The following is a 48,359-nucleotide window of genomic DNA, read 5'->3' on the forward strand; positions in this document are numbered from 1 at the left end:
TGTGCTTTTATGCTATATATGAGCTGAAGGATGAAATCCCGAAATATGGATTTCATCCTTCGAAAAACACTTAAATTATATTATCATTTTGGAGTTTACACAAAATCGGGGAAATACCCGTGATACTTGCAATTCCATTTTGTATGTGCTAAACTGTTTATATCTATTTTCTTTTTTCATAGATAAAATCCTCCTATGTGTTTTTATTATTGACTGACAGGTCAATCTTATTATAACACATAGAAGGATTTTTGTTCATCGGTTAACCTTTTTTGAACCACGCGACTATCGCGTGGTTTTCTTTATACAACAAACGCGAAGATAAAACAATCGTTTATCTCCGCGTTTGCACCTCACATAATAAAATCTTTTTACTCCTCGTCAAGAGTTTTTATCAGCGCGTCAAGCGCCTCGTTTTCGTCCTTGCCGTTTACAACAAGCTCGATTGTATCTCCCTTTACCGCACCCATACAAAGCACCATCAGTATGCTTTTTGCCTCAAATTCTTCACCGTCTTTTATAACTGTTATATCACTTTCAAACTGTCCTGCCGTTTTGCAAAAATCAGTTGCCGGGCGAGCGTGAAGTCCCTCTTCGTTTTTTATTGTATAGCTTGCTTTAACCAATTTGTTCACTCCCAAAATTTTTTCTTATTTTTATTATTAGGAGTTTTTTTGTTTTAATAACAAATTTAAAAAATCAATTTTTTCCAAAAAAATAACGTGCCTTTTGAAAAAGACACGTTATTTTTAAAATTTTATTAAATTACTTACGCTCTGATGTCGCTTCTGTCCACATAATGTGTGTGCAAAAGCTCGTGCGATTTATGACCGCAAGGCTCGCCGAAGAATTCCTCGTAAAGCTTTATGATTACGGGGTTCTCGTGAGATTTTCTCATTTTAGCGTTTCTGTCCTCCGAGTAGAGCGCCTCGGCTCTTTTAGCCTTAACATCAACGTCGGCCTTAACGCGTGCGTCAACGATAGGCTGACCGCCGCCATGGATACATCCGCCCGGGCAAGCCATAATCTCAATGAAGTCGTATTTTTCGCCGTTTTTGATTTTTTCAAGAATAGTTTTAGCGTTTTTCGTTCCGTGAACGATTGCAACTTTAACGTCCTTGCCTGCGATTTTAAGAGTAGCCTCTTTTACGCCGTCAAGACCGCGGACTGCTTTAACGTCGAGATCGTCAAGCGGTTTTTTCTCGAGAATTTCATAAACTGTACGGATTGCCGCCTCCATAACACCGCCGGTTGTACCGAAGATAACGCCTGCGCCCGTTGCCTCGCCGAACGGAGTGTCAAACTGCTCGTCGGGAAGGTTAACAAAGTCGATACCTGCCTGTTTAATCATTCTTGCAAGCTCTCTTGTTGTGAGCGAAACGTCTATATCGCGTCCGCCGCTTGTTGTATGCTCACTTCTGCTTGCCTCAAATTTCTTTGAAGTACACGGCATAACAGCAACCGAGAAGATTTTATCTTTGTTTATGCCCTCTTTTTCCGCATAATACGATTTTATAACCGCGCCGAACATTTCCATAGGCGATTTACAGGTGGAAAGGTTGGGCAAAAATTCGGGATAGTTGTGTTCGCAGTATTTAACCCAGCCCGGTGAGCAAGATGTGATTATCGGAAGATTTTCGCCTTTTGTAAATCTTTCGATAAACTCTGTGCCCTCCTCCATAATTGTGAGGTCCGCACCGGTATCGGTGTCAAACACTTTGTCAAAGCCGAGGCGTTTGAGCGCTGCAACCATTTTTCCCGTTACGGGTGTGCCGATAGGCAAGCCGAATTCTTCACCGAGCGCCGCTCTTACCGCCGGAGCAACCTGAACAACAACGTGTTTTTCGCTGTCGTCGATAGCTTCGTTAACCTGAGGAATATCGTTTTTCTCATAGAGTGCGCCAACGGGACATGCTACGATACACTGTCCGCAGTAGATACAAGCCGCGTCGTTAATCGGTTTTTCAAAATACGGAGCAATATGTGTGTTAAATCCGCGCTCTACGCAGTCGATAACCGAAATGCCCTGATTTTTACAAGCCGCAACACAGCGTCTGCAAAGGATACATTTGTTGTTATCTCTTACAAGTGATGGCGATGAAGTATCAAGTTCATACTCAATGTTTTTGCCCTCGTATCTTATATCTTCAATGCCAAGCTCCTCACAGAGTTTCTGAAGTTCGCAGTTTCTGTTTCTTATACAGGTAAGACATTTTCTTTCGTGGTTTGACAAGATAAGCTCCAAAGTAGCTTTTCTTGCATTTCTCACCTTTGCGGAATTTGTATAAATTTCAAGTCCCTCGCTTACAGGATATACACACGCCGCCTGAAGCGCTCTTGCGCCTTTTATTTCAACAAGACACATTCTGCACGCACCGATTTGGTTTAAATCCTTTAAGTAGCAAAGAGTAGGAATGTGAATGTTGTTTTCTCTTGCAGCCTCCAGAATTGTTTTGCCTTCCTGAACTTCAACAGGCTTGCCGTTGATTTTAATATTTACCATTTATAACACTCTCCCTTCCTTATTTCACTACCGCGCCGAATTTGCAGGTATCAGCACAAACGCCGCATTTAATACATTTAGTTGTGTCGATAACAAACGGACTCTTGATTTCGCCCGAAATTGCGCCGACGGGACATTTTCTCGAGCAAAGACTGCAGCCCTTACACTTTTCGGGGTCAATCGAATATGTAACTAGGTCTTTACATACGCCCGCGGGACATTTTTTGTCGACAACGTGAGCAATATATTCGTCCTCAAAATATCTTAACGTGCTGAGTATCGGGTTGGGCGCCGTCTGACCAAGACCGCAGAGAGCCGACTCTTTTACGTTGTAGCAAAGCTCTTTGAGGTTTTTAATATCGTCGAGAGTACCGTTGCCTTTTGTGATTTTGTCGAGAATTTCGTACATTCTCTTTGTACCGATACGGCAGGGTGCGCATTTACCGCACGACTCGTCAACCGTGAACGCGAGGAAGAATTTTGCAATATCAACCATACAGGTGTCCTCGTCCATAACGATAAGTCCGCCCGAACCCATCATAGAGCCGATGCTGATGAGAGAATCGTAGTCAATCGGAATATCGAGATACTGCGCCGGGATACAACCGCCCGAAGGACCTCCCGTCTGTGCCGCTTTGAATTTTTTGCCGTTGGGGATACCTCCGCCGATTTCGTAAACGATTTCGCGAAGTGTTGTACCCATCGGAATTTCAACAAGACCTGTATTGTGAATTTTTCCGCCGACAGCGAAAACTTTTGTACCTTTGCTTTTTTCGGTGCCGATTTTTGCAAATTCCTCCGCGCCCTCATTGATGATAACGGGAATGTTTGCATATGTTTCAACGTTGTTCAAAACGGTCGGTTTGCCGAAAAGACCTTTAACCGCGGGGAAAGGCGGACGCGGACGCGGTTCGCCTCTGTGACCTTCGATAGAAGTCATAAGCGCTGTTTCCTCACCGCATACAAACGCACCTGCGCCGAGACGGATATGCAAATCAAAGTCAAAGCCCGAATCAAAGATGTTTTTGCCGAGCATACCGTATTCTTTCGCCTGCTCGATAGCAATCTGAAGTCGTGCAACGGCGATAGGATACTCCGCTCTGATGTAAATATAACCCTCGGTAGCGCCGATTGCATAGCCTGCGATAGCCATAGCCTCGATTACCGAGTGGGGGTCGCCCTCAAGGATAGATCTGTCCATAAACGCACCGGGGTCGCCCTCGTCCGCGTTACAGGCAACATATTTCTGATCGTCAACCGATTTAGCGGCAAAGCTCCATTTCAAGCCGGTGGGGAATCCGCCGCCGCCTCTGCCTCTCAAGCCGGATTTCAAAATTTCATCTATAACCTCCTGCGGTTTCATAGAGGTTAAAACTTTACCGAGCGCACTGTAACCGTTTACGCCGATATATTCCTCGATATTTTCAGGGTTGATAACACCGCAGTTGCGAAGCGCAACCCTTTTTTGTTTTTTATAAAAGTCAACGTCGTTGAGCGATTTGATATTGTCCTCGTGAACTGTTTCCTGATAAAGAAGTCTTTTAACAATTCTTCCTTTCAAGAGATGCTCCGAAACGATTTCTTCAATATCTTCGGGTTTAACCATACTGTAGAAACAGCCTTCGGGATAAACAATCATAACGGGACCGAGCGCACAAAGACCGAAACAGCCGGTTTTGATAACGTTGATTTCGTCGGTAAGATTGTATTTTTCAAGATTTTTATTAAGTGCGTCAATAATTTTTTCACTTCCCGATGATGTACAGCCTGTACCGCCGCACACAAGGACGTGAGCTCTTGCCAATTTCATTAGTTTACTCCTCCTTATTTTTCATATGCGCCAACGGTAAATTCGTTTATAACCTTGCCGTTAACAACAGTTTCGTTAATAATTCTTACTGCTTTTTCGCTGTCAACTTTAGCGTATGTAATTTTTTCGCCGTTGTCCATATAAACCTCAACGATAGGCTCAAGTTTGCAAAGACCGATACAGCCTGTCTGTGTAACGTAAGCGTTTTTAATCTGTCTTTTTTCTATTTCTTCCATAAGGGTTTTCATAACCGGACGTGCGCCTGCGGCGATACCGCAGGTAGCCATACCTACAACTATTCTTATTTTGTCGTCGCCTTCGTTTCTTAAGGTAACGTCGCCTTTCATTTTGTTTCTGATTGCAGCAAGCTCTTCAAGTGTTTTCATATTCAACTTCCTTTCTGCCTAAAAATTTATTTTTTGATTTCGCAAAGTCCGTCCGCAATGTATTCTTCAATCCAGTGCAAAACGTCCTGCTCGCCTATAAAAACTCCGTTTAAAACTTCTTTTATTTTTTTTGTGGAAAATTCAAAGCTTTTGCCGTTATACGTATGCGTGTAAACAAAATCAATATCGGGATTGCACGATACGAGCGTCACCATTGTAAACGCCGTATCCCCGAGAGGCATACGGTCGATGCTGTCGTACACAAAGGTTGCGGTAACCTTTGTTCCCTCGCCGAGCTTCGACTGTATTTCAAGACCGCCGCCGGTAAGCTCCGCCGCCGATTTAAAAAGCGACAGACCAAGCCCCACTTTTCTTGTTTTCCTCATTGTAACAAACGGGTCGGTCACGTTTTTTACAAACTCCTCGCTCATACCCTTTCCGTTATCGGTAATTTCAACCGCAAGAAGATTTTTTTTCGTGTCCTCAACAACCGAAATTCCTATTTCGGTTGCCTCCGCCTTGATTGAATTTTGAACAATATCGAGAATATGCAAAGAAATTTCAACCATTATAATCAGGCTCCCGATCAGTCAACGTATTTAGCCAAAATGCCCTCAACATCGTCGGGAACAAGTCTGCCGTAAACATCGTCGTTAACAGTCATAACGGGTGCAAGACCGCACGCACCGATACAGCGTGTAGCATCAAGCGAATATTTTCCGTCCTCACTGCATTCGCCTACACCGATGCCGAGTTTTTCCATAATTTTTTCTAAAATGTCGCCCGAACCTTTTACATAGCACGCCGTACCAAGACAGACTGCGATTTTGTATCTGCCCTTCGGGTTTGTGGTGAACTGTGTGTAGAAAGTTACAACACCGTAGATTTCAGCCATAGAAATGCCAAGGCCGTCCGAGATAATCTGCTGAACTTCAACGGGCAGATATCCGTAAATTTCCTGAGCTTCGTGAAGTGTGGGAATAAGCGCACCCTCTGTACCCTTATACTTTTCGATAACTTTCAAAAGCTCGCTCTCCTGCTCTTTTGTGCCTTTAAAAGCGGGAGTCTTTTTTTCACTCATTTGATTTTACCTCCTTGAAATATGTACTCTGATATATGCAATTCTTACATTGTTAAATATTTAACAATGTAAAAGTAATAAAGCATTACGCTTTAGTATAACATAATTTGACATTTCTTGCAAGCATTATTTCATTGTTTTTATTCACAAAAAAGCTGTATAAATAATGGTACAATCCCACAAACAAAGCGCTTTTGCACATTATTTTGCCGAAAATAAAAAAATTTTCAAAAAACTATGGAAATTTTTTTTAATGTGTGTTATTATATTATGATATATAATGTTTATTTGCAAAAACGGGGTGAACAAATGATTTCTAAAGTCAACAGCTGTGCCATTTCGGGCATTGACGGCTATATTGTCACCGTCGAGGTCGATATGTCAAACGGCATACCGTCTATGGATATCGTGGGACTTCCCGACACGGCGGTAAAGGAGTCGAAGGAAAGAGTAAAAGCGGCGGTTAAAAACTGCGAATTCTCTTATCCGCAGAAAAAAATCATAGTTAACCTTGCACCTGCCCATACAAAAAAAGAGGGCGCTTATTTCGACCTCCCCATTACGGCGGCAATTCTGATTTCGTCGGGTCAGCTTACAGCGGACGATATTGACGATTATGCACTTATCGGCGAGCTTTCACTGGACGGAAGCCTGCGCAGTGTAAACGGCGTTTTGCCTATGGCGCTGGCGGCGAAAGAACACGGCGTAAACAACATCATCGTTCCGTCGGACAACGCTTTTGAGGCGGCTGTTGTGGACGGATTAAACGTTTACGGCGCAAAAAACCTCACCGAGGTTGCAAGGCATTTGTCGGGCGGGGAAAAACTTGAAAAAGTGACGGTTAATCTTGACGAATTCTTTAACGAACAGATAGATTATATCGACGATTTTGCGGACGTTAAAGGTCAGGCGGCGGCAAAACGCGCACTTGAAGTTGCGGCGGCAGGCGGTCATAACTTAATTATGATAGGCGCGCCGGGTTCGGGAAAAACAATGCTTGCAAAAAGGCTTGTTTCCATTCTTCCGAGCATCACCTTTTCCGAGGCGCTGGAGGTTACAAAAATTTATTCCATTGCCGGAAAACTTCCGCCCAACACACCGATTATGAAATCGCGTCCGTTCCGCAGTCCGCATCATACAATATCACCGCAGGCAATCACCGGCGGAGGGGCTGTTCCCAAACCGGGCGAAATAAGCCTTGCGCACAGGGGAGTTTTGTTCCTTGACGAATTTCCGGAATTTCGCAAAGAAACGATTGATTCTCTGCGCCAGCCCTTGGAGGACGGATATTTCACCGTCGGACGCGTTGCAGGCAGTTTCACGTTTCCCAGCGAAACAATGCTTATCGCAAGTATGAACCCGTGCAAATGCGGTTACTACGGCGATACTTCACGAAAATGCACCTGCCTTCCGGGGCAGATACAAAAATATTTAAGCAAAATTTCAGGTCCTATGCTCGACCGTTTTGACATTCACGTTGAAGTTCCGACTGTCAAATATTCCGAGCTTGAAAGCAGCGAAAAAGCAGAAAGCAGTGCGGTTATACGCGAGCGCGTAAACAGAGCGCGCAGCATTCAGCTTGAACGCTACAAAAACGAAAAGATTTTTTCAAACGCATCTCTTTCGGCGGCATCTCTCGATGTTTACTGTCCGCTGGACGAAAACTGCAAAACGCTTTTGCGGAACGTTTTTGAAAAACTCGGCTTATCGGCAAGGGCACATTCGCGTATAATAAAGGTTGCGCGCACCATCGCCGACCTTGACGCAAGCGAAAACATAAAACCCAATCACATCGCCGAGGCGATACGTTACAGAAGTCTGGACAAAAAATTTTGGTTTAACAATTAACGGAGGAAGAATATGAAAGGTATTGAAATCAAGAAAATTTTTAGAGAAACAGAAAAATACGCAGACAAGGAAATCTGCGTTGCAGGCTGGATAAGGAGCGTGCGCGCGTCCAACGTTTTCGGCTTTATTGAGCTTAACGACGGCACGTTTTTCAAAAACATACAGGTGGTTTTTGAGAAAGAAAATCTCGCTAATTTTGACGAAATCGCACATCTTAACATCGGAAGCAGTATATACGTTACAGGTAAACTCGTGCTTACTCCCGAGGCAAAACAGCCGTTTGAAATAAAAGCTGAAAAAGTTGTTGTCGAAGGACTTTCCACACCCGATTTTCCGCTTCAGAAAAAGCGCCATTCGCTTGAATATTTAAGAACAATCGCGCATTTAAGACCGAGAACAAACACTTTCTCGGCAGTGTTCAGAATACGCTCGCTTGCGGCATATGCAATCCACAAATTCTTCCAGGAAAGAGGATTTGTATATGTTCATACACCTATCATCACGTCGTCCGACGCAGAGGGCGCGGGCGAAATGTTCCGTCTTACAACACTCGATTTGGAGAATGTTCCGAAAGACGAAAACGGAAACGTTGACTATTCCAAAGACTTTTTCGGAAAGTCCACAAACCTCACCGTAAGCGGTCAGCTTGAATGTGAAACATACGCGCTCGCATTCCGCAACGTTTACACTTTCGGTCCGACGTTCAGAGCGGAAAACTCAAACACTCCCCGTCACGCGGCGGAATTTTGGATGATTGAGCCCGAAATCGCGTTTGCCGACCTTAAAGACGATATGGAACTTGCGGAGGATATGATTAAATATATCATCAATTTCTGCCTTGAAAATGCACCCGAAGAATTTGCGTTTTTCTCGAATTTCATAGACAAAGGCTTGCTTGACAGGCTTAACAACATTGTAACAAGCGACTTTGCGCACGTTACCTACACCGAGGCGGTTGACCTTCTTTTAAAGAGCGGTAAAAAGTTCGACTATCCCGTAAAATGGGGTATCGACCTTCAGACCGAGCATGAAAGATACATCACCGAGGAAGTGTTCAAAAAGCCCGTGTTCGTAACAGATTATCCGAAGGACATAAAAGCTTTCTATATGAAACAGAACGACGACGGAAAGACCGTTGCGGCTATGGATTTACTCGTTCCCGGCGTCGGCGAGATCATCGGCGGAAGCCAGAGGGAAGAAGATTATGACAAGCTTGTAAACCGTATGAAAGAGCTCGGTATGAACCCCGACGATTACAGCTGGTATCTTGATTTGCGCAAATACGGCGGTACAAAACACGCAGGCTTCGGCTTGGGATTTGAACGTATCATTATGTATATGACAGGTATTTCAAATATCCGCGACGTATCGTCTTTTCCGAGAACGGTTAAAAACGCAGACTTTTAATTTAGGAAGTGATTTAGATGCAGACACCGTCGTTAAAATCGTTTTTAAAACCGATTTTATACCTTGTTCTGTTTTTTGTGATACTCACCTGCGCGTCAAAGTTCGGTGCAGTTTACGCGGTTATTGCATTCTTGGCAATTCTCGCGGCGATATACATTGCAAAGCGCGCAAGCATTTTGTCGCTTATGGCAACGTTTAAATTCAAAAAAGACAAGCAAAAAGCATTTGACCTTTTTGAAAAAGCATACAAAACAGGCAAAATGAAACCGCAGACCGCGCTTTACTATTCGTATCTTCTTTTGCGCGACGGCAGACTTGAAGAAAGCGACAAAAAATTCGACGAAATTTTGTCGCAAAACAAAAAAGCACTCACCGAAACCGACATAAACAATGTGCATCTTAACAAAACGCTTGTAAAGTGGAAATCGGGCGACTTAAAGGGCGCACTTGCCGACGCTCAATCGCTTTACGACAACGGTTACAAAACCACGGCTCTGTACGGCGTTTTGGGATATTGGTACGACCTTGACGGGCAGTATGAAAAGGCACTTGAAGTAAACAAAGAGGCATACGACTACAACTCGGACGACCTTATAATTGCCGACAATCTGGCACAGAATTATTTTCTTCTCGGCGACATAGAAAAATCGCACGATATGTATGTGGATATTTTGAACAAAGACCCGCAGTTTATCGAGCCGTATTACAACTTTGCACTGGTTTTGGACGCGCTCGGCGAATATGACGACGCACTCTGCGAACTTAACAATGCGCTGGAAATGAAAGAGAAATTTCTGTCCACCGTTACACACGATATGGTGAGGGCAAAAATCGAGGAAATTAAAAATAAGAAGAGTAATTAAAGAAGGAATAAAATGAAAATTTTATATTTCGACTTATTTTCGGGCGTAAGCGCAGAAGCATTGTTTTCTGCGCTATGCGACATTTATGACGCAAAAAACATTGAATACGAAAAAGAAAAAACCGACGTTTTGGGCATTCCCTGCTCAAAATGCACGCTTAAAGACGGCAATATTTTTTCCGAAAGCGATAAAAATTTTGCAAATTCTTTGTCGGAGAAATTTTTTGACGGTAAAAGCGATAAAAACGATATTTTCTGCGCGGTGAAAAACATAATCGGACAGATAAATCCCGACTACATTATGTCGTCGCCGATTTACGACGGCTCGGGATTTAAAGACGGCGAACCCGTGCCGTCGGTTGAAATTGCAGAACTTTTCAAAAACTTAAAAATTCCGTTCCGCACACTTGACAAAAACGCTCATCTCGCAGCAAAAGACGGCGTTTGCCTTGTGTATCGGCTTGCAAACGAATTCGGACTTATGAGCGACACCGAAATCGACAAAATCGGCTACGGCACCGACGGAAAAAGGGTTGTGCGCGTTATAACGGGATTTGACAAACAAAAGGGACTGAGCGATATTTTCGAGATTTCGGAGGACTTTTTCACGTCTGAAAAGACCGTTTACTGCTCAAACACCGCAAAATAAAAAGTTTAACTTAAGAAAGGCTTTTAATGAGAAACGTAACCGTAAACAAAAACGACGCAAATCAGCGTCTGGACAAATTTTTGACCAAATTTTTCAAAAATATGCCCCAAAGCGCGATTTACAAATATATACGCAAAAAAAGAGTGAAAGTCAACGGCAAAAAGTGCGATATTGCCTACCGGCTGTGCGAGGGTGACGTTCTTTCGCTCTACATAAACGACGAATTTTTTGATGACGGCGAAAGCAATTCGTTTTTGAATATTACTCCGCGTCTTAACATATTATATGAGGACGAAAACATTCTTCTTGCCGACAAGGAATTCGGTATGGTGGTGCACGAGGACAAATCGGAGCAGAAAAACACGCTGATTAACCACATAAAAGCGTATCTTTACCAAAAAGGCGAATACAATCCCAAAGAGGAAAATTCGTTCTCCCCTGCCCTTTGCAACCGCATCGACCGCAACACCGGCGGTATTGTGATTGCCGCAAAAAATGCCGAGGCGCTCAAGGTTATAAACGAAAAAATCAAAAACCGCGAGATAAAAAAATTTTATCTTTGCCTTGTTTCGGGGCATTTAGACAAAAAAAGCGGACTTTTGACGGGGTATCTTTTCAAAGACTCCAGGAAAAACACCGTTTATGTTTACGACAGTGAAAAAAAAGGCGCAAAACCGATAAAAACCAAGTACACGGTTTTGGAGGAGCGCAAAAACACGTCACTTGTTGAGGTTGAACTTATAACCGGCAGAACACACCAGATAAGGGCGCATTTTGCACATATCGGGCACGCGCTCATCGGCGACGGAAAGTACGGTTCAAACGAAATAAACAAAAAATTCCGCCTCAATCATCAGGCGCTTTATTCTTATAAAATCAAATTTGAATTTTCGGACGAAAATATTTTGTCCTATTTAAACGGGCGCGAATTTTCGGTGAAAAACGTTCCGTTTTTAAAGGAGGATTTTTGAAAATATGCTTTATTCAAATTCGCTCTCAAGGCTTATTGATATGTTTAAAAAAATGCCGGGAATAGGTCATAAATCGGCAGTCCGTCTTGCGTTCAACATTGTTTCAATGTCAAACGGCGAGGCAGACGAAATTATCGAAACAATCAAAAATGCGAAAGAAAAAATAAAATACTGCTCGATTTGCCAGAATTTAACCGAAACCGACCCGTGTGACATCTGCTCCAATGAAAAGCGCGACCGAAGCACAATCTGCGTTATGGAAACGCCGAAAGACGTTATTGCGCTTGAAAAAACACGCGAATATTTCGGTCTTTACCACGTTCTGCACGGTGCAATTTCGCCTATGGACGACGTGACGCCCGATATGCTCAAAATCAAAGAGCTTATTCTGCGTTTAAAGGACGAGCGTATAAAAGAAGTAATTCTCGCCACAAACCCCAGCATTGAAGGCGAAGCAACGGCAATGTATCTTGCGCGCCTTATAAAACCGCTCGGAATTAAGGTTACGCGCATCGCGTCGGGAATACCCGTCGGCGGCGACCTTGAATATGCCGATGATGTGACCATCACAAAGGCGATTGAACTGCGCCACGAGATGTAACAGTTGACATTTTTAAAAAAATTTTGTATAATAGATGTTTGAGTTAACATTTTAGTTTTTAATACAACGAAAATTTATATATAGTTAAAGGAGAGGTTTTTTATGAGCAAAACTTCACAGACGGTTCTTACTCCCAACGGTTACAAAAAAATCGAAGAGGAGTTTGAGTATTTAAAAGTTGAAAAACGAAAAGAGATTGCAGAGCGCATAAAAATTGCGCGCGGATTCGGCGACTTATCCGAAAATGCGGAATACACCGCAGCAAAAGAGGAGCAGGCAAAAATGGAAACAAGAATTGCCGAGCTTAAAAAAATCCTTGAAAACGCGGTTGTTATCGACGAAACAAACATTCCCTCCGACACGGTGAGCATCGGTTCAAAGGTTACCGTTTACGACGAGGAATTTGAAGAAGAAGTTGTTTACAGCATTGTCGGCTCTATGGAGGCAAATCCGATAGAAAACAAAATTTCCGACAAATCACCCGTCGGCATTGCTCTTTTGGGCGCCAAAGCCGACGAAACCGTTGACGTTGAAACGCCCGACGGAATTGTGAAACTCAAAGTTTTGAAGATTGAAAAAGACTAATTTTTACGGAAGGATACATTGATATGAGCAATCAGAACAACCAGCCCGAAATGGAATTAAACGAAATTATACAGGTGCGCCACGACAAACTTAAAGAGCTTAAAGACGAAGGCAGAGATCCTTTTGTCATCACAAAATTCGACCGCACCCATTCGTCGAGCGATATTTCGGAGGGTTACACCACCGAGGAACGCACTGTAGAGGTGCGCGGCGAACAGAAACACGTAACCGCAAAGATTTCTCCGCTTAACGGCGAAAGAGTTTGCGTTGCAGGCAGAATTATGTCAAAAAGAGGTATGGGCAAGGTTGGATTTGTTCATATTTCGGACAAGGAAGGACAAATTCAGCTTTTTGTTAAAAAAGACATACTCGGCGAGGACGAATATGCGCATTTCAAAAAGCTTGATATAGGCGATATTATCGGCGCGGCGGGCGAAGTTTTCACCACACAAACGGGCGAAATTTCGGTGCGCGTTGACAAAATCACTCTTTTGTCAAAATCACTTCTCCCCCTCCCCGAAAAATTCCATGGAATGACAAACACCGATATGCGCTACCGTCAGCGTTATGTCGACCTTATTATGAACAGTGACGTTAAAGATACGTTTATAAAACGTTCAAAAATCATTTCGTCAATCCGCAGATACCTCGACGGTCAAGGCTTTTTGGAGGTTGAAACCCCTATGCTCGTGTCCAACGCGGGCGGTGCGGCGGCGCGTCCGTTTGAAACGCATTTTAACGCGCTTGACGAAGATTTCAAACTCCGTATCTCGCTTGAACTTTATTTGAAACGCCTTATCGTCGGCGGTCTTGAAAGAGTTTACGAAATCGGCAGAGTTTTCAGAAACGAGGGACTTGACACCCGTCACAACCCCGAATTTACGCTTATGGAACTTTATCAGGCATATACGGATTATCACGGTATGATGGATTTGACAGAGAATTTGTACCGCCACGTTGCAAATGAAGTTCTCGGCACAACAAAAATTGTGTATAACGGCATTGAAATGGACCTCGGCAAGCCGTTTGAAAGAATTACGATGGTTGACGCGGTTAAAAAGTACGCGGACGTTGATTTTAACGAAATCAAGACGCTTGACGACGCAAGAAAGGTTGCGGACGAGCATCATCTCGAATATGAAGAACATCATAAAAAAGGCGATATTTTGAACCTTTTCTTTGAAGAATATGTTGAAGAGCACCTTGTTCAGCCGACATTTGTTATGGACCACCCGGTTGAGATTTCACCTCTTACGAAGAAAAAACCGGAAAATCCCGAATACGTTGAAAGATTTGAGTTCTTTATGAATGGCTGGGAAATGGCGAATGCGTATTCAGAGCTCAACGACCCGATTGACCAGCGCGAAAGATTTAAGGCGCAGGAGGAACTTCTCGCGCAAGGCGACGAAGAGGCAAACACTACCGATGAGGACTTTATGCGCGCACTTGAAATCGGTATGGCACCCACGGGCGGTATCGGTTTCGGTATCGACAGAATGTGTATGCTCCTTACAGATTCCGCCGCAATCCGCGACGTTCTCCTGTTCCCGACAATGAAGTCCTTACCGAACGACAAGTAAGAAAACCCCAGTATTTATGCGGGTTTCGGGACTTTCCAAACCGAATAAATTTACCTCTTTACACCAAATTTACACCAATCGGTGCTAAAAACGGTGCAGAGACTAAAAAATCGCATAATTTACGGAATGAATGGGCAGTCCCATAGTGGGATTGCCCATTTCTAATAAAGGATACATTCGTATCTGAGTGCAAAAGGAATGTTTATTATGGAATTAAGTGAAAAATTACAAGAGTTGAGGAAAGAAAAAGGACTCACGCAGGAAGAACTTGCGGAAGCGTTATTTGTGTCTCGCACTGCAATTTCTAAGTGGGAATCCGGCAGAGGAGTTCCCAATATCGAGTCATTAAAAGCAATTTCAAAGTTTTTTTCAGTGTCAATAGATGAGTTATTGTCCGGTGAAGAAATACTTAAAATTGCTGACGAGGATAATAAGCAAAAGGAAAAACATACAAGAGACTTAGTGTTTGGTTTACTCGATTGCAGTTTGATTATGTTTCTGTTTCTGCCTTTCTTTGGACAAAAGGGTGATGAGATTATAAAAGAGGTATCTTTACTTTCGCTGACAGGTACCCCGCAGTATATCAAAATACCGTATTTAATTATTGTATTTGGAATTGTACTTACAGGTGTTTTGCTTCTCGCTCTACAAAATTATGAAGCAGTGTTTTGGTTGAAACACAAACATCAAATATCCATTGTGTTAAGCACAGTTGCTACAATAGAATTTATGATAACACTTCAACCTTATGCAGCCTTTTTCACTTTTGTTTTCTTGGCGATAAAGTCTCTGATGCTGATAAAATGGCGATGATACGAAGCGTGTCGTCAATGTGACGGTGAAATTCTTTTCATTTTTATTCATTCCGCCTATATTGTAAACAGGCGAAAGCCAAATAATTATGGCAAAGGATTGATAAAAATGAAAAAAGAAAAAAGTCAAAAAGTATTGCTTTCAGGAATAGCAATGGTAGTGTTATTTATTTTGTGGACAGTGGCAATAAGCCTTATTGATGTTCAGCCCATCGGGCCACAAAACTCTTCTGTTGGATTTGCAACCTTGAACGGCTTTATCCACAGCCTGACAGGTGTGCATATGGCAATATATACCGTTACGGACTGGTTAGGACTGATACCGCTTTGCTTTATTTTGGGATTTGCGTTGCTTGGACTTATACAGCTTATTAAAAGAAAAAGCTTATTCAAGGTCGATTACAGTATTTTGGTGTTGGGAGCATTCTATATTGTTGTAATGGCGGCATATTTGTTTTTTGAATTTTATGTTGTCAATTACCGCCCGGTATTGATTAACGGTTTTCTTGAAGCTTCGTATCCATCATCGACAACCTTGCTTGTTATGTGTGTTATGCCGACAGCTGTTATGCAGCTAAACAGTAGAATTAGAAATACAAAAATGAAAAGAGCATTTGCCTTTGCTTTAATTGCATTTACTGCTTTTATGGTAATTGGCAGGTTGATATCCGGTGTTCATTGGATTACTGATATTATTGGCGGGGCAATTTTAAGTGCGGGTTTAGTGATGATTTATTATAGTGTAACCACTCTTATTGCCCGACAGGAAAGATAAAATTCTAACTGAGGAATCACTTATTGACCTTGAGAGATATTTTCTCCCAAGGTCTTTCTTATTATTCGCAAACTACACCAATCCCGATTTTCTCAATATAATTGGGATAATCACAAAGGAAGGGGTGGTTGTACTATGACGGGCAGTTTAGCAAGCGTTCATCCGGAGCTTATTCCTGAATGGTCAGAGAAGAATTTACCGCTGACGCCGGATAAGATAACCTTCGGTTCAAATAAAAGAGTGTGGTGGAAAGGTGCTTGCGGACACGAGTGGGAAACGAGCGTCAAAGCTCGCTCAAAGGGCGAGAAATGCCCGATATGCTCAGGAGCGAGAGTAATAGAGGGTATCAATGATTTAGCCACATTGAAGCCCCTGCTGGCTCAGGAGTGGTCTGAAAAGAACGAATTAAAGCCTACTGAGGTTTCTGTCGCTTCTCATAAGAAGATTATTTGGAAATGCAAACACGGACACGAATGGGAAGCAAGCGTTAAAAGCAGAACGGTAAACGGCACAGGCTGTCCATACTGCTCACATAATAAAGTCCTTGCAGGATTCAATGACCTTGCTTCACAGTATCCTGATATTGCTGCTGAATGGTCTGACAGAAATCTTCCGTTGCAGCCTACAATGGTAACAGCCTTTGCAAACAGTAAGGCTTGGTGGAAATGCAGAGATTGCGGAAACGAGTGGTACACTCTTATTTCAACCCGTTCCGGTGGGAGCAGATGTCCGTATTGTAGTGGATATACATTGCTCAAAGGATTTAATGACTTGGCGACTACGCACCCTGACCTTGCCGCCGAGTGGTCAGAAAGAAATTATCCTCTATTACCTGATGAGGTAAACGCAAAATCAAGACGCAATGTTTGGTGGAAGTGTAAGACCTGCGGCAATGAGTGGAAGTCCGTAATAAATGCCCGTGTAAAAGGAACGGTATGCCCGGTCTGTGCGGACAGAGCGGTTCTTGCAGGGTACAATGATTTAGCCACAACGGACAGGAAACTGCTTGCTGAATGGGATTATGAAAAAAACTCTCTGCTCCCGACACAAGTATCAAGAAAGTCGATGAAAAGTGTGTGGTGGAAATGTTCACTCGGACACTCTTGGAAAGCAAAAATCAGCGACAGAACAATTCTTGAAGGAAAATGCGACGTATGCGAAAGCGAATATCGCTCCGTATTCCCCGGCTTGGCTGTTGCCTATTACGCAAAGCAAAAAGGACTAAAGGTGCAGCTCGGTTCGGATAAACTATTAGGAATACCACTTGAAACCTACATTCCGTCAGAAAAGCTGGCGATAGAATTTACGAACGGCTCAGAACATATGGAGGTTCTCAAAAGCCACCTTTGCAAGCAGCGAAATATAAAACTCGTAAAACTCCCTTTTAAGACAACCGAAACGGAAACGGAGTATGCCGACAGAGTAAAAGCAGTTTTCAAAAGCGTACATATCTTTATTTATTCTGATGTCGAAGTAGATGTTTCGGTAATCAAAAGAAGATTCGATGAATGGAGGAAACGACTATGAGAGAAGAAAAGTTCCATATCTATCTAAATGATGACGAATATAGCAGATTGATACAATCACTTATTCGTTTGAAGAACAGCCTGACAGCACAAGGCAGATGCACCGATGCAGTAGATGATATTCTTTATAAGGTGCTTTCAGCTAAGAGAAGAAAGTTCAAAATCAAATATATCTGAACACGAAAAGAGACCGCCTACACGATGTAAGCGGTCTTTGCCAATTTAGAGTAAGTTCGACAAATTGGAATTTGTCAATACCTATTACCATAAAGATATTTATTTGAAATTCTCTTTTGTGTTTCCAAATATTTTGTAACGTTTTCATCATAATCAGGATAATTATAACCAAGTGAATCTGCCACTTTTTTAGATATTTTTTTGAACAAACATAGACACAAATCAAACGATTTCCACATTTCTTCATACGAACTCATTGAATATGTATTTAGTAAGTTATCCCACAATTCTTTTGAAATATGCTTATCTAAAAATTTATAGTTTTTACCCAAACTGAAATTAAATCCTTTTTCAGTACCGACATACCAACTAATCATCCTAAGAAGCTCATGACGTAATACTTCATTCATATGGTCTATTGCAAATAGTATTTCACCACGAAGTAAGCCCTTGGATACATATGTTGCAACATTCCAAAATTCGTTACAACAGTCATCAAACTTTCTTTCTGTTGGACACTTAATGTAATAATCTTCATCTGTGGGAACTATTTCTGTTTTAATCATATTATCTTTATCTAACATGATTTTTACAAGTTTATCGCGAGTAAGATACTCCTCAAGCATTGAAACAGGTAACAAAGTTAAATCAATCTTTACACCATCATCAAAAAGCATTATATAAGAAAATCCTTTTTCTTCTGGAGGAAATAATTCCATATCTTCAGGTTTTTGCATCATAATTCTGTTACCAAAAACACTAAGCCAGTCATCGCTTTTCAAAAATTCTCCCATATCTATAACAAAAAAAGTAATATCATAATCTTGAAGATTGTCTTTTGGTATATTAACATTAGTGCGAGACCCCTCAAGAGTTACAATTCTAATTCTCTCATCTTGAAAAGCAAAATTCAAAACTAAATCGTATATTTCTTTTTCAGTCCTCATTTCATTCACCTCAATAAAATTATATCACAAAAAAAAGATTGATTCTAACTGTTCTTATAATTTGATAACCGCATCAAGGCAGAGCGTAAGTGCATATTCGTATGCATTACCGCCCCAGTTTCTTTCGTCGTATTTGTCAACATCTGCAAGACTGTCTGCGGTATAAAGTATCATACCCCAGGTTGCCCCTCTGAAATCAGCACAGGCCGCCAGAGCAGAACATTCCATTTCTACAACTGCACAGCCTTCACTTTTGCGATAAGCCACCTTTTCTTTGGTTTCACGGAAAAATCCATCCGTTGACCAGGTTATAACCTCCTGATATTTCATACTATGCTCAAGAATGGTTTCTTCAATTGCTTTTCTTGCCTTCTCGCTGATTTCCACAAATCGAGAAGGGGGCGCATAGTGATAAGATGTTCCCTCATCACGCAGAGCCTTGTTTGGTACGAGGAATGTACTTTCGGGGAACTTTTCCAGAGCACCGCAACTACCTGCCGAGATTACCTCTCTTACACCATAACCAATCAGCCAATCAAGTATCTGTGTGGCTGCTGCCGCACCAACGGGTGCTTGACAAAGCACAATGTCCTCACCCTTGTATTTGGTGATGTAAATGGGATAATGCTTCGTTGCACTCTCAAAAGTGGATACCTGTTTGGTATCACTTTTACTGGCATATTCATCTATGTAAGCACCAAGAAATGCGAACACACATTTCTTGGGTAAGTTCAAACCAAGATTTTCATGAGTGGGATTAAGAACTGCTGTCTGCTCTGTATCAAACTCCAAAATCGGTATTTCGTTTTTAATAATAGCCATACTATCTCTCCGTCAAATTCAAATTTGTCTTTCTCTTAATTTCCTATTATACATCAGAATTATGAAAATTTCTACCCGCCGTCTTTTTCGCTGGTAACAGTGAGAAAGGCGGCTTTTTTGTTTCTAAAAAAATATTTTCAAGAAATTTTTGAAAAAGGGGTGATTTTGGGTGTGCATTTTGACCCCCTTTGTCCAAATGAGTGAAGGGGTTAATTCCGAACCACGAAAAGGTCAGCCCTTTCGCTTGTACTTTGACAACTGAATAAATCATTCACTAAGACTTTATTTCTGATGATTTTAGCCACCTTATCGGGTACGCCGAGACTTCTGCATTGCAGAACAGCGAGAACTCCCGGTATAAGTAATAGGTTGCCCCTGTTACGGCGACGACAGTCAGAAGGATAATGATACTTCTCTACGGAGCTGGCGGAGTACCCGGCAGAGGTGAAATTCCTATGATACAGATTAGCAGTCTGTTCCTTAGTGACTTCCCGTGAGCTTTTTGCTCGGCAAGGGGTGTTTAGAACAAATATTGCCCGACCGGTTAGGAAATGAGCCGGTCAAGTACATAGCCATACTGCGATGGCTATGAATTTTACGAAAGGAGGACGCACAAAGTGTCGAACTGCAAAACGATTGCCATATGCAATCAAAAAGGCGGAGTTGGAAAGACGACCACTACGGTAAACCTCGGTGTCGGTCTTGCAATGCAGGGAAAGAAAGTGTTGCTCATAGACGCAGACCCACAGGGCGACTTAACCACTTGTCTCGGCTGGCAGGATACAGACAACTTGGGTATCACGCTTGCAACGAAACTCACAGATGTCATAAACGAAACGATGAATGACCCTACGGTCGGTATTCTGCACCACGACGAAGGTGTTGACCTTGTTCCGGCAAACCTTGAGCTTTCAGCAATGGAGTTTAACCTTGTCAACGCAATGAGCAGAGAGACGGCATTGAGAAACTATCTCAGCGAAGTGAAGGACAAATACGACTATATCCTTATAGATTGTATGCCTTCCCTCGGAATGGTAACAATCAATGCTCTATCTGCGGCAGACAGCGTTATTATTCCTGTTCAGGCTCAGTATTTACCGGCAAAAGGAATGACGCAGCTTGTTCAGACCATTTCAAGAGTTAAGAAGCGTATCAATCCGAACTTAAAGATTGACGGTATGCTTCTCACTTTGGTGGATAGCCGTACCAACCTCGCCAAAAGCACGGTAGAAGCTCTGAGAGAGAACTTCGGTAGTCAAATTATGATGTATCGAACATATATCCCGATTGCCGTAAAAGCCGCAGAGACTTCTTCCAAAGGCAAGAGCATTTTTGCCTACGAACCGGGCAGCACGGTGTCAAAAGCGTACACCGAATTTACAAAGGAGGTGTTAGCCGATGGCAGGAAGAAAGAGCGACTTCACTCTCACGAAGCTCGATGACTTATTTTCAACGCAGGAACAGAGAGATGAAGAAAAGCTTTCCAAAATCCGAGATATTCCCTTGACTGAGATTGACGATTTCCCCGACCACCCTTTTAAGGTGCGTGATGACGAGGATATGGCACAGCTCATTGAGAGTATTAAGGAACGAGGGGTTATTACTCCGGCGACGGTAAGGCAGAAAGAGGACGGCAGATACGAACTCATTTCAGGACACAGACGAAAGCGAGCCTGTGAGCTTGCCGGGTTTGATACGCTCCGATGTGAAGTTGTTGAGCTGAACCGAGACGAAGCCACAATTTTAATGGTTGAGAGTAACTATCAAAGGTCGCAGATACTTCCCTCTGAAAAAGCCTATGCCTACAAAATGCGTTTGGAAGCGATGAAAAGGCAAGCGGGCAGACCGAGCAAAGATAATTTAGTCCCAGTGGGACAAAATTTTTCAAGGGAAGAACTTGCAACTCAAAGTGGCGAAAGCCAAACGCAAATTCAGCGTTATATTCGCCTTACAAACCTTGTTCCCGAACTTTTGGATTATGTTGACGAGGGGCGAATTAAAATGCGACCGGCGGTTGAATTGTCTTTTCTCGATGAGGACAGTCAGCGTGATGTGGTTGATGAAATCGACCTGAACGACGCAACCCCGTCCCACGACCAAACAATCCGTATGCGAAAGTTCTTTGAGGAGGGCAAGCTCACAACCGAAGCAATCCAAGCGATTATGTCGGAGGAAAAACCAAACCAAAGGGAGAAAATTGTTTTGAGGGGCGACAGGGTTCGACAGCTTATCCCGAAGAACATTCCCATAAGCCAAACGGAGGATTTTGTGTGCAAGGCATTGGAGCATTACAACAAGTTTCTGCGAAGCAGAGCCGACCGTGACAGCCGATAGCCTTCCCCCTTTCTCACACTCTAACCCCTATATATACCGGCAATTAACCTGCTGAAAAATATACTCTATCTCCCTTGAGTATATCTATCTCAATAACATATAGCTGTCTATATAAGGGTTCGCACATTTGGAGCAAAAGCAAAATGTCTGCTACGATAAAAAGTTCACCAATCGCACCTTTGATGTTTTGACCGGTTTTGATTACGATTAAGGCAGAAAGGAGCGATGGATATGAAAAAAAGGCTGATACCTTGTGTTCTTGCCTGCCTGATGATTTTCCTCGTAGGTTGTACCAGTAACACAGCCAAAGAAGCTGCACAGGAGATAACGAAAACAGAGACTTCTTTTCCGGCTGGTAATAACGAAACAAATTCTCAGGAAGATACGGCAGAAGAACCGGAAAGCACGGCAGTTCAGGAAGAAACACCGATTACGGCAGAAGAAAGCCAATCAACCGCTGAAAGTCAGACGGTTGCAACTGTTCAGACAAAACCGGCGGAAGATAAAACGGCTGAAACTCCTGTAACTGAAAAGCCAAAGGCAGAGCCACCAAAGCAGACAACCACGCAGGCTGAACCCGAAAAACAAACGGAACAGCCAAAAGAACAGACAACTGCCGAACAAAAGCCGGTTGAAAAACCGACTGAAAAGCCGGCAGAACCGAAACCGACAGAGCCGCCCAAGCAGACATTTGATGTCAGCCCTTATGTAAGTTACGCAAAAGAGTATGCGGTGAGCATAGGGCTTTCTCTTGACAGCACGGCGACAGAATGTTGGGACAATCCCATATCCGCAAATCCTAACCGAAGCGGTATTAACTCTGATATTGAAAGCAGGCTTAACCGATACAAGAACAGCGAGGGTTTTACCGCTGTGTGGATATGGACAGAAAAGCTATCCGATACGGAGTACAACATCTATATCGGTTACTGCTGAAACAAAATGAATTTTAAGCGGACGCACTGAGTAAAATCGGTGCGTTTTTGCATTTCAAGGAGGAAAACGCAATGGTTAAAACAAAATTCAAGAAAGCCGTCTCGCTTATGTTGGCGGCGGTTATGAGCCTTACTGCTTTTATGGGCATTGGGGCAACGACAGCCTTTGCAGCCGTAGGCGAAAAAGCCGATGTGTACCTCGTCGATTATCCCCGAAGCGGAGATACCAATAACAACGGCGAATGGGGACACGGCAATCTCAACTATATGAACGGTTGGAAAGGCTTGTCCACGAAATATACAGGACTTCGTGCAATGGGTTCGTATTCGGGCAATATCGCCTACTGTATTGAGCCGGGTACAGGACAGCGGACAGGAGATACTCTCACCGAAAAGGACGAGAACTTCTTTAATAACATCAGCCCGAACGGAACGATTTCCGGCGATGATATTCGCCTGCTTATCGGTCGCATCTTGCAGTACGGCTACCGTGGAGGTATTTCGACAAGCTGGAAGTCGCAGAATGAAAGCGACGCAAACTGTATCGCACACGCTTATGCCACTCAGATTTTGATTTGGGAAACTATTGTCGGCGAAAGAGACGCAGGCTTCAATCACGTTTCTACCGGAGGGTGCAATGCCGTGCTTGAATGTGTAAGCTCTGCACACCCACTCCGCAGTAAAATCTTGTCGTACTACAACAGTATGGTAAAAAGTGTTCAGAATCACACCAAAGTACCGAGCTTCTGCACAAGGTCAAGCGGTTCTGCCAAGGTGAACGAGCTTGAATGGAACGGAAGCAAGTATGTTGCAACTCTCACCGATACAAACGGTGTGCTTGGCAATTACAATTTCTCGGCAAATATTGACGGCGTTTCGTTCTCTGTCAGCGGAAACAAATTGACTGTTTCAATGGAAAAAGCTCCGAGCAAGGAATTTACTATCACAGCCGCAAAAAAGAACGGTGTCCGCAGAGGTGTAGTTGTATGGACTGACGGTATCCATCAGAACGGCAACGGTATTCAGGACGTGGTTACTTATGCTCAGGAGGTCAGCGACCCTGTCAGCGGCTTTGTCAAAATGAAGGTAAGCTACGGCTCTTGTCAGATTGTAAAGACAAGTGAGGACGGAAAGGTTGACGGCATTCAGTTTACTGTCAGCGGTAATGGTGTCAATCAGACTGTAACAACCGCAAACGGCGGTAAATTCCAACTGGATAACCTTATGCCCGGTGTTTACACGGTCACAGAGCAGTCTATCGACAAATATGTTCCACAGGAGGTTCACAGAGTAACCGTTGTTGCCGGTCAGGTGGCAAAGGTCAACTTCAATAATGTTCTCAAAAGAGGTAATCTTCAGGTTATCAAATCTTCGGAGGATAATCTGGTCGAGGGTGTAACTTTCCACCTTTACGGAACTTCGCTTGCGGGTATTGCCGTAGATGAATATGCAGTGACAGATAAGAACGGTGTTGCTTCTTTTGATGATGTGCTTATCAGCGGCACTACCCCATACACCGTTGAGGAAGTGGATACCGCAATCCGTTATGTTGTGCCTGCAAATCAGACCGCACCGATTAACTGGAAAGAAGTAACCACAAGAAACTTCACGAACATTCTCAAAAAGTTCAGCGTAACCGTAACAAAGAGCGACCGAGAGGAAGGCACACCGCAGGGCGACGCTACCCTTGCCGGAGCAGTTTACGGCATTTATAAGGGCGAAACCCTTGTGGACAAATATGTTACGGATAAGAACGGGCAGTTTACCACAAAGGAATATATCTGTGATGATGACTGGACAATCCGTGAAATCACTCCGTCCGAGGGCTATCTGCTTGATACCACAATTCATAAGGTTGGTGCAGAACCGCAGCTTTATACGGTGGAACACAATCAGACCGCAAATGATGTTACCGAACAGGTTATGAAAGGCAATATCGCTATCATCAAGCATACCGATAATGGCGAAACTCAGATTGAAACACCCGAAAACGGTGCAACCTTTGAAATCTATCTGAAATCTTCCGGCAGTTTTGACGCAGCAGAAGAAGATGAAAGAGATGTCATTGTCTGTGATGAAAACGGTTTCGGGCAGACAAAGGATATGCCTTACGGCGTATATACTGTTCATCAGACCGCAGGCTGGGAAGGTCGTGAGCTGATGAAGGACTTTGATGTGTTCATTGCTCAGGACGGACAGACCTACCGCTATCTTATCAACAACGCAAACTTTGAAAGCTATATCAAGGTTGTCAAGGTGGACGCAGAAAGCGGTAAAAACATTCCGTATGCCGGTGCAGGCTTCAAAATTTTTGACCCTGACGGCAATCAGGTAACAATGACCTTTACTTATCCTACCCCGACAACGATTGATACTTTCTACACCGACGCTAACGGACAGCTTGTTACACCGGAAAAACTGGAATACGGCAAGGGATATTCTCTTGTGGAGGTTCAGGCTCCTTACGGATATGTGCTTGACAGCACACCGGTGTACTTTGATGTGGCAGAGGAACATTCTTCCGATGAGGGTGGTATTACCGTGATTAAGGTAGATAAGCCTAATATGGCACAGAAAGGTACTGTCAGCATTGAAAAGACCGGAGAGGTATTCTCAGGGGTAAATATCTCCGGAGAGGAAAACGCCGATGTGATTTATCAGCCTGTCTATGAAGTGAAAGGTCTTGCAGGTGCGGTTTATGAGATTACCGCAGCAGAAGATATTATCACTCCCGACGGTACAGTACGTTTCACAAAGGGCGAGGTCGTAGATACTGTTACCACAGATGAAAACGGACTTGCCAAGAGCAAGGAGCTTTACCTCGGCAGATATACGGTGGTCGAAATAACCGCACCGGAGGGTATGGTTATCAACAAGGAAGCTCACGAGGTCGAGTTGACCTACGCAGGTCAGGAAGTTGCCGTGACGGAAACCGCAACCAGTTTCGTAAATGAGAGACAAAAGGTTACGGTAAGTCTTGAAAAGGCTATCGAAAAGAACGACATCTTCAATATCGGCAACGGCGATGAAGTGAAGAATATCAGCTTCGGACTTTTCGCCGCAGAGGAGCTTGTTTCCGCAAGCGGTACTTCTATTCCGGCAGACGGACTGATTGAGATTATCTCACTTTCCGAGAACGGCAAGGCTGTTATCAAGACCGACCTTCCTTTCGGAAGCTACTATGTAAAGGAACTTGCAACCGATGAGCATTATATCCTTTCCGACAGCAAGTATCCGTTTGCTTTCAGCTATGCGGGACAGGATACCGAAACAGTTGAGCTTGCAGTCAATGACGGCAAGCCGATTGAAAACAAGCTCATTTACGGTTCTGTTTCCGGTAAGAAGATTACCGAGAACGGCGAAGAACTCGGCGGTGCGGTTATCGGTCTGTTTAAGGTTGATGAAACCGAATTTACAAAAGAAAATGCTTTGATGACTGCTACCTCTGAAAATGACGGTAGCTTTTCTTTTGAAAAAGTACCGTATGGCAACTGGCTTGTAAGAGAAATCGAACAGCCTGCCGGTTTCGTGCTTGACGTTACTTCCTATGAGGTTATCGTGTCCGAGGACGGTCAGATTATCGAGGTTGAAATTGTCAACGAGTATGTTCACGGCAACATCAGACTCACAAAGGTTGATGAAGATTACCCGGACAACAAGCTGACAGGAGCGACCTTTGAGGTTTACAAAGATGTAAACGGAGACGGCAAATTGGACGACGGCGACGAGCTTATCGGAACGCTCTCCGAAACCTCTACCGGTATTTACGAGATGAAGGAGCTTCTCTACGGAAAATACCTTGTAAGAGAAACCAAAGCACCGGAAGGCTTTGAACTTGATAAGGGTGTGTACTCTGTTTTCATTGAAAAAGATGAAACCACCTGCGAGGTAGAAAACAAAGCCGGTGTCGGCTTCATTAACACGGCTATGAAAGGAAACCTGAAAATCGTTAAGACTTCCTCTGACGGTAAGGTTGAAGGCTTCACTTTCAGAGTTACAGGAGTAAACGGTTACGACCGAAGCTTCACGACCGATAAGAACGGCGAAATCATTATCGAGGGACTTCGTATCGGCGATTACACCATTTCCGAGGTTCAGGATAGTGTTTCTGCTTCCTATGTGCTTCCTGCGGATAAGATTGCAACCGTAAAGGTCGGTTCTACTACCGTTGTGGAAATGCACAATGAGCTGAGAGATACACCAAAGACCGGAGACAACAGCAATGTCGGCTTGTGGACTGCACTTGCGGGACTTTCTGCCCTCGGCATTGTAGGCACAGCCATTATTGCGTACAGAAAAAAGAAGAAGGAGGACAATGAGTAATGGACGCTAAAACAATCGTAGCAGTTGTATTGGTCGCCTTTATTATCGGCGGCTTTATCTTCTTGCAGATTAAGAACAGAAAGAAATAAGGAACGCTTGTGTGGGCGGAGTGAATACTTCGCCCACAGTTCTTTTACGGAGGTGCATTATGAACAAGCAAAAGACGGTTGACAGCAAGGTGCTTGCAATACTCAGAGAATGCCCCGAAACGAGGTATGACGATATGCAGCTTATCCTTTGCTATTACAACCGATACAGCTATATGAGAGTCGGAGATTTACCGCTTGAGGATATAGTCAACAACTATAAAGGGTACGGCTTGCCGTGCTTTGAGACTATCCGCAGAGCAAGACAGAGAGTGCAATCCCTATTTCCTGAACTGTCCAGACAGTGCAGTGGCTGCGACTGCGGAAACATCAGAATTGTGATTGAAGTAAGCTGAGGTGTGGATATGAACGAGGAAAAAAGAAAAATAGGTGAATACACTGTTCTCTGCTCGGTCAATGTGGGCGAAAAGGAAGTTATCTTGGCTTCCAAAGAGCAAAGTACAAACGGCGATAAATTTATGTGCGGCTTTGCAGAGAGAAACGACCTGTTTGAACTGTGTTCGGAATGTATGGTAAGCGATGACTATATCGAAATCGTACACCTTTTCGGAAGCCGTGTGGCAAATGAAGCGGAGCTTTTCAAGGAACAGGTCGAAAAACAGGATATTCCAATCTCACTCATAACGGAAGCCGACTGTATCCCCGACCACTATTCCAAAGACATCAACGGCACAATCATTGCCATTGACCCCAAGGTATTAAAGCCCGAATTTCAGCGAGCCGACAGACAGCTCTACTATGTTACAGGTGGTTTCGGTGCGTCGGCAAACAGCCGTGGAAGTGCCGTGTTCTGCACAAATCTTCACACCGGCAAATCAACCCGATATGAAAGAATGGATGTTATGGGCGAAGTAAAGCCTGAGCGTCTGCCTGAATGGGCAAAGGAAAAGGCACAAGAGCTTTCAAACAAGAAGCGAAATAAAGACAAAGAACGATAAGGAGGACAAAGCAATGAAGGAAAATTTCACTTTTCAGCAAAAGACAAAGCTCCTGACAAAACTGTTTGACGCAGGCTGCAATACAGAAAAGAAATTGCAGCAGCTCGATATGGAGAGCATTTTGAAAATTCCGGGTATCACTATTCCGGATATGAGCCTGATTATCGAGCTTCAGAAGCAGACCAAAGCCAATAAGCTGTTCTCTTATTTGGGAGGTGGCACTGATGAGCAGGCAGGAACAGAATGACCGTCATATCATTTGGAGCGACATTAGCCTTGACCTTGATGATTGGCGAGAGTCTTTGGAGGAACTGTATCCCGGATATTCCGATGATGAGCTTTACGACATTATGGTAAAATCAAATGCCGAAAACCTATATGATGAACGAGTAAATCTCAACATTCAGCTTTCACAGCCGATTATCGTAATCGGCGACCTCGGCAGATGGAACGGCAGAGTGTCGGGCTACAAGATGATTGATTCAGGCAACATTAAGGACTGCCTTTATTCCGATACCGATTACACCGAATGGTATGTGGATAAGTACGGCGACCTTCGAGCCGATGCCGTTCATCACGACGGAACAAACCATTATCTATACCGTGTATTCAAAGACGGTGTTACCGATACGCAGATTGAAAATCTGCAAGATAAAATCTACAACGGAAAAGCCACAAGAGCCGACATCACACGAGTTACCAAAAGGCTCGGCGATGACATTGCCGGAGTTTATGGCTTTCCTATTCCAAAGCAAAGACAAACAAACGAACAAGCGAGGTGATGAAAATGGATTACAGAGTATTGACCGAAGCAGAGCGTAAATACACATTCAGCCAAAGCCAGCAGCTCTCTATGCAGACCGGACTTATTGGATATTTGCGAGCCGACTTCGGTTCTAACGGGAACGAGTTTTGGACGACTTGGAACGATTTTAGAAAAGACTTGAAAACCGATGAATTTAAGGCTGAATTTGATGATGTGATAAACGGATTGCGTGACGGCGATGTTTTGTCCGGCAGAAATGCTATGTCCTCTTACTGTTATTCCACTCCCGACAGTTCCTTTAATGATGACCGCAACCACTACGGCATCCGTCTTGATACGGAAAAGTACAGCTATCTTATGAGGTTTAACCCCAACAGGGGCGAGTACAATCTTTACTGCTATTGCTATCAGAAAGAGTGGCTGAACAACCACTTGAAAAATGCCGAGCGTGGTATCCGATTTATTGACCCGCACTATCAGGAGCAGTTTCGCATTGCGGACGGAGAAAAAATCTCAATTAAGCTCGGCGATGGCAAAACAATGGAGAGGACTTGCAGATATATCGACGACTACCATTTGGAGGTCGGCACAAATCTCTACCATATCTGCGAATTTGCCGAGCTTTGCGAGAGAAACGGTCATACCGTAGAACCAGCCGCAAAAGAAAACAAAAAACCTGCAAAGAACAAAGAAAAATCACGATAAGGAGGTGCAGACGAGGTGGCAAGGAAATTTGACCTGATTTCAGAGCTGTATGAAAGAACCTGTTTTGCGGTTACAGACAATCCGGTAAACTGGCAATCGTTTCTGAAAACAGCAGGTAGAAATTTCAGGCTCCGATTTGATGAACAGCTTCTCATTTATGCCCAAAGACCCGACGCAACAGCCGTGCTTGAAATCGAACGATGGAACGGCACTTTCGGTCGCTGGGTAAACCGAGGAGCAAAAGGTATTGCCGTATTTGAGGACGCAGACAGAAGCCGTCAAAGGCTGATTCATTACTTTGATATATCGGACACCCACGAGAGCCGATATTCCCGCCCTGTTCCGATTTGGGAGATGAGACCCGAATATGAAGCAGAGGTTATTGAAACGCTTGAAAACACTTTCGGTGCAGTAAACGATACAACGAGTATTGAAAATGTCGTCAAAGAGAGCATTTCCAATGCCGTCGAGGACAACATCGCAGACTATATCTCCGACTTTATGAGCTTGGGTGCAGGCAGCGATATTGAGTATTTGTCTGCCGACGAAGCAAATGTCTTGTATTTGGAGCTTGTCAGAAACAGCGTGTCATATATGGTTATGGCTCGATTGGGACTGAACGCAGACAAGGTTTATTCTCCCGATGACTTTGCCGGTATTTCAAGCTTCAATTCACAGGAAGTTCTCAATGCGGTGGGTATTGCTACAAGCGACATTGCAGAAATGGCGTTGCTCCCTGTCAGCAGAACAATCAGCACGCTCAGCAAGGAAAATCGCATAATTGATGAACAGGGGCAATCCGAATACAATAAAGACATCAAAGACGAAAGGAGTCAAAGCGATGAGCGAAATCACATACACGATGGTGGGAGATTACAATCTTCCGAACCTGAAGCTGCCGGAGCAGACGGAAGTGACTCTCGGCAGATGGTCGCAGATGAGGAGAACTTATCTGAAGGAACATCACAAAATCCTGTACTACAATCTTCTGACGAAAGGGATTCTGAACAGTCACTTGGCGGAGGTTCAGCAGAGAGCCAGCGAACTGGAGGAAACTCTCGTGAAGCAGATGGCACAGAAAGCCGGGCTGACGGAGCAGATGAAAGCGGAAGATATGATGAAGTGGGTTCGTCTGATGAACAACATCAGGAACTCGGCACAGGAAATCGTGAAGAATCAGGTAATATTCGCTTAGAGTATTACGACAGAAACCACGAGGACAAGAGCCTGCCGTTTTTCGGTGGCGACGATACTATCCGAGAAATACTCGGTACTACCCCGCATTTGTCCGCTTCAAAGGAAGAAATCAAAGACTTCTATGAGAGAAATACGGATAATGCGACCCGTACCGAATATATCAAGGGTATTTTCAACAACGATTACACCCAGCTACCTTTAAGCGACGGCAGGCTTGTTGGATACAAAACATTTCAGAATGTCCTCCACTTGTGGGAAGGCGAATACGAAAACAGAACCGCTCAGAGTTTCTACGACTGGGGCGTTATCGCACAGCATTTTGAAGCAATGAGACTTTTGGGAGAATTGACCGATACAATGAAGCCGCTTCCGTCTATGGGCGGTCAGTTGACTCTCATAATGGGCAATCAGGCAGAGGAACAAAAAACCTCTGCCTTTACTTTTTCTCAGGAAATCATAGACGCAGTTCTCACCCGTGGAAGCGGAGTTTCCGAGGGCAAAATGCGTATCTATGAGCAGTTTGAAAAGAGCCTTTCTGCTAAAGAGAACGCCGACTTCTTGAAAAACGAATACGGTTGGGGCGGCTCTTATCCGGTCATCATCGGTGCAGGCATTGACGAACAGCACGACGGAAAAGGTATCACAATTTCAAAAGGTATCGGAAGCGACAAACCGCACATTACGCTTTCTTGGTCTCAGGTTGAAAAGCGTATCGGAGACCTTATCCGTATGGACAGATACCTAAACCCAAAGGAAAAAGAAAAGTACCCGGAATGGCTTGAAAAGCAGGAAGAAAGGCGAGCCGAGCTTGCAGAGCAGAGAAAAAACCGTGAGATACTCTCTACCGCACCGCCTGAGCCTGAAAACAAAGTGGACGAGCCGGAAGCACAGTATGAATATCATCTCGGCGACAGCGTGTATATCGGAGCTTCGCAGTATGAGATTTTGTCCTTTGATGAAAACCGTGTAAAGCTCTATAACTTCGATATGCCCCTATTCAACAAGGAGCTTTCAAGGGAAGAATTTGACCGAAAAGTGCGTGAAAATCCAATGAACGACCACTTGAAGGTCAGTGTATTACCGGCAGAAGAAAAAGCCGTTACAGGCGAAAACGAAGCTCAAAACGATACCGAAACCGTACAGGATTTCAGTTCGAAAACCGGTTATGACGACGCCTTCTTTATCGACCGGGACAATGAAAGCGTAACTTGGATGTATTATAACCCCGACAGCAATGCCGGAGGTCAGTATGTTACAAATACGCTTTCTTTTGACGAGATACAGCAAGCTGCAAGGGAGTATGACTCGGCTGAGAATTTCTTTGATTATCTCGGCAGTATTGCAAATCAGGAGCTTGCCGATGTAGGTACAGAATGGTTTGAGGAAGCAGAAAGTCAGTTTTCACAACAGCCTGATTTCACAGACTGTACCAAAGCGACAATGCAAAGCCTTGTGGCTGCTGTTTCTGAAGTCCCGGTTTATGACCGAGAAACAGAAATTCTTTATTCCGTGCTTGGCAGATTAAAGATTGACGACATTGGACTCGGTTATGATGAAAACGGTCTTGTTGCAAGGGACGGCGATAACGAATGGCACGGTGCAGAGTTTTATCATTTTCTTGTTGATGAAGCCTTTGTATTTGAAGATGACGGTTCTGTGCTTGGTATCAGACCTGACTTGCTTGATGACTTTAAGGCTTTATCCGAACACAACGGTGTTGAGGTTAAGGACAACCGAGAGAAAGAGCCTGAACCGATTGTCCCCGCTTGGGAGCAAAAGAAAAAGTCAAAGGTAAAGAGCTTTGACCTCCACCCGGATATTCCGATGGCAGAGCGACACAACTTTGACCTTGCCAATAATCAGGTTGAAGAAGTGAACAAGAAAGAACGCTTCCACCGAAACTATGCAGCGATTAAGGTCTTGAAGGATTGTCAAAGCGAAAATCGTTTTGCAACACCCGATGAGCAGAAAATCTTGTCGAGATATGTCGGTTGGGGCGGTATTCCCGAAGCCTTTGACGAACGAGCCGGAGCTTGGCATACCGAATATGCAATGCTAAAAAATATCCTGACGCCGGAGGAATATGCGTCGGCAAGAGAAAGCACCTTGACCGCCTTTTACACTCCGCCCGAAGTATCTACTGCCATTTACAAGGTGTTGGAACAGATGGGATTTCAGGAGGGCAACCTGCTTGAGCCGTCTTGCGGTATCGGTAACTTCATCGGTATGCTGCCTAAGTCAATGGAAAACGCAAAGGTTTACGGCGTGGAGCTTGATACCGTTTCAGCCGGTATCGCTCAGCAGCTTTATCAGAAATCTTCTATTGCGGCACAGGGCTTTGAGGAAGTAAATGTCCCCGACAGCTTCTTTGACGGCGTTATCGGCAATGTGCCTTTCGGAGATTTCAAAGTCTCCGATAAACGATACGACAAGTACAATTTCTTAATCCACGATTATTTCTTTGCAAAATCGCTTGATAAGTTACGCCCCGGCGGTGTGATGGCTCTTGTGACAAGCAAAGGAACTATGGATAAGGAAAACTCCAATGTGCGTAAATATATCGCACAGAGGGCGGAGCTTCTTGGAGCAATCAGACTTCCGAACGACACCTTCAAAGGCAATGCCGGAACAGAGGTTGTATCCGATATTCTGTTCTTGCAAAAGCGAGACAGGCTAATAGATATTGAGCCTGACTGGGTTCATCTTGACACCGACGAAAACGGTATAAGGATGAACTCATATTTTGTTCAGCACCCGGAAACGATACTCGGCGAAATGAAAATGGTAAGCGGTCGTTTCGGACCGGAAGCAACCTGTGAGCCGTTTGAAAACGCCGACCTTTCGGAGCTTTTGAACGAAGCTGTTTCAAACATTCACGGAGAAATCTCCGAATACGAAGTAGCCGATGAGCTGGAGGAAGAAGATAATTCTATCCCGGCAGACCCTACGGTAAGGAACTTCTCTTACACGGTTTTGGACGACAAAATCTATTTCCGTGAGAACTCCCGTATGTCCCCGGTGGAGGTATCGGCAACCGCCGAGAACCGCATTAAGGGTATGATTGGGATAAGAGATTGCGTCCGCAATCTGATTGAACTGCAAACCGAGGATTACCCGGACAGCGAAATCAAACAGGCACAGGAAAAGCTGAACACTCTGTATGACAGCTTTACAAAGAAGTACGGACTTATTAACAGCCGTGCCAATACTTCTGCCTTTTCCGACGACAGTTCCTATGCTCTGCTCTCTGCTCTTGAGGTCATCAACGAAGATGGCGAACTGGAACGCAAGGCAGATATGTTCTTCAAAAGGACGATAAAACCGCACAAGCCGGTAACGGAGGTTGATACCGCAGACGAAGCTCTCGCTGTCTCTATGGGTGAAAAAGCAGCCATTGATATGGAATATATGATGGAGCTTTCCGGCAAAAGCGAGGAGGAATTATTCGCTGACCTAAAGGGTGTAATCTTTTTAAATCCTCTTTATGAGTACGGTAATTCTTATGAGCCGAAGTATCTGATGGCGGACGAATATCTGTCGGGCAATGTCCGTGAGAAGCTGGCGACAGCCAAAAGGTCTGCGGCATTGTATCCCGAAGATTACACCGTCAATGTGCAGGCACTTGAAAAGGTGCAGCCAAAGGATTTGACGGCAAGCGAGATTTCCGTAAGGCTCGGTGCGACTTGGATACCGCCCGAAATATTCCAACAGTTTATGTTTGAGTTTCTCGACACCCCACGCTATGCACAATGGAATATCAAGGTTCACTACTCCCAGTTTACCGGCGAATGGAACATTGAGGGAAAGAGCTATGACCGTTCCAATGTTAAAGCGTACAGCACATACGGCACTTCCCGTATCAACGCATATAAGATAATTGAGGAAACGCTGAACCTGAAAGATGTCCGTATCTTTGACTATATCGAAGATGAAGAAGGCAAGAAAAAAGCCGTTCTCAATAAAAAAGAGACGGCAATCGCACAGGCAAAGCAGGAACTCATAAAGCAGGGCTTTCAGGACTGGATATGGGCTGACCCTGCCCGCCGAGAAAAACTCACGAAGATGTATAACGAAAAGTTCAACAGCATAAGACCCCGTGAGTACGACGGAAGCCACATTGTTTTCAACGGTATGAACCCGGAAATCGAACTCCGTGAACATCAGAAAAATGCGGTTGCACACATTCTGTACGGCGGCAATACGCTGTTGGCACACGCAGTCGGTGCGGGCAAGACCTTTGAAATGGTGGCGGCTGCTATGGAGTCCAAACGACTCGGACTTTGCAATAAGTCGCTGTTCGTAGTCCCGAATCACTTAACCGAACAATGGGCGGCGGAGTTCTTGCAGCTCTATCCGGCGGCGAATATTCTTGTTGCGACAAAGCGAGATTTTGAGACCAAGAACCGCAAAAAATTCTGCGGTCGAATTGCTACGGGAGATTATGACGCAGTAATCATCGGTCATTCCCAGTTTGAAAAAATACCGATGTCCATTGAAAGACAGAGGGCAATTCTTGAGCAGCAGCTTGAAGAACTGACAGACGGTATTATGGATTTGAAGCGAAACCGTGGAGAAAATTTCTCCATAAAACAGCTTGAAAAGTCTAAAAAGTCCGTGAAACAAAAGCTGGAAAAGCTCAACGACCAAAGCCGCAAGGATGATGTTGTTACCTTTGAAGAACTCGGTGTGGACAGGCTCTTTATCGACGAGAGCCATTATTACAAGAACCTCTATCTTTACACCAAAATGCGTAATGTGGGCGGTATCGCTCAAACGGAAGCACAGAAATCCTCCGACCTGTTTATGAAGTGCCGATACCTTGACGAGCTTACAGGCGGTCGAGGAACGATATTTGCGACCGGTACTCCTATCTCAAACAGTATGGTGGAACTCTATACCATTCAGCGATACTTGCAGTACAACACGCTTGTGAAAAACAACTTGCAACACTTCGACTCGTGGGCAAGTACCTTCGGAGAGACTGTAACAGCCGTTGAGCTTACCCCGGAGGGAACGGGTTACAGAGCGAAAACCCGCTTTGCAAAATTCTATAACCTTCCGGAGCTTATGGCAATGTTTAAGGAGGTTGCCGACATTAAGACGGCGGATATGCTGGAGCTGCCTGTGCCGGAAGCACACTTCCACAATGTTGCGGTCAAGCCGTCGGAAATGCAGAAAGAAATGGTTGCTTCCCTTGCGGAACGAGCCGAGAAAGTCCGTGGCGGCGGTGTGGATTCGAGTGTGGATAATATGCTCAAAATCACAAACGACGGCAGAAAGCTGGCACTTGACCAGCGTATGCTAAACGATATGCTGCCTGATTTTGAGGGCAGTAAAATCAACGCCTGCGTCGATAACATCTACCGTATTTGGGAGGAAACAGCCGATAAAAAATCGGCACAGCTTGTGTTCTGCGACCTCTCAACGCCAAAGAATGACGGCACATTCTCGGTGTATAACGATATCAGAAAAAAGCTCATAGAGCGTGGTGTCCCCGAAAGCGAAGTCCGCTTTATCCACGAAGCAGATACCGATGTGAAGAAAAAAGAACTGTTCCAAAAGACCCGTAAAGGCGAGGTCAGAGTGCTTCTCGGTTCTACGCAGAAGATGGGAGCCGGCACGAATGTTCAGGACAGACTTATCGCACTTCACGATGTCGATTGCCCGTGGAGACCGTCAGACTTGGAGCAGCGTTCCGGTCGAATTATCCGTCAGGGCAACTCAAACCCTGATGTAGATATTTACCGCTATGTAACGGAGCAGACCTTTGACGCATATCTCTATCAGCTTGTAGAGGGAAAGCAAAAATTCGCCAGTCAGATTATGACGAGCAAATCTCCGGTGCGTTCTGCCGAGGATATTGATGAAACCGCCCTGTCCTATGCAGAGATTAAAATGCTTGCCACCGGCAATCCGTATATTAAGGAAAAGATGGATTTGGATATTCAAGTCCAAAAGCTGAAGCTCTTAAAATCCAACTTTCTATCAGAAAAATACGCTTTGGAGGATAAGATAATCAAATATTATCCGCAGAGAATTACAGCTTTGGAAAACCGTATTGAAGGCTTGAAGCAAGATGTAGAAACTGCGAAACAGCACCCGAAACCAACGGACGACCGCTTTGTCGGTATGGAGGTTAAGGGTGTTTTTTATTCCGAAAAAGCCGACGCCGGTAAAGCAATCATTGAAGTCTGTAAGCAGATGAACAGCCCCGACCCTATTCCTCTCGGCAAGTACCGAGGGTTTGAAACGGAGCTGCTTTTTAATACCGCAGAGCGAAATTATGAGGTTCGACTGAAGGGTGCGACAAGCAGAAATGTTCCTCTCGGCGATGACGCACACGGCAATATTATCCGTCTTGATAACGGAATTGAGAGATTTGCCGAGAGCTTATCGCTTGCGGAAAATGACCTTGAGAACACCAAAAATCAGTTGGAAACCGCAAAGAAAGAAGTCCAAAAACCATTTATCCAAGAGGAAGAATTGAAAACAAAGCTTGCCCGACTGGACGAGCTGAATATCTTGCTCAATATGGATAAGCGAGAAAACGAAATTGTCGGCGGCGAACCCGATGAGGGCGAAGTGCCGAAGACACGAAAGGAGAAAACCTATGAACGATAAAATGACACCCGATAAGGAAAGAGAAAACTGCCCTTGCAGGAAATCAATCATCAACCCTTTTGACGCAATGATGATGGTTGTGGTCAGGAGACTTGATAAAGCATATCTCGAATTGAAAAGAAGCAAACCACCCGCAAAGGAAGCAGAATTTGCTCTTAGAAATGCAAAGCTTTCTTTCTACGGAGAGTTGGTTCGACAGAGCATTGAAACGGTGTTTTCGCCGGAAGAAATCATTGCTTTGTATGAAAACGACGACCTTGCGGGAGGTGCTTGGACTGTTTGGAATGACATCGGCTGCCCTGTTGACAAGATACTTATCATCATTGCAAAGCTCAGTATCAACGAACCGATACAGAAAGCTGTTGCCGATTTGCTGATGTAGAACGGCGGTGATACCTATGCCGTATATAGCACCGGAAGTCATAACAGAAGCCAAGCGAATGGACTTATTAACCTATCTCAGAGAGTATGAACCGGGCGAGCTTGTCAAGTTTTCAAGCAACACCTACACCACAAGAACCCACGACAGCTTGAAGATTTCCAACGGAAAATGGATGTGGTGGTCGAGAGGTATCGGGGGCAAATCCGCCCTCGATTATCTTATCAAAGTCCGTGGAATGGATTTTGTGCAGGCGGTTCAGACCATTATGGGAAACGGTTCAGTCAGCTTTCCGACTTGCAAAAATATCAAAAGCTATGAGGAACAGCCTTTGCTTCTGCCCCAAAAAAGCCCCACTACCGAGGTGGTATTTGATTACCTTTTCGGGCGTGGGATTGATTATGAAATCATCAACCACTGTTTGGAACAGGAGCTAATCATTGAGTCGCTCCCATATCACAATGCTGTTTTTATCGGCTATGACGAGAACAAAGAACCTAAATACGCCGCTTACAGAGCAACAAACCAATCAAGGATTATGGGCGACTGCACCGGCAGTAAAAAGCAATATTCTTTCCGCCTGACTGCCGAAAACACCGGAGAGGTTCATCTTTTTGAGTGTGCCATTGACCTGCTTTCCTATGCAACTTTGATGAAGCTGGAGGGCAAAGACTGGCGACAGTTTAACCTTGTTTCTCTTGCGGGAGTGTATTCCCCAAAGCAGAAAATTGAGGACTCGAAAGTGCCTGTTACACTCGGCAGGCTGCTTGAAAAGGACAAAACAATCAGGCGAATTGTTCTTCATTTGGACAATGATATTGCCGGAAGAAAAGCTACCAAAGCGTTGCAGACTATTCTCTCAGATAAGTATGAAGTCGTTGACGACCCTCCCCAATACGGGAAAGATGTCAACGATTTTCTTTGTAAACGCTTAGGGATAAAGGATAAAACCGAAAGGAGTTTTGCACGATGAAACTAAAAGAAATCAGAGAAATGTACCCGGAGGGTACGCAGATTGTACTCACTGAAATGGCTGGCGAAAGTCAAATGCCCTATGGGCTAAAAGGAACAGTTAAGTTCGTTGACGACGCCGGACAGATTCATATGAGTTGGGAAAACGGCAGCTCTCTTGCTTTGAATATTCACGAGGATACCTTTGAAAAGGTCGAAGCACCGGAGAAGATTTCCGTCATTCTTGTTGAGCCGGGCAGGTATCCGAAACTTATTGAAATCGAGGATACCCTTGAAGCAATGCAGTCTCTTGTGGAGGGAGATATTGAAGAATATATGCCCTTTGAGGACGAGGTTGCCATCATCTGCAACGAGGAAGGAAAGATGAACGGTATGCCTCTGAACAGGGCTGTTTATTCCGAGCCTGAAAATGTTGAGATGAGTTATCCGCAGTTGAAAGCTCATTTCCGGCAGGCAGAAAAAGAAAGAAACCACACGACCGGATATATTGTTTTTACGGATGACAGCTTTGACAAGCCTTACACAGAAGAACAAAGAACCTATGTTGTCAGCAGTAACAATAAGGCTTTCATTGAGGGTATGGGCGGATATTCTATCTATGCTTCTTCCCTTGACGGCTCGGATAAATGTGTGCGACTGGAAGCGTATATGGCTGATGAACACGGCGGCAAGGACGGTTGGAAGATTGAAAAATGTTATGTGAAAGACGACAGCAACCGTGAAATGCTCGACATTATTGCCGGCAAGTTTTTCATTGCATACGCACCGATTGAGTCGGAAAAGTTTCTCAGTATGCCGAAAGAACTGGCTCGTAAGTACGAGGAAAAGTTCAAATACCCGGAGAGATTTTACAAGTCTTTGGACGGTATTGAAGCAAAGCCGTATAAGCCGGTCTCCAAGGATATGGAGAGATAATAGTCAATCTATGGGGCAACCCTGAGTGTCTGCATAATCTTAGCGAGCAGACCATTTATGGACAGGAATGTCCAAAACGGTACACTCGTTAGGGGTTGCCCCTAATACCCCAAGCAAGAAAGGAGTAAAGCAATGCGGGAGATAGTATTGGTTGCCGCCGGGTTAATCATCGGCGGCTTTTTCGGAGTAACAACAATGTGCCTGTTTCAGATAAACCGGGACAGGCACTATATTAACAGAAAGGACAGCGATAAAAATGAGCAAGAGAAACATTGAAAAGCACATTCTGATGAACAAGGCAGAAGCTCAGGATTTGCAGAAAAAAGCAAAGCGGGCGTGTCTTTCCGAAGGCGGTCTTATCCGTTTGCTTCTCAAAGGATACGAGCCGAGAGAAAAGCCCGACGAAAGATTTTACGATGTTATGCGTGAGTTATCTGCTATCGGGAACAACATCAATCAGCTTGCGGTAAAAGCAAATTCCCTCGGATTTGTTGACGCACCGCAGCTCAAAAAGGAAGCCGAGCGTTGGCACAAGTTTCAGGCTGATGTGGAGCGTACTTTTTTAAGACCCGATAAGAGCGATATGAAATGGCAGTAAGTAAATTGTGGTCGGTCACATCAAGGCTCGGTCAGGTAATCGACTATGCCGCCAATCCCGAAAAGACTGCGACAGACATTTACACCGAGGAACAGTATCAGGCTCTCCGTGATGTTCTCAGCTATGCAAAGGACGAAGAAAAAACTGAGCGTGAGTTTTTCGTTGAGGGTATCAACTGCAATCCGGCGACCGCAAGAGACCAGTTTGTGTCTGTGAAAAAAGCATACGGCAAAGACGATGGCATTCAAGCCTATCACGGATACCTGAGCTTTAAGGAACAGGATATTTCCCCGGAGCTTGCACAGAAAATCGGAATGGAATTTGCAAACGAAGTGTGGGGCAAAAGATTTCAGGTGGTGGTTACTACTCATCTGAACACAAAGCACCTGCACTGCCACTATGTAATCAATTCCGTTTCCTTTGTGGACGGTAAGCGATTATGGGGAGACGAAAAAGCGTGGTTCAAGTTCCGCTTGGTTGCCGACCGTCTCTGTGAAAAGTACGGACTGTATTACAATCCGAACCCGAACCGCAGTAAGCAATCCTCATATTACTACAAGCAGGAACAAGCCGGTATGCCGAGCCGATACTCCATTACCCGTGACGCCATTGATGAAGCGATTGCACACAGCACTAACTTAAAGACCTTTGATTATATCCTGACGCAGATGGGCTATGAGCATTGTCTCAGCGACAGCCGAAAGTATTGGACGATTGTTCCGAAAGGATACAAGAAGCCGATACGACTTAAATCCCTCGGAGAGAATTATACCGAGGACGCAATCAAGCGTAGGCTGACGGAAAATCAAAAGGTTCTCATCGTTCCTTTTGTAAAGGAAACGGTAAGAGTCACACAGTACCGATTGCCCACAAGAGAACACAAAATCAAAAAGGTCGGCGGACTGTATGGGCTGTATCTGCATTACTGCTATAAACTCGGTTATCTGCCGAAATATAAAAAACAGAATACCGCAAGGCTTCACTATCTTTTGAAAGAAGATTTACTGAAGCTGGACAAAATCACTCAGGAGACAAGGCTGCTTGGACGGGAGAACATTTCTACCGACGAGCAGCTTTTCTCATATAAAGAGTCCGTATTGTCGCAAATCAAATCCCTGACTGACGATAGAACGCACCTGCGAAAACAGTTAAGAAGAAATTTGAGTGACGATGAGCTATCAAATGTCAAAGAGCAGATTACGGCAATCACGAGCAAGCTGTGGACTCTCCGAAAAGAGGTCGGTCTTTGTGATGACATAGCCGAAAGGTCAAAGGTCATTGAAGCCAACCTTGAAACGGTAAGAGCTTACGAAGAAAAACAAGAACGAAAGGAGCAGAACCGTAATGACAAACGGAGGTGATGCGGCAGAACAGGTCGTCAGGCTATCGCTTGAGGGCTTTGAAGTAGCCGCAAAATTAAGCGGAGCGGCAGCAAAGAATATTGCCGTTCTTTTAGTCTCTGTTCTCAAACAGGAACAAAAAACAAAAGGCAAGGCTCGACTTACCAATATGATTAAATCGGGCAAGGAGCTGAAAGTGTTTTCTATCCCCAACAAGGACTTGAAGAAGTTTACCGAGCAGGCAAAACGCTACGGCGTTCTCTACTGCGTACTCAGGGATAAAAACACAAAGGGCGATAATGTACCGATTGATATTATCGCCCGTGCTGAGGACGCTTCCAAAATTCAGAGAATCGTTGAGAGATTTGAACTCGGCAAGGTTGATAAGGCTGCTATTGTTACCGAGTCTCAGAAGGCTGTCGAAAAGCGTGATGCTTTGGAAAAAGACAAGCCGACAAAATCCAAGAACGAAATCATCACAGAGGAAGCAGTCAGAAAGCCTATTCAGAAAGAGGGGTACTCCCAGTCAAACCCCACAGTCGCCAAAACGGACAAAAACCCTCCGTCAAGGCAAAACTCAGAGCCGGTAGATATGCAAACTGATAAGGGTACTGTCAGCGACAGACAGAGAAAGCCGTCGGTGAAAGCAAAGCTCGACCGATATAAGGCACAGTCCAAGCAGCAGAAAGAAGCAGAACGCAAAGAGCCGGAGGTATCAAAGCCGGAGGTTAAGAACGCCCCGGCACAGACCGTACACAAGCTGTGGACTCTCCGAAAAGAGGTCGGTCTTTGTGATGACATAGCCGAAAGGTCAAAGGTCATTGAAGCCAACCTTGAAACGGTAAGAGCTTACGAAGAAAAACAAGAACGAAAGGAGCAGAACCGTAATGACAAACGGAGGTGATGCGGCAGAACAGGTCGTCAGGCTATCGCTTGAGGGCTTTGAAGTAGCCGCAAAATTAAGCGGAGCGGCAGCAAAGAATATTGCCGTTCTTTTAGTCTCTGTTCTCAAACAGGAACAAAAAACAAAAGGCAAGGCTCGACTTACCAATATGATTAAATCGGGCAAGGAGCTGAAAGTGTTTTCTATCCCCAACAAGGACTTGAAGAAGTTTACCGAGCAGGCAAAACGCTACGGCGTTCTCTACTGCGTACTCAGGGATAAAAACACAAAGGGCGATAATGTACCGATTGATATTATCGCCCGTGCTGAGGACGCTTCCAAAATTCAGAGAATCGTTGAGAGATTTGAACTCGGCAAGGTTGATAAGGCTGCTATTGTTACCGAGTCTCAGAAGGCTGTCGAAAAGCGTGATGCTTTGGAAAAAGACAAGCCGACAAAATCCAAGAACGAAATCATCACAGAGGAAGCAGTCAGAAAGCCTATTCAGAAAGAGGGGTACTCCCAGTCAAACCCCACAGTCGCCAAAACGGACAAAAACCCTCCGTCAAGGCAAAACTCAGAGCCGGTAGATATGCAAACTGATAAGGGTACTGTCAGCGACAGACAGAGAAAGCCGTCGGTGAAAGCAAAGCTCGACCGATATAAGGCACAGTCCAAGCAGCAGAAAGAAGCAGAACGCAAAGAGCCGGAGGTATCAAAGCCGGAGGTTAAGAACGCCCCGGCACAGACCGTACACCAGCAGCCGAAACCCAAAAGCAAAAATGTGAAAGAGAGGTAATCACAATGACAAACAATTTTACCCCTGCTAAGGCAGGACAGCAGAGAAACAGACTTTCCAAAGAGGAATACGCCGATAAGATGAAGGCAGAAAAGGAAGCCGTATATCAGATGGCGGACGAAACCGCAAAGGCTATCGTTTCCGACCCGGAGAAGTTCAAAGCGTTCCTTGATACGCAGAGCCGTCTTGACCGATATTCTGCGGTCAACGCACTTCTGATTTTCAAGCAGCTTCCCGAAGCAAGCCAGCTCAAAAACTTTGACGACTGGAGCAAAGACAATGTGAAAATTCAGAAAGGTGCGAAAAGCATTTCCATTCTTGAACCTGTCGAGTATGCCAAGAGAGACGGTACGACCGGCATTTCCTACAATGTGAAAAAGGTCTTTGATGTTTCGCAGACCAATGGCAAGAGACCGCCTGCACCTACTGTAAACCGTGACCCGAAAGCTCTCATTACCGTTATGCTGGATTCTTCCCCGGTTGAAGTGGAAGCCACAAATGAACTTCCGTATCCCAATATGGCGGCGTTTTACAACAACGAGGAGCAGACCTTGTATGTGAAGCGTGATGTGGGAGACAGCGTTGCGGTCGCTCAGTGCGTAGCACAGGAACTTGGCCACGCACAGCTCTCCATCAACAGCGACAGTTACAGCAGAGCGGATATGGGCTTTCAAGCGGTATGTATCGGTTATATGCTTTGCAAGAAGTACGGCGTCGATACACAGAATTTTGCTATCAACCGTATTCCTGAGAAGCTTGCCGGCAAAGAGCCGAAGGACATTCGCTATGAGCTTTCCAAAACGAGAAATGCGATGGCGGATATTCACTCCCGTGTTTCCGATGAGCTTTACAAGAAAAAGCAGGAACGAAGCAAAGACTACGAAAGATAAGGTGAGACTATGGCGAAGGAAGAAATGTATCATATCGCATTGGACGATTATGAACACGGCATTATAATCCGTTCTCTCAACGATGAGAAAACAGATTTGATGAACGAAGGGAAATCTACCGATGCGGTGGACGACCTTATCATCAAGGTCGGAACTGCCCCAAAGAAAAAGTTCAGAGTTATCGAAAAGGAACGCTCCTGTGAATCGAGATAACGAAAGGCAGTCTGCTATTATTCTTTCCGTCATCGGTATTATCCCGGTCGTATGGCTGGCACTTCTGATTGCACCTTCTGTAAAAGGAGGATTGCCGGAAATACTGCCAAGCCTATTAACAGCGTTCAACAACCCATTTCATATTGAGCTATGCGAGGACAGCCTAAAAACTGTCCTCGTTTTGCTTCTCTGCTATGCAATGGGTATCGGGATTTACTTCTCGACACAGAAGAATTATCGAAGGCGTGAAGAACACGGCTCTGCGAAATGGGGCAACGCAAGAGCCGTAAATAAAAAATACAGACAGTCTCCGGCTTCAGAGAATAAGCTGATGACGCAAAATGTCTGTATCGGACTCAATGCGAAGAAGCACCGAAGAAACTTAAACACTCTTGTGTGCGGCGGTTCGGGAGCCGGTAAGACAAGGTTTTACTGCAAGCCGAATCTTATGCAGTGCAACACATCATTTGTCATTCTTGACCCAAAGGGCGAAATACTCAGAGACACCGGAAAGCTGCTTGAAAGCAAAGGCTATGAAGTTCGTGTTCTCGATTTGATTTCAATGGAGAAAAGCCATTGCTATAACCCGTTTGTCTATTTGCAGAATGACAACGATGTGCAAAAGCTCGTGACGAACCTTTTTAAGAGTACCACTCCGAAAGGCAGTCAGGCACAAGACCCTTTTTGGGACACCTCGGCTTCAATGCTTCTGCTTGCACTTGTATTTTATCTTCATTACGAAGCACCCGAAGATGAACAGAACTTTGCAATGGTAATGGAAATGCTCAGAGCCGGTTCGATTGAGGACGAGGAGGACACAAGACCTTCTCCTCTTGATGAACTGTTTGCGGAACTGGAAATGTCAAATCCCGACCACATCGCTTTGAAGTATTACCGTTCCTATCATTCGGGTGCGGCGAAAACCTTAAAGTCCATACAGATAACCCTTGCGGCAAGACTGGAAAAGTTCAACCTTGAAAGTCTTGCTTCTTTAACCACCACAGACGAGCTTGACCTCCCATCACTCGGAGAGAAAAAGGTCGCTCTGTTCGCTTTGATACCGGATAACGATTCCAGCTTTAACTTCTTGGTATCTATCCTTTACACACAGCTTTTTCAGCAGTTGTTTTATGCTGCCGACCATATTCACGGTGGCTCGCTTCCCGTTCCCGTCCATTTCCTGATGGACGAGTTTGCAAATGTGAGCCTGCCCGATGACTTTGACAAGATACTGTCGGTTATGCGTTCCCGTGGAGTGTCGGTAAGTATTATCTTGCAGAACTTGGCTCAGTTAAAAGCCTTGTTTGAAAAGCAATGGGAAAGTATTGTCGGCAACTGCGACGAGTTTCTGTATCTCGGCGGCAACGAGCAAAGCACCCACAAATATGTGTCCGAGCTTCTCGGCAAGGAAACCATTGATACCAACACTTTCGGAAAGAGTACCGGGCGAAGCGGTAACTACTCCACCAATTATCAGATTAGCGGTCGAGAGCTTCTTACCCCTGATGAGGTTCGTATGCTTGATAACCAATATGCAATTCTGTTTATTCGTGGAGAACGCCCCGTTATGGACTTCAAGTATGACATCTTGAAGCACCCGAATGTGGCACTTACAACCGATGGAAAGGCTTCTGCATATAAACACGGCGAAGTGACCATCAAGCACTCATCAATTTCTGTTCTTTCTATTAACCCGGAAGAACTTCCGGAGGAAAGCTACGGAGAAACCAATTACGAGCTTCTGTCCGATGAGGATTTTGAAGTAAATAAAAACTTATTTTAACGGAGGAAAACACAATGAACATTTTTAAGAAGAACAACGAAAAGAAAACTACTCAGAAGCTGCCTATGACCGGAAAGGTTCAGAAAGGCTTCCGTGCTTACTGCGCCGTAATCGCAGCAGCAACTCTTGTCTGCGGCATGAGCGTTACCGCTTTTGCCGCAAGCGACCCGATTACCGTAGTCAACAATCTGTCCGATTTTATCTTCGGTCTTATCCGTGCCATCGGTCTTATCCTGCTTGGCTTCGGTATCGTTCAGGTCGGTCTCTCTTTGAAGTCTCACGACCCGTCTCAGAGAGCCAACGGTTTCCTGACTCTTGCAGGCGGTATCATCATTACCTTTGCAAAGGAAATCCTGACCCTTATTACCGGTTAAGAGAACACAGTTATCAAACGGGGCATACCTGGCATTTCAGGTATGCCCCTAATCTTAAAGGAGGTGCAAACAGATGAGTGATAACTGGGTAGTTCAGAACCTCGAAAATGCCCTTGAAACTTGGAACAGCAAGCTATCGGAAATATGGCAGTTGCTAACCACTTCGCCGCAGGAGTTCAAAGGCGGCAGTATTTGGTCGGTAATGGTGAATATCAACGGAGCGGTTCAGGCTATCGGTCTTGCCCTGCTTGTTCTGTTTTTTGTTGTCGGTGTGGTTCGCACCTGCGGAAGTTTTACCGATGTAAAGAAACCGGAACACGCATTAAAGCTGTTTATCCGCTTTGCTATTGCCAAAGGTGTGATTACCTACGGGCTGGAGCTTATGCTTGCCCTGTTCGACATCGTACAAGGTACGATTTCAACCATTATGACATCTGCGGGATTCGGTACGCCCAATCAAACAACCTTACCTGCTGAAATGGTAACAACCATTGAAAGCTGCGGATTTTTTGAAAGTATCCCATTGTGGGCGGTTACTCTTATCGGCGGACTGTTTATCACGGTCTTGTCGTTCATTATGATAATGACGGTGTACGGACGATTTTTCAAGCTGTATATGTACACTGCTCTCGCTCCGATACCGCTTTCCACTTTTGCCGGAGAACCGTCGCAGAATGTGGGTAAGAGCTTTATAAAGAGCTACTGTGCCGTTTTGCTTGAGGGAGCAGTAATTGTACTTGCTTGTATCATCTTCTCCCTATTTGCTTCTACGCCGCCGGTAGTGAACCCTGATGCCGCAGCCGTTACTCAGGTGTGGTCTTATGTCGGAGAATTGGTGTTCAATATGCTTGTTCTCGTTGGTGCAATCAAGATGAGTGACCGTATCATTCGTGAGATGATGGGCTTGTAATTTGATTTTTTTATATAATTGAGCTATAATATACTTGTTTGATTTACATTTGATAGAGCGAGCATATATCAAGCGTAAATCACTCCTGTCGTAGAAAAATGATTTGCAAGATTCACTACTGATGAAAAATTGCTCGTATTTTAGTAGTAAGGTTCAAAAAGGGTTCTAGGTAACCGACCGTTTCGTTATGCAATCATTGATAAGAACTGCTGCGAAGAAAGGAGGTAAACGCTATGGCTCGAAACAAGGGCGTGTCGGGTAAAACCCACACTAAACAACAGTTAGACGATTATGCAAATCAGCATAATCCTAACAACAAAGCATTTGTGATTGTTGATGATAAAATAAGAATAAGAAGAAATAGAAAGAAGTGAGTGATTGTGGGAAATTTAGGCGCACAAAAAGAAAAACGAAATGATACACCAATCAGTGCAAAAAAAGATATAATGGGAGATAAGACGGTTCGTGTTCGTGCTGACTTGCACCATATCATAAAAATCGAAACAGCAAAGAATGGCGGAAACGTAAAAGAAGTTATGGAAATAAGACTTAGAAGCAAACTTAAGAGTGTGTTGATAGTGCAGTATCTTAAAATTTTGTATAATAGGAATTGAAGTTAAATTAGATGCTAAAAATTTGTAATTAAGAAGGAGTGATTACATGAACAAAAATATAAAATATTCTCAAAACTTTTTAACGAGTGAAAAAGTACTCAACCAAATAATAAAACAATTGAATTTAAAAGAAACCGATACCGTTTACGAAATTGGAACAGGTAAAGGGCATTTAACGACGAAACTGGCTAAAATAAGTAAACAGGTAACGTCTATTGAATTAGACAGTCATCTATTCAACTTATCGTCAGAAAAATTAAAACTGAATACTCGTGTCACTTTAATTCACCAAGATATTCTACGGGTATTTCCCCGATTTTGTGTAAACTCCAAAATGATAATATAATTTAAGTGTTTTTCGAAGGATGAAATCCATATTTCGGGATTTCATCCTTCAGCTCATATATAGCATAAAAGCACA

At 44.3% G+C, this 48,359-nt stretch carries 45 protein-coding genes and 1 pseudogene; 38 read left to right on the top strand and 8 right to left on the bottom strand.

All coding sequences use genetic code 11. From position 1 onward, the window contains the following. Positions 1 to 371: 371 nt before the first annotated feature. The 6 genes from H8706_RS09245 to H8706_RS09270 all read right to left on the bottom strand — a co-directional run bounded on the left by H8706_RS09245 (position 372) and on the right by H8706_RS09270 (position 5,780). On the bottom strand, positions 372 to 626 hold the full coding sequence (locus H8706_RS09245) for an HPr family phosphocarrier protein (protein WP_262432405.1): 255 nt from the start codon (positions 624 to 626) through the stop codon (positions 372 to 374). A 143-nt stretch (positions 627 to 769) separates the two neighbouring features. Continuing rightward, positions 770 to 2,503, bottom strand: a complete 1,734-nt coding sequence (locus tag H8706_RS09250; RefSeq protein WP_262432406.1) for an NADH-dependent [FeFe] hydrogenase, group A6 — start codon at positions 2,501 to 2,503, stop codon at positions 770 to 772. Positions 2,504 to 2,522: 19 nt separating this feature from the next. Continuing rightward, complete coding sequence (nuoF, locus tag H8706_RS09255) at positions 2,523 to 4,313, bottom strand: NADH-quinone oxidoreductase subunit NuoF (protein ID WP_449421273.1); 1,791 nt, start codon at positions 4,311 to 4,313, stop codon at positions 2,523 to 2,525. A 14-nt stretch (positions 4,314 to 4,327) separates the two neighbouring features. After that, positions 4,328 to 4,699 (bottom strand): (2Fe-2S) ferredoxin domain-containing protein, encoded by a 372-nt coding sequence (locus H8706_RS09260; RefSeq protein ID WP_262432407.1) that lies wholly within the window; start codon positions 4,697 to 4,699, stop codon positions 4,328 to 4,330. A 26-nt stretch (positions 4,700 to 4,725) separates the two neighbouring features. Beyond that, a complete protein-coding gene (locus H8706_RS09265) occupies positions 4,726 to 5,268 on the bottom strand; it encodes a sensor histidine kinase (protein ID WP_262432408.1) in 543 nt (180 codons plus the stop codon). Positions 5,269 to 5,285: 17 nt separating this feature from the next. Then, the gene (locus tag H8706_RS09270) at positions 5,286 to 5,780 is read right to left on the bottom strand and encodes an NADH-quinone oxidoreductase subunit NuoE family protein (RefSeq protein ID WP_262432409.1); all 495 of its coding nucleotides are present in this window, start codon (positions 5,778 to 5,780) and stop codon (positions 5,286 to 5,288) included. A gap of 309 nt (positions 5,781 to 6,089) precedes the next feature. Here H8706_RS09270 and H8706_RS09275 point away from each other — a divergent pair, with 309 nt between their 5' ends. The 12 genes from H8706_RS09275 (at position 6,090) to H8706_RS09330 (ending at position 17,573) form a co-directional block, all read left to right on the top strand. Continuing rightward, positions 6,090 to 7,628, top strand: coding sequence for a YifB family Mg chelatase-like AAA ATPase (locus tag H8706_RS09275; RefSeq protein ID WP_262432410.1), 1,539 nt, complete (start codon positions 6,090 to 6,092; stop codon positions 7,626 to 7,628). Positions 7,629 to 7,640: 12 nt separating this feature from the next. Further along, a complete protein-coding gene (gene asnS, locus H8706_RS09280; RefSeq protein WP_262432411.1) occupies positions 7,641 to 9,035 on the top strand; it encodes an asparagine--tRNA ligase in 1,395 nt (464 codons plus the stop codon). Between the two features lie 17 nt (positions 9,036 to 9,052). After that, positions 9,053 to 9,898 (top strand): tetratricopeptide repeat protein, encoded by an 846-nt coding sequence (locus tag H8706_RS09285; RefSeq protein WP_262432412.1) that lies wholly within the window; start codon positions 9,053 to 9,055, stop codon positions 9,896 to 9,898. Between the two features lie 12 nt (positions 9,899 to 9,910). After that, the gene (larC, locus tag H8706_RS09290; protein ID WP_262432413.1) at positions 9,911 to 10,546 is read left to right on the top strand and encodes a nickel insertion protein; all 636 of its coding nucleotides are present in this window, start codon (positions 9,911 to 9,913) and stop codon (positions 10,544 to 10,546) included. Positions 10,547 to 10,572: 26 nt separating this feature from the next. After that, positions 10,573 to 11,517, top strand: a complete 945-nt coding sequence (locus tag H8706_RS09295; protein WP_262432414.1) for an RluA family pseudouridine synthase — start codon at positions 10,573 to 10,575, stop codon at positions 11,515 to 11,517. Positions 11,518 to 11,521: 4 nt separating this feature from the next. Next, a complete protein-coding gene (recR, locus tag H8706_RS09300) occupies positions 11,522 to 12,118 on the top strand; it encodes a recombination mediator RecR (protein ID WP_262432415.1) in 597 nt (198 codons plus the stop codon). Between the two features lie 102 nt (positions 12,119 to 12,220). Then, positions 12,221 to 12,703, top strand: coding sequence for a transcription elongation factor GreA (greA, locus tag H8706_RS09305; RefSeq protein WP_262432416.1), 483 nt, complete (start codon positions 12,221 to 12,223; stop codon positions 12,701 to 12,703). Positions 12,704 to 12,726: 23 nt separating this feature from the next. Beyond that, positions 12,727 to 14,283 (top strand): lysine--tRNA ligase, encoded by a 1,557-nt coding sequence (gene lysS / locus H8706_RS09310; protein ID WP_394354555.1) that lies wholly within the window; start codon positions 12,727 to 12,729, stop codon positions 14,281 to 14,283. Between the two features lie 207 nt (positions 14,284 to 14,490). Beyond that, complete coding sequence (locus H8706_RS09315; RefSeq protein ID WP_003525258.1) at positions 14,491 to 15,096, top strand: helix-turn-helix domain-containing protein; 606 nt, start codon at positions 14,491 to 14,493, stop codon at positions 15,094 to 15,096. A 108-nt stretch (positions 15,097 to 15,204) separates the two neighbouring features. Next, on the top strand, positions 15,205 to 15,870 hold the full coding sequence (locus H8706_RS09320) for a phosphatase PAP2 family protein (protein WP_262432417.1): 666 nt from the start codon (positions 15,205 to 15,207) through the stop codon (positions 15,868 to 15,870). A gap of 135 nt (positions 15,871 to 16,005) precedes the next feature. Beyond that, the gene (locus H8706_RS09325) at positions 16,006 to 17,397 is read left to right on the top strand and encodes a zinc-ribbon domain-containing protein (RefSeq protein ID WP_262432418.1); all 1,392 of its coding nucleotides are present in this window, start codon (positions 16,006 to 16,008) and stop codon (positions 17,395 to 17,397) included. Further along, positions 17,394 to 17,573: a hypothetical protein gene (locus H8706_RS09330; protein WP_050619561.1), complete on the top strand. Its 180-nt coding sequence runs from the start codon at positions 17,394 to 17,396 to the stop codon at positions 17,571 to 17,573. The genes H8706_RS09325 and H8706_RS09330 overlap by 4 nt, the downstream gene beginning before the upstream one ends. Before the next feature lie 74 nt (positions 17,574 to 17,647). Here the strand turns inward: H8706_RS09330 and ant(6) are convergent, their stop codons facing one another. Continuing rightward, positions 17,648 to 18,520, bottom strand: coding sequence for an aminoglycoside 6-adenylyltransferase (gene ant(6) / locus H8706_RS09335; protein ID WP_002582178.1), 873 nt, complete (start codon positions 18,518 to 18,520; stop codon positions 17,648 to 17,650). Between the two features lie 54 nt (positions 18,521 to 18,574). Continuing rightward, positions 18,575 to 19,342: a nucleoside phosphorylase gene (locus H8706_RS09340; RefSeq protein WP_002582179.1), complete on the bottom strand. Its 768-nt coding sequence runs from the start codon at positions 19,340 to 19,342 to the stop codon at positions 18,575 to 18,577. Positions 19,343 to 19,959: 617 nt separating this feature from the next. On the opposite strand from H8706_RS09340, the gene H8706_RS09345 reads away from it, so the two are divergent. The 26 genes and pseudogenes from H8706_RS09345 to H8706_RS09475 form a co-directional block, all read left to right on the top strand. Then, positions 19,960 to 20,784 (top strand): ParA family protein, encoded by an 825-nt coding sequence (locus tag H8706_RS09345; protein WP_050618024.1) that lies wholly within the window; start codon positions 19,960 to 19,962, stop codon positions 20,782 to 20,784. Next, positions 20,741 to 21,676 (top strand): ParB/RepB/Spo0J family partition protein, encoded by a 936-nt coding sequence (locus H8706_RS09350; RefSeq protein ID WP_050618025.1) that lies wholly within the window; start codon positions 20,741 to 20,743, stop codon positions 21,674 to 21,676. The genes H8706_RS09345 and H8706_RS09350 overlap by 44 nt, the downstream gene beginning before the upstream one ends. A gap of 231 nt (positions 21,677 to 21,907) precedes the next feature. Beyond that, positions 21,908 to 22,612: a hypothetical protein gene (locus tag H8706_RS09355; RefSeq protein WP_262432419.1), complete on the top strand. Its 705-nt coding sequence runs from the start codon at positions 21,908 to 21,910 to the stop codon at positions 22,610 to 22,612. A gap of 71 nt (positions 22,613 to 22,683) precedes the next feature. Further along, on the top strand, positions 22,684 to 26,934 hold the full coding sequence (locus tag H8706_RS09360) for a SpaA isopeptide-forming pilin-related protein (protein ID WP_262432420.1): 4,251 nt from the start codon (positions 22,684 to 22,686) through the stop codon (positions 26,932 to 26,934). A gap of 148 nt (positions 26,935 to 27,082) precedes the next feature. Then, positions 27,083 to 27,376, top strand: coding sequence for an exodeoxyribonuclease VII small subunit (locus H8706_RS09365; RefSeq protein ID WP_003525240.1), 294 nt, complete (start codon positions 27,083 to 27,085; stop codon positions 27,374 to 27,376). A 9-nt stretch (positions 27,377 to 27,385) separates the two neighbouring features. Beyond that, the gene (locus tag H8706_RS09370) at positions 27,386 to 27,979 is read left to right on the top strand and encodes a hypothetical protein (RefSeq protein WP_262432421.1); all 594 of its coding nucleotides are present in this window, start codon (positions 27,386 to 27,388) and stop codon (positions 27,977 to 27,979) included. Between the two features lie 13 nt (positions 27,980 to 27,992). Continuing rightward, a complete protein-coding gene (locus H8706_RS09375) occupies positions 27,993 to 28,226 on the top strand; it encodes a hypothetical protein (RefSeq protein WP_066733305.1) in 234 nt (77 codons plus the stop codon). Further along, positions 28,204 to 28,761, top strand: a complete 558-nt coding sequence (locus tag H8706_RS09380) for a hypothetical protein (RefSeq protein WP_044761244.1) — start codon at positions 28,204 to 28,206, stop codon at positions 28,759 to 28,761. The genes H8706_RS09375 and H8706_RS09380 overlap by 23 nt, the downstream gene beginning before the upstream one ends. Positions 28,762 to 28,766: 5 nt before the next feature. Further along, the gene (locus H8706_RS09385) at positions 28,767 to 29,450 is read left to right on the top strand and encodes a hypothetical protein (RefSeq protein ID WP_262432422.1); all 684 of its coding nucleotides are present in this window, start codon (positions 28,767 to 28,769) and stop codon (positions 29,448 to 29,450) included. 15 nt (positions 29,451 to 29,465) lie between these two features. After that, a complete protein-coding gene (locus H8706_RS12505; RefSeq protein WP_449421274.1) occupies positions 29,466 to 37,268 on the top strand; it encodes an N-6 DNA methylase in 7,803 nt (2,600 codons plus the stop codon). Continuing rightward, positions 37,258 to 37,650 carry a hypothetical protein gene (locus H8706_RS09400; RefSeq protein WP_050618033.1) on the top strand — a complete coding sequence of 131 codons (393 nt, stop codon included), beginning with the start codon at positions 37,258 to 37,260 and terminating at the stop codon, positions 37,648 to 37,650. Before H8706_RS12505 ends, H8706_RS09400 begins: the two co-directional genes overlap by 11 nt. 16 nt (positions 37,651 to 37,666) lie before the next feature. Beyond that, positions 37,667 to 38,620, top strand: a complete 954-nt coding sequence (locus H8706_RS09405; RefSeq protein WP_050618034.1) for a DUF3991 and TOPRIM domain-containing protein — start codon at positions 37,667 to 37,669, stop codon at positions 38,618 to 38,620. Next, positions 38,617 to 39,534 carry a DUF3846 domain-containing protein gene (locus H8706_RS09410; RefSeq protein ID WP_050618035.1) on the top strand — a complete coding sequence of 306 codons (918 nt, stop codon included), beginning with the start codon at positions 38,617 to 38,619 and terminating at the stop codon, positions 39,532 to 39,534. Before H8706_RS09405 ends, H8706_RS09410 begins: the two co-directional genes overlap by 4 nt. A 132-nt stretch (positions 39,535 to 39,666) precedes the next feature. Beyond that, positions 39,667 to 39,810, top strand: coding sequence for a DUF3789 domain-containing protein (locus H8706_RS09415; RefSeq protein ID WP_074403911.1), 144 nt, complete (start codon positions 39,667 to 39,669; stop codon positions 39,808 to 39,810). Continuing rightward, positions 39,791 to 40,132 (top strand): plasmid mobilization protein, encoded by a 342-nt coding sequence (locus H8706_RS09420; protein ID WP_050618036.1) that lies wholly within the window; start codon positions 39,791 to 39,793, stop codon positions 40,130 to 40,132. The genes H8706_RS09415 and H8706_RS09420 overlap by 20 nt, the downstream gene beginning before the upstream one ends. Further along, positions 40,123 to 41,493, top strand: coding sequence for a relaxase/mobilization nuclease domain-containing protein (locus tag H8706_RS09425; RefSeq protein WP_050618037.1), 1,371 nt, complete (start codon positions 40,123 to 40,125; stop codon positions 41,491 to 41,493). The genes H8706_RS09420 and H8706_RS09425 overlap by 10 nt, the downstream gene beginning before the upstream one ends. Then, positions 41,477 to 42,376: a PcfB family protein gene (locus tag H8706_RS09430; protein ID WP_262432423.1), complete on the top strand. Its 900-nt coding sequence runs from the start codon at positions 41,477 to 41,479 to the stop codon at positions 42,374 to 42,376. The genes H8706_RS09425 and H8706_RS09430 overlap by 17 nt, the downstream gene beginning before the upstream one ends. Continuing rightward, positions 42,360 to 43,154: a PcfB family protein gene (locus tag H8706_RS09435; protein WP_050618038.1), complete on the top strand. Its 795-nt coding sequence runs from the start codon at positions 42,360 to 42,362 to the stop codon at positions 43,152 to 43,154. The genes H8706_RS09430 and H8706_RS09435 overlap by 17 nt, the downstream gene beginning before the upstream one ends. A gap of 5 nt (positions 43,155 to 43,159) precedes the next feature. Continuing rightward, positions 43,160 to 44,044 (top strand): hypothetical protein, encoded by an 885-nt coding sequence (locus H8706_RS09440; protein ID WP_050618039.1) that lies wholly within the window; start codon positions 43,160 to 43,162, stop codon positions 44,042 to 44,044. A 9-nt stretch (positions 44,045 to 44,053) separates the two neighbouring features. Further along, positions 44,054 to 44,257 (top strand): hypothetical protein, encoded by a 204-nt coding sequence (locus tag H8706_RS09445; protein ID WP_003525217.1) that lies wholly within the window; start codon positions 44,054 to 44,056, stop codon positions 44,255 to 44,257. Then, on the top strand, positions 44,244 to 46,040 hold the full coding sequence (locus H8706_RS09450) for a VirD4-like conjugal transfer protein, CD1115 family (RefSeq protein WP_262432424.1): 1,797 nt from the start codon (positions 44,244 to 44,246) through the stop codon (positions 46,038 to 46,040). The genes H8706_RS09445 and H8706_RS09450 overlap by 14 nt, the downstream gene beginning before the upstream one ends. A gap of 14 nt (positions 46,041 to 46,054) precedes the next feature. Then, complete coding sequence (locus H8706_RS09455; protein WP_014635894.1) at positions 46,055 to 46,414, top strand: glutamyl-tRNA amidotransferase subunit A; 360 nt, start codon at positions 46,055 to 46,057, stop codon at positions 46,412 to 46,414. Positions 46,415 to 46,487: 73 nt separating this feature from the next. Then, a complete protein-coding gene (locus H8706_RS09460; protein ID WP_107208974.1) occupies positions 46,488 to 47,324 on the top strand; it encodes a hypothetical protein in 837 nt (278 codons plus the stop codon). 233 nt (positions 47,325 to 47,557) lie between these two features. Further along, positions 47,558 to 47,698: a hypothetical protein gene (locus tag H8706_RS09465; protein ID WP_181358170.1), complete on the top strand. Its 141-nt coding sequence runs from the start codon at positions 47,558 to 47,560 to the stop codon at positions 47,696 to 47,698. A 6-nt stretch (positions 47,699 to 47,704) separates the two neighbouring features. Beyond that, entirely contained in the window at positions 47,705 to 47,938 is a 234-nt protein-coding gene (locus H8706_RS09470; protein ID WP_000527320.1) for a peptide-binding protein, read from the top strand. A gap of 46 nt (positions 47,939 to 47,984) precedes the next feature. Beyond that, positions 47,985 to 48,242, top strand: a pseudogene (locus H8706_RS09475) (rRNA adenine N-6-methyltransferase family protein); the annotation flags it as partial. Positions 48,243 to 48,359 lie beyond the last annotated feature (117 nt).

Source organism: Qingrenia yutianensis (assembly GCF_014385105.1).
In the GTDB taxonomy this organism is placed as follows: Bacteria; Bacillota; Clostridia; order UMGS1810; family UMGS1810; genus Qingrenia; species Qingrenia yutianensis.

Excerpts from the sequence above, each read along its gene's own strand:
- H8706_RS09250 (WP_262432406.1), bottom strand. The coding sequence starts at position 2,503 with ATGGTAAATATTAAAATCAACGGCAAGCCTGTTGAAGTTCAGGAAGGC.
- nuoF (WP_449421273.1), bottom strand. The coding sequence starts at position 4,313 with ATGAAATTGGCAAGAGCTCACGTCCTTGTGTGCGGCGGTACAGGCTGT.
- H8706_RS09260 (WP_262432407.1), bottom strand. The coding sequence starts at position 4,699 with ATGAAAACACTTGAAGAGCTTGCTGCAATCAGAAACAAAATGAAAGGC.
- H8706_RS09265 (WP_262432408.1), bottom strand. The coding sequence starts at position 5,268 with ATGGTTGAAATTTCTTTGCATATTCTCGATATTGTTCAAAATTCAATC.
- H8706_RS09270 (WP_262432409.1), bottom strand. The coding sequence starts at position 5,780 with ATGAGTGAAAAAAAGACTCCCGCTTTTAAAGGCACAAAAGAGCAGGAG.
- H8706_RS09275 (WP_262432410.1), top strand. The coding sequence starts at position 6,090 with ATGATTTCTAAAGTCAACAGCTGTGCCATTTCGGGCATTGACGGCTAT.
- asnS (WP_262432411.1), top strand. The coding sequence starts at position 7,641 with ATGAAAGGTATTGAAATCAAGAAAATTTTTAGAGAAACAGAAAAATAC.
- H8706_RS09285 (WP_262432412.1), top strand. The coding sequence starts at position 9,053 with ATGCAGACACCGTCGTTAAAATCGTTTTTAAAACCGATTTTATACCTT.
- larC (WP_262432413.1), top strand. The coding sequence starts at position 9,911 with ATGAAAATTTTATATTTCGACTTATTTTCGGGCGTAAGCGCAGAAGCA.
- H8706_RS09295 (WP_262432414.1), top strand. The coding sequence starts at position 10,573 with ATGAGAAACGTAACCGTAAACAAAAACGACGCAAATCAGCGTCTGGAC.
- recR (WP_262432415.1), top strand. The coding sequence starts at position 11,522 with ATGCTTTATTCAAATTCGCTCTCAAGGCTTATTGATATGTTTAAAAAA.
- greA (WP_262432416.1), top strand. The coding sequence starts at position 12,221 with ATGAGCAAAACTTCACAGACGGTTCTTACTCCCAACGGTTACAAAAAA.
- lysS (WP_394354555.1), top strand. The coding sequence starts at position 12,727 with ATGAGCAATCAGAACAACCAGCCCGAAATGGAATTAAACGAAATTATA.
- H8706_RS09315 (WP_003525258.1), top strand. The coding sequence starts at position 14,491 with ATGGAATTAAGTGAAAAATTACAAGAGTTGAGGAAAGAAAAAGGACTC.
- H8706_RS09320 (WP_262432417.1), top strand. The coding sequence starts at position 15,205 with ATGAAAAAAGAAAAAAGTCAAAAAGTATTGCTTTCAGGAATAGCAATG.
- H8706_RS09325 (WP_262432418.1), top strand. The coding sequence starts at position 16,006 with ATGACGGGCAGTTTAGCAAGCGTTCATCCGGAGCTTATTCCTGAATGG.
- H8706_RS09330 (WP_050619561.1), top strand. The coding sequence starts at position 17,394 with ATGAGAGAAGAAAAGTTCCATATCTATCTAAATGATGACGAATATAGC.
- H8706_RS09340 (WP_002582179.1), bottom strand. The coding sequence starts at position 19,342 with ATGGCTATTATTAAAAACGAAATACCGATTTTGGAGTTTGATACAGAG.
- H8706_RS09350 (WP_050618025.1), top strand. The coding sequence starts at position 20,741 with ATGGCAGGAAGAAAGAGCGACTTCACTCTCACGAAGCTCGATGACTTA.
- H8706_RS09355 (WP_262432419.1), top strand. The coding sequence starts at position 21,908 with ATGAAAAAAAGGCTGATACCTTGTGTTCTTGCCTGCCTGATGATTTTC.
- H8706_RS09360 (WP_262432420.1), top strand. The coding sequence starts at position 22,684 with ATGGTTAAAACAAAATTCAAGAAAGCCGTCTCGCTTATGTTGGCGGCG.
- H8706_RS09365 (WP_003525240.1), top strand. The coding sequence starts at position 27,083 with ATGAACAAGCAAAAGACGGTTGACAGCAAGGTGCTTGCAATACTCAGA.
- H8706_RS09370 (WP_262432421.1), top strand. The coding sequence starts at position 27,386 with ATGAACGAGGAAAAAAGAAAAATAGGTGAATACACTGTTCTCTGCTCG.
- H8706_RS09375 (WP_066733305.1), top strand. The coding sequence starts at position 27,993 with ATGAAGGAAAATTTCACTTTTCAGCAAAAGACAAAGCTCCTGACAAAA.
- H8706_RS09380 (WP_044761244.1), top strand. The coding sequence starts at position 28,204 with ATGAGCAGGCAGGAACAGAATGACCGTCATATCATTTGGAGCGACATT.
- H8706_RS09385 (WP_262432422.1), top strand. The coding sequence starts at position 28,767 with ATGGATTACAGAGTATTGACCGAAGCAGAGCGTAAATACACATTCAGC.
- H8706_RS09400 (WP_050618033.1), top strand. The coding sequence starts at position 37,258 with ATGAACGATAAAATGACACCCGATAAGGAAAGAGAAAACTGCCCTTGC.
- H8706_RS09405 (WP_050618034.1), top strand. The coding sequence starts at position 37,667 with ATGCCGTATATAGCACCGGAAGTCATAACAGAAGCCAAGCGAATGGAC.
- H8706_RS09410 (WP_050618035.1), top strand. The coding sequence starts at position 38,617 with ATGAAACTAAAAGAAATCAGAGAAATGTACCCGGAGGGTACGCAGATT.
- H8706_RS09415 (WP_074403911.1), top strand. The coding sequence starts at position 39,667 with ATGCGGGAGATAGTATTGGTTGCCGCCGGGTTAATCATCGGCGGCTTT.
- H8706_RS09420 (WP_050618036.1), top strand. The coding sequence starts at position 39,791 with ATGAGCAAGAGAAACATTGAAAAGCACATTCTGATGAACAAGGCAGAA.
- H8706_RS09425 (WP_050618037.1), top strand. The coding sequence starts at position 40,123 with ATGGCAGTAAGTAAATTGTGGTCGGTCACATCAAGGCTCGGTCAGGTA.
- H8706_RS09430 (WP_262432423.1), top strand. The coding sequence starts at position 41,477 with ATGACAAACGGAGGTGATGCGGCAGAACAGGTCGTCAGGCTATCGCTT.
- H8706_RS09435 (WP_050618038.1), top strand. The coding sequence starts at position 42,360 with ATGACAAACGGAGGTGATGCGGCAGAACAGGTCGTCAGGCTATCGCTT.
- H8706_RS09440 (WP_050618039.1), top strand. The coding sequence starts at position 43,160 with ATGACAAACAATTTTACCCCTGCTAAGGCAGGACAGCAGAGAAACAGA.
- H8706_RS09445 (WP_003525217.1), top strand. The coding sequence starts at position 44,054 with ATGGCGAAGGAAGAAATGTATCATATCGCATTGGACGATTATGAACAC.
- H8706_RS09455 (WP_014635894.1), top strand. The coding sequence starts at position 46,055 with ATGAACATTTTTAAGAAGAACAACGAAAAGAAAACTACTCAGAAGCTG.
- H8706_RS09460 (WP_107208974.1), top strand. The coding sequence starts at position 46,488 with ATGAGTGATAACTGGGTAGTTCAGAACCTCGAAAATGCCCTTGAAACT.
- H8706_RS09465 (WP_181358170.1), top strand. The coding sequence starts at position 47,558 with ATGGCTCGAAACAAGGGCGTGTCGGGTAAAACCCACACTAAACAACAG.